This window comes from Flavonifractor sp. An4 (assembly GCF_002161755.1).
In the GTDB taxonomy this organism is placed as follows: domain Bacteria; phylum Bacillota; class Clostridia; order Oscillospirales; family Oscillospiraceae; genus Flavonifractor; species Flavonifractor avicola.
Map to the genome: position 1 here is coordinate 1 of NZ_NFIL01000017.1, position 56,143 is coordinate 56,143.

At 53.6% G+C, this 56,143-nt stretch carries 61 protein-coding genes and 1 pseudogene (1 of these 62 cut by a window edge); 15 read left to right on the top strand and 47 right to left on the bottom strand.

Annotated elements, in window-relative coordinates; translation table 11 throughout:
* Positions 1 to 281: 281 nt before the first annotated feature.
* On the bottom strand, positions 282 to 482 hold the full coding sequence (locus B5F94_RS08770) for an excisionase (protein WP_087187674.1): 201 nt from the start codon (positions 480 to 482) through the stop codon (positions 282 to 284).
* A gap of 148 nt (positions 483 to 630) precedes the next feature.
* Between B5F94_RS08770 and B5F94_RS16195 the strand changes: the two genes are divergently transcribed.
* Together B5F94_RS16195 and B5F94_RS08775 are read left to right on the top strand one after the other, a co-directional pair.
* Entirely contained in the window at positions 631 to 840 is a 210-nt protein-coding gene (locus tag B5F94_RS16195) for a hypothetical protein (RefSeq protein WP_143383265.1), read from the top strand.
* A gap of 90 nt (positions 841 to 930) precedes the next feature.
* Positions 931 to 1,872, top strand: coding sequence for a hypothetical protein (locus B5F94_RS08775; RefSeq protein WP_087329464.1), 942 nt, complete (start codon positions 931 to 933; stop codon positions 1,870 to 1,872).
* A 521-nt stretch (positions 1,873 to 2,393) separates the two neighbouring features.
* Here the strand turns inward: B5F94_RS08775 and B5F94_RS16440 are convergent.
* From B5F94_RS16440 to B5F94_RS08790, 3 genes are all read right to left on the bottom strand, one after another.
* Positions 2,394 to 2,570 (bottom strand): hypothetical protein, encoded by a 177-nt coding sequence (locus B5F94_RS16440; RefSeq protein ID WP_158100266.1) that lies wholly within the window; start codon positions 2,568 to 2,570, stop codon positions 2,394 to 2,396.
* Between the two features lie 187 nt (positions 2,571 to 2,757).
* Positions 2,758 to 3,348, bottom strand: coding sequence for a DUF4241 domain-containing protein (locus B5F94_RS08785; RefSeq protein ID WP_087329468.1), 591 nt, complete (start codon positions 3,346 to 3,348; stop codon positions 2,758 to 2,760).
* Complete coding sequence (locus tag B5F94_RS08790; protein ID WP_087329470.1) at positions 3,345 to 4,142, bottom strand: hypothetical protein; 798 nt, start codon at positions 4,140 to 4,142, stop codon at positions 3,345 to 3,347. Before B5F94_RS08790 ends, B5F94_RS08785 begins: the two co-directional genes overlap by 4 nt.
* Before the next feature lie 838 nt (positions 4,143 to 4,980).
* Between B5F94_RS08790 and B5F94_RS08795 the strand changes: the two genes are divergently transcribed.
* Together B5F94_RS08795 and B5F94_RS08800 are read left to right on the top strand one after the other, a co-directional pair.
* Complete coding sequence (locus B5F94_RS08795; protein ID WP_087329472.1) at positions 4,981 to 5,496, top strand: hypothetical protein; 516 nt, start codon at positions 4,981 to 4,983, stop codon at positions 5,494 to 5,496.
* Between the two features lie 41 nt (positions 5,497 to 5,537).
* Positions 5,538 to 6,038: a hypothetical protein gene (locus B5F94_RS08800; protein ID WP_087329474.1), complete on the top strand. Its 501-nt coding sequence runs from the start codon at positions 5,538 to 5,540 to the stop codon at positions 6,036 to 6,038.
* 124 nt (positions 6,039 to 6,162) lie between these two features.
* On the opposite strand, the gene B5F94_RS08805 is transcribed toward B5F94_RS08800, so the two are convergent.
* Positions 6,163 to 6,744: an SOS response-associated peptidase gene (locus B5F94_RS08805; RefSeq protein ID WP_087329476.1), complete on the bottom strand. Its 582-nt coding sequence runs from the start codon at positions 6,742 to 6,744 to the stop codon at positions 6,163 to 6,165.
* Between the two features lie 159 nt (positions 6,745 to 6,903).
* Between B5F94_RS08805 and dinB the strand changes: the two genes are divergently transcribed.
* Positions 6,904 to 8,154, top strand: coding sequence for a DNA polymerase IV (gene dinB / locus B5F94_RS08810; RefSeq protein ID WP_087329478.1), 1,251 nt, complete (start codon positions 6,904 to 6,906; stop codon positions 8,152 to 8,154).
* A 5-nt stretch (positions 8,155 to 8,159) separates the two neighbouring features.
* Positions 8,160 to 8,405: a hypothetical protein gene (locus B5F94_RS08815; protein ID WP_087329480.1), complete on the top strand. Its 246-nt coding sequence runs from the start codon at positions 8,160 to 8,162 to the stop codon at positions 8,403 to 8,405.
* A 47-nt stretch (positions 8,406 to 8,452) separates the two neighbouring features.
* On the opposite strand, the gene B5F94_RS08820 is transcribed toward B5F94_RS08815, so the two are convergent.
* From B5F94_RS08820 to B5F94_RS08850, 8 genes are all read right to left on the bottom strand, one after another.
* Positions 8,453 to 8,884 (bottom strand): winged helix-turn-helix domain-containing protein, encoded by a 432-nt coding sequence (locus tag B5F94_RS08820; RefSeq protein ID WP_242965643.1) that lies wholly within the window; start codon positions 8,882 to 8,884, stop codon positions 8,453 to 8,455.
* A gap of 13 nt (positions 8,885 to 8,897) precedes the next feature.
* Positions 8,898 to 9,614: a hypothetical protein gene (locus tag B5F94_RS08825; protein ID WP_087329482.1), complete on the bottom strand. Its 717-nt coding sequence runs from the start codon at positions 9,612 to 9,614 to the stop codon at positions 8,898 to 8,900.
* A complete protein-coding gene (locus tag B5F94_RS08830; protein ID WP_087329484.1) occupies positions 9,607 to 11,790 on the bottom strand; it encodes a hypothetical protein in 2,184 nt (727 codons plus the stop codon). The genes B5F94_RS08825 and B5F94_RS08830 overlap by 8 nt, the downstream gene beginning before the upstream one ends.
* Entirely contained in the window at positions 11,787 to 12,647 is an 861-nt protein-coding gene (locus B5F94_RS08835) for an ABC transporter ATP-binding protein (protein ID WP_087329487.1), read from the bottom strand. Before B5F94_RS08835 ends, B5F94_RS08830 begins: the two co-directional genes overlap by 4 nt.
* A 137-nt stretch (positions 12,648 to 12,784) precedes the next feature.
* Positions 12,785 to 13,567: a hypothetical protein gene (locus tag B5F94_RS08840; protein ID WP_087329489.1), complete on the bottom strand. Its 783-nt coding sequence runs from the start codon at positions 13,565 to 13,567 to the stop codon at positions 12,785 to 12,787.
* 40 nt (positions 13,568 to 13,607) lie between these two features.
* The gene (locus tag B5F94_RS16200) at positions 13,608 to 13,862 is read right to left on the bottom strand and encodes a hypothetical protein (protein ID WP_143383267.1); all 255 of its coding nucleotides are present in this window, start codon (positions 13,860 to 13,862) and stop codon (positions 13,608 to 13,610) included.
* A 178-nt stretch (positions 13,863 to 14,040) separates the two neighbouring features.
* Complete coding sequence (locus B5F94_RS08845; RefSeq protein WP_087329491.1) at positions 14,041 to 15,519, bottom strand: sensor histidine kinase; 1,479 nt, start codon at positions 15,517 to 15,519, stop codon at positions 14,041 to 14,043.
* A complete protein-coding gene (locus tag B5F94_RS08850; protein ID WP_087329493.1) occupies positions 15,497 to 16,165 on the bottom strand; it encodes a response regulator transcription factor in 669 nt (222 codons plus the stop codon). Before B5F94_RS08850 ends, B5F94_RS08845 begins: the two co-directional genes overlap by 23 nt.
* A gap of 227 nt (positions 16,166 to 16,392) precedes the next feature.
* On the opposite strand from B5F94_RS08850, the gene B5F94_RS08855 reads away from it, so the two are divergent.
* Together B5F94_RS08855 and B5F94_RS08860 are read left to right on the top strand one after the other, a co-directional pair.
* The gene (locus B5F94_RS08855) at positions 16,393 to 16,824 is read left to right on the top strand and encodes a helix-turn-helix domain-containing protein (protein ID WP_087329495.1); all 432 of its coding nucleotides are present in this window, start codon (positions 16,393 to 16,395) and stop codon (positions 16,822 to 16,824) included.
* A gap of 53 nt (positions 16,825 to 16,877) precedes the next feature.
* Entirely contained in the window at positions 16,878 to 17,786 is a 909-nt protein-coding gene (locus B5F94_RS08860) for an alpha/beta hydrolase (protein WP_158100267.1), read from the top strand.
* Between the two features lie 174 nt (positions 17,787 to 17,960).
* Here the strand turns inward: B5F94_RS08860 and B5F94_RS08865 are convergent, their stop codons facing one another.
* From B5F94_RS08865 to B5F94_RS08930, 15 genes are all read right to left on the bottom strand, one after another.
* The gene (locus tag B5F94_RS08865; RefSeq protein WP_087329499.1) at positions 17,961 to 18,401 is read right to left on the bottom strand and encodes a winged helix-turn-helix domain-containing protein; all 441 of its coding nucleotides are present in this window, start codon (positions 18,399 to 18,401) and stop codon (positions 17,961 to 17,963) included.
* 148 nt (positions 18,402 to 18,549) lie between these two features.
* Positions 18,550 to 20,175 carry a hypothetical protein gene (locus B5F94_RS08870; protein ID WP_087329500.1) on the bottom strand — a complete coding sequence of 542 codons (1,626 nt, stop codon included), beginning with the start codon at positions 20,173 to 20,175 and terminating at the stop codon, positions 18,550 to 18,552.
* Positions 20,163 to 21,353, bottom strand: coding sequence for a hypothetical protein (locus tag B5F94_RS08875; protein WP_087329502.1), 1,191 nt, complete (start codon positions 21,351 to 21,353; stop codon positions 20,163 to 20,165). Before B5F94_RS08875 ends, B5F94_RS08870 begins: the two co-directional genes overlap by 13 nt.
* Positions 21,350 to 22,225: an ABC transporter ATP-binding protein gene (locus B5F94_RS08880; protein WP_343212810.1), complete on the bottom strand. Its 876-nt coding sequence runs from the start codon at positions 22,223 to 22,225 to the stop codon at positions 21,350 to 21,352. Before B5F94_RS08880 ends, B5F94_RS08875 begins: the two co-directional genes overlap by 4 nt.
* 7 nt (positions 22,226 to 22,232) lie before the next feature.
* The gene (locus tag B5F94_RS08885) at positions 22,233 to 23,372 is read right to left on the bottom strand and encodes a hypothetical protein (protein WP_087329506.1); all 1,140 of its coding nucleotides are present in this window, start codon (positions 23,370 to 23,372) and stop codon (positions 22,233 to 22,235) included.
* Positions 23,373 to 23,377: 5 nt separating this feature from the next.
* Positions 23,378 to 24,373, bottom strand: coding sequence for a hypothetical protein (locus B5F94_RS08890; RefSeq protein ID WP_087329508.1), 996 nt, complete (start codon positions 24,371 to 24,373; stop codon positions 23,378 to 23,380).
* Positions 24,374 to 24,434: 61 nt separating this feature from the next.
* Positions 24,435 to 25,682 (bottom strand): sensor histidine kinase, encoded by a 1,248-nt coding sequence (locus tag B5F94_RS08895; RefSeq protein WP_087329510.1) that lies wholly within the window; start codon positions 25,680 to 25,682, stop codon positions 24,435 to 24,437.
* The gene (locus B5F94_RS08900; RefSeq protein WP_087329512.1) at positions 25,670 to 26,332 is read right to left on the bottom strand and encodes a response regulator transcription factor; all 663 of its coding nucleotides are present in this window, start codon (positions 26,330 to 26,332) and stop codon (positions 25,670 to 25,672) included. Before B5F94_RS08900 ends, B5F94_RS08895 begins: the two co-directional genes overlap by 13 nt.
* 87 nt (positions 26,333 to 26,419) lie before the next feature.
* A complete protein-coding gene (locus B5F94_RS16445; protein WP_158100268.1) occupies positions 26,420 to 26,578 on the bottom strand; it encodes a hypothetical protein in 159 nt (52 codons plus the stop codon).
* 308 nt (positions 26,579 to 26,886) lie between these two features.
* On the bottom strand, positions 26,887 to 27,309 hold the full coding sequence (locus tag B5F94_RS08905) for a winged helix-turn-helix domain-containing protein (RefSeq protein WP_087329514.1): 423 nt from the start codon (positions 27,307 to 27,309) through the stop codon (positions 26,887 to 26,889).
* A 33-nt stretch (positions 27,310 to 27,342) separates the two neighbouring features.
* Positions 27,343 to 28,050 (bottom strand): biosynthetic peptidoglycan transglycosylase, encoded by a 708-nt coding sequence (locus tag B5F94_RS08910; RefSeq protein WP_087329516.1) that lies wholly within the window; start codon positions 28,048 to 28,050, stop codon positions 27,343 to 27,345.
* A gap of 15 nt (positions 28,051 to 28,065) precedes the next feature.
* Complete coding sequence (locus B5F94_RS08915; protein ID WP_087329518.1) at positions 28,066 to 28,680, bottom strand: hypothetical protein; 615 nt, start codon at positions 28,678 to 28,680, stop codon at positions 28,066 to 28,068.
* Entirely contained in the window at positions 28,677 to 29,486 is an 810-nt protein-coding gene (locus tag B5F94_RS08920; protein WP_087329520.1) for an ABC transporter permease, read from the bottom strand. Before B5F94_RS08920 ends, B5F94_RS08915 begins: the two co-directional genes overlap by 4 nt.
* 13 nt (positions 29,487 to 29,499) lie before the next feature.
* Positions 29,500 to 30,312: an ABC transporter permease gene (locus B5F94_RS08925; protein WP_242965644.1), complete on the bottom strand. Its 813-nt coding sequence runs from the start codon at positions 30,310 to 30,312 to the stop codon at positions 29,500 to 29,502.
* Positions 30,296 to 31,219, bottom strand: a complete 924-nt coding sequence (locus tag B5F94_RS08930; protein ID WP_087329524.1) for an ABC transporter ATP-binding protein — start codon at positions 31,217 to 31,219, stop codon at positions 30,296 to 30,298. The genes B5F94_RS08925 and B5F94_RS08930 overlap by 17 nt, the downstream gene beginning before the upstream one ends.
* A 171-nt stretch (positions 31,220 to 31,390) precedes the next feature.
* Between B5F94_RS08930 and B5F94_RS08935 the strand changes: the two genes are divergently transcribed.
* Positions 31,391 to 32,068, top strand: a complete 678-nt coding sequence (locus B5F94_RS08935) for a response regulator transcription factor (protein ID WP_087329587.1) — start codon at positions 31,391 to 31,393, stop codon at positions 32,066 to 32,068.
* Complete coding sequence (locus tag B5F94_RS08940) at positions 32,065 to 33,426, top strand: sensor histidine kinase (RefSeq protein WP_087329526.1); 1,362 nt, start codon at positions 32,065 to 32,067, stop codon at positions 33,424 to 33,426. Before B5F94_RS08935 ends, B5F94_RS08940 begins: the two co-directional genes overlap by 4 nt.
* 294 nt (positions 33,427 to 33,720) lie before the next feature.
* On the opposite strand, the gene B5F94_RS08945 is transcribed toward B5F94_RS08940, so the two are convergent.
* The 4 genes from B5F94_RS08945 to B5F94_RS08960 all read right to left on the bottom strand — a co-directional run bounded on the left by B5F94_RS08945 (position 33,721) and on the right by B5F94_RS08960 (position 38,517).
* Positions 33,721 to 36,051 (bottom strand): ABC transporter permease, encoded by a 2,331-nt coding sequence (locus B5F94_RS08945; RefSeq protein ID WP_087329528.1) that lies wholly within the window; start codon positions 36,049 to 36,051, stop codon positions 33,721 to 33,723.
* Positions 36,035 to 36,730, bottom strand: a complete 696-nt coding sequence (locus tag B5F94_RS08950; RefSeq protein WP_087329530.1) for an ABC transporter ATP-binding protein — start codon at positions 36,728 to 36,730, stop codon at positions 36,035 to 36,037. The genes B5F94_RS08945 and B5F94_RS08950 overlap by 17 nt, the downstream gene beginning before the upstream one ends.
* A 63-nt stretch (positions 36,731 to 36,793) precedes the next feature.
* Positions 36,794 to 37,822 carry a sensor histidine kinase gene (locus B5F94_RS08955; protein ID WP_087288380.1) on the bottom strand — a complete coding sequence of 343 codons (1,029 nt, stop codon included), beginning with the start codon at positions 37,820 to 37,822 and terminating at the stop codon, positions 36,794 to 36,796.
* Positions 37,819 to 38,517 carry a response regulator transcription factor gene (locus tag B5F94_RS08960; protein ID WP_087329532.1) on the bottom strand — a complete coding sequence of 233 codons (699 nt, stop codon included), beginning with the start codon at positions 38,515 to 38,517 and terminating at the stop codon, positions 37,819 to 37,821. The genes B5F94_RS08955 and B5F94_RS08960 overlap by 4 nt, the downstream gene beginning before the upstream one ends.
* 162 nt (positions 38,518 to 38,679) lie before the next feature.
* On the opposite strand from B5F94_RS08960, the gene B5F94_RS08965 reads away from it, so the two are divergent.
* Positions 38,680 to 39,045 carry a hypothetical protein gene (locus tag B5F94_RS08965; protein ID WP_087329535.1) on the top strand — a complete coding sequence of 122 codons (366 nt, stop codon included), beginning with the start codon at positions 38,680 to 38,682 and terminating at the stop codon, positions 39,043 to 39,045.
* A 167-nt stretch (positions 39,046 to 39,212) separates the two neighbouring features.
* Here B5F94_RS08965 and B5F94_RS08970 read toward each other — a convergent pair whose 3' ends face one another.
* From B5F94_RS08970 to B5F94_RS16700, 15 genes and pseudogenes are all read right to left on the bottom strand, one after another.
* On the bottom strand, positions 39,213 to 39,686 hold the full coding sequence (locus tag B5F94_RS08970) for a hypothetical protein (RefSeq protein ID WP_143383268.1): 474 nt from the start codon (positions 39,684 to 39,686) through the stop codon (positions 39,213 to 39,215).
* A gap of 25 nt (positions 39,687 to 39,711) precedes the next feature.
* Positions 39,712 to 40,221 carry a helix-turn-helix domain-containing protein gene (locus B5F94_RS08975; protein ID WP_087329539.1) on the bottom strand — a complete coding sequence of 170 codons (510 nt, stop codon included), beginning with the start codon at positions 40,219 to 40,221 and terminating at the stop codon, positions 39,712 to 39,714.
* Between the two features lie 137 nt (positions 40,222 to 40,358).
* Positions 40,359 to 41,735: a sensor histidine kinase gene (locus tag B5F94_RS08980; RefSeq protein WP_087329541.1), complete on the bottom strand. Its 1,377-nt coding sequence runs from the start codon at positions 41,733 to 41,735 to the stop codon at positions 40,359 to 40,361.
* Complete coding sequence (locus B5F94_RS08985; RefSeq protein ID WP_087329543.1) at positions 41,720 to 42,385, bottom strand: response regulator transcription factor; 666 nt, start codon at positions 42,383 to 42,385, stop codon at positions 41,720 to 41,722. The genes B5F94_RS08980 and B5F94_RS08985 overlap by 16 nt, the downstream gene beginning before the upstream one ends.
* 11 nt (positions 42,386 to 42,396) lie before the next feature.
* Complete coding sequence (locus B5F94_RS08990) at positions 42,397 to 43,257, bottom strand: TraX family protein (RefSeq protein ID WP_087329545.1); 861 nt, start codon at positions 43,255 to 43,257, stop codon at positions 42,397 to 42,399.
* A gap of 205 nt (positions 43,258 to 43,462) precedes the next feature.
* Positions 43,463 to 45,034 (bottom strand): hypothetical protein, encoded by a 1,572-nt coding sequence (locus tag B5F94_RS08995; protein WP_087329548.1) that lies wholly within the window; start codon positions 45,032 to 45,034, stop codon positions 43,463 to 43,465.
* Positions 45,027 to 45,734, bottom strand: coding sequence for an ABC transporter ATP-binding protein (locus tag B5F94_RS09000; protein WP_087329550.1), 708 nt, complete (start codon positions 45,732 to 45,734; stop codon positions 45,027 to 45,029). The genes B5F94_RS08995 and B5F94_RS09000 overlap by 8 nt, the downstream gene beginning before the upstream one ends.
* Before the next feature lie 38 nt (positions 45,735 to 45,772).
* Positions 45,773 to 45,943: a hypothetical protein gene (locus B5F94_RS16450; RefSeq protein ID WP_158100269.1), complete on the bottom strand. Its 171-nt coding sequence runs from the start codon at positions 45,941 to 45,943 to the stop codon at positions 45,773 to 45,775.
* A 58-nt stretch (positions 45,944 to 46,001) separates the two neighbouring features.
* Entirely contained in the window at positions 46,002 to 46,943 is a 942-nt protein-coding gene (locus B5F94_RS09005; protein WP_087329552.1) for a hypothetical protein, read from the bottom strand.
* Positions 46,944 to 47,303: 360 nt separating this feature from the next.
* Positions 47,304 to 47,834, bottom strand: coding sequence for an XRE family transcriptional regulator (locus tag B5F94_RS09010; RefSeq protein WP_087329556.1), 531 nt, complete (start codon positions 47,832 to 47,834; stop codon positions 47,304 to 47,306).
* An 83-nt stretch (positions 47,835 to 47,917) separates the two neighbouring features.
* Positions 47,918 to 48,451 (bottom strand): sigma-70 family RNA polymerase sigma factor, encoded by a 534-nt coding sequence (locus B5F94_RS09015; protein WP_087329558.1) that lies wholly within the window; start codon positions 48,449 to 48,451, stop codon positions 47,918 to 47,920.
* A gap of 1 nt (position 48,452) precedes the next feature.
* Entirely contained in the window at positions 48,453 to 48,917 is a 465-nt protein-coding gene (locus B5F94_RS09020; RefSeq protein ID WP_158100270.1) for a zinc-finger-containing protein, read from the bottom strand.
* A 446-nt stretch (positions 48,918 to 49,363) separates the two neighbouring features.
* A complete protein-coding gene (locus B5F94_RS09025) occupies positions 49,364 to 49,897 on the bottom strand; it encodes a hypothetical protein (RefSeq protein ID WP_087329562.1) in 534 nt (177 codons plus the stop codon).
* Positions 49,898 to 49,914: 17 nt separating this feature from the next.
* Positions 49,915 to 51,261 (bottom strand): S1 RNA-binding domain-containing protein, encoded by a 1,347-nt coding sequence (locus B5F94_RS17115; protein ID WP_087329589.1) that lies wholly within the window; start codon positions 51,259 to 51,261, stop codon positions 49,915 to 49,917.
* Positions 51,238 to 51,867, bottom strand: a pseudogene (locus B5F94_RS16700) (helix-turn-helix domain-containing protein); the annotation flags it as partial. The gene B5F94_RS17115 and the pseudogene B5F94_RS16700, both read right to left, overlap by 24 nt.
* A gap of 396 nt (positions 51,868 to 52,263) precedes the next feature.
* Between B5F94_RS16700 and B5F94_RS09035 the strand changes: the two are divergent.
* The 4 genes in view from B5F94_RS09035 to B5F94_RS09045 are tightly spaced (at most 10 nt apart) and all read left to right on the top strand, a layout consistent with a single transcriptional unit that may run on beyond the window.
* Complete coding sequence (locus tag B5F94_RS09035) at positions 52,264 to 54,276, top strand: sensor histidine kinase (protein ID WP_087329564.1); 2,013 nt, start codon at positions 52,264 to 52,266, stop codon at positions 54,274 to 54,276.
* A 1-nt stretch (position 54,277) separates the two neighbouring features.
* The gene (locus B5F94_RS09040) at positions 54,278 to 54,913 is read left to right on the top strand and encodes a hypothetical protein (RefSeq protein ID WP_087329566.1); all 636 of its coding nucleotides are present in this window, start codon (positions 54,278 to 54,280) and stop codon (positions 54,911 to 54,913) included.
* Positions 54,914 to 54,923: 10 nt separating this feature from the next.
* A complete protein-coding gene (locus B5F94_RS16210; protein WP_143383269.1) occupies positions 54,924 to 55,784 on the top strand; it encodes a hypothetical protein in 861 nt (286 codons plus the stop codon).
* Positions 55,785 to 55,789: 5 nt separating this feature from the next.
* On the top strand, positions 55,790 to 56,143 hold the 5' portion of the coding sequence (locus tag B5F94_RS09045; RefSeq protein ID WP_087329568.1) for a DNA cytosine methyltransferase. 885 nt of this gene lie beyond the right edge of the window; only the first 354 of its 1,239 coding nucleotides appear in the window; its start codon is at positions 55,790 to 55,792; its stop codon lies off the right edge, out of view.

The window sequence follows — 56,143 nt, forward strand, 5'->3', positions numbered from 1 at the left end:
GATGACTTCGCCAGACAGCTCGCTGCCCACAACCGCCGCTCTAACAACTTCCCTATGAGGCCCTTAAACTACTCTTCTCCTTCCCAGTTCGCCGTCCAATTTGTTTGACAAACCTACACAACCTATTTCCGGTAACTCTGGCGGGATTTCATCACATTTTTCTATTGAATTTAATCTAATTTTGTTTTTTACGGAAATTACCAGTACACCAGTTACAGTTTGCTATATAAAAAGACAGTCTGGCCACGGCTCAAGCCATGTCCAGACCTCCTTTTTATTGCTTACAATGTATCGACATCTTCCAAATACTTTTCAAACTTTTTTCGTTTGATCAGCCTTTTTGTTCCTATCCAAATAACAAATCCACAGTCCGGGTTGCTGGTTATCTCTCGCAGCTTATTTGTCCCAATTCCAAAGTAGGCAGCCGCCTCTTCAATCGTCAAATTGGCCTTCTCCCAAATTGGTACCGCTTGCTTTTCCATTTCCTCAACTCCTTTTTGTAAAAGTCAAAAGAAAAGCAACGGGCGGCAGCTGGCAAGGCCGCTCCGCGAGACTTACTCCCCGAGCTATACCATCACCTTCTATATCCCTTGTTGGTTCGACGTAGATGACGCTTTCTCTGGACTCCATGTGGTTACGGATGAAAATGACGACTACATTAACCTCTACTGTGCCTGCGATATTAAGAAGCGGGTTGTTCGCCTGTTCTTTGTTTATGCCAACAACAGTGGAGCAGCGGCTGGTGAGCAGGATTTTGAGGTTGATGTATCGATGGATCCGGAAACAGCAGATATTTTGCTGAACAAGGTGTTTACCGCACTGAGAATTGAGCGGGAATAGACGTTCGGTTAGAGCATGAGGCGGGAAAAGTATCGCTTTTGCCCCCCAATTTGCATGGATTCCATAATTGATCAGGCTAGGAGTGTGAAAATGTTTGAAAGAAACAGCGTACGAGAAGTGTTCCAGTATGCGCCGGCGCCTCAACTGCCTGCTCTGGAATCGGATGGTCTAATAACGGTCTACCGTGGTATGGGCGCATTGTCGCTGCCGCCGGATCAGGCAGTTTCCTGGAGCACTCACCCTGGAAATGCACTGTGGTTTGCCGTCCACTCCGGACAGGGTACCAAGATTGCAGTGGCTCGGGTGAGGCCTGATCAGATCGTGGCTCACTACCCCTCCTATGCGGAGGAGAATGAAGTTATTGTCCTACCAGGAGCCATAACTGAGTATCGGTATGAGGATATGATCCCAGCTGTAGAAGAAACGGTGCCGAGGCTGATGGCGCCGGCACTGCAGTCCTACTTGGAATTTGGAAAGCAGGTGCGTACCCTTGGCTACGAACGGGAGGTACTATTTGAAGTCCATGGGCTGCTCCATATCTTGAGGGTTCTATTCCTATCTCTCATCTATATTTACAATTCTGGTGATGCTCTTTCTGAGTCGGATCGTCAGATCCTGATTTACTTCAGTTTGCTCCATGATCTGGGCCGAGTGACTGAGGATGTGGACGATGTCCATGGAGAGCGGTCTGTCGAACAGATCCATAAGCGAGGCATCCGATTGCGTGGGATTCGGTTGAGTCGGAAGGAGTATAGGATTGCCGAACTCATCATTGCCCAGCACTGTCGTGATGACGACACCGGCATTGCGGCAATCATGGCTGAGCCTGGGTTGTCCAGGAAAGAAAAAGAACACACAATTCATCTATATCACATCTGTAAGGATATGGATGGCCTGGACCGGGTGAGGTTCAATGGCCTTGACTATCGCATACTGCGCACACGATATGCGCGCCGGCTCCCTCTGGTGGCCGGCTGCCTTCTGGAGGAAGATCTCCTGACACCGCTGGATATGGAAAACCCATGGGCATGAAAAACGGGGTAGAGATCCTTTGTTGGTCTCTACCCCGTTTTGACCTGTCACGCTGAAAACTACTCCACATAGGCACTGATGATATTGCGCAGAAGCTCAGTACGATTGATGCGACCAGCCAGACGACTGTTTTCAATACTATGACTTCAAGTAGAAAACTCAAATGGGGGACTATTGACAAAATAATGAAGGTTTACTATCATTGAGGATCATATGAATACTTGCTTGTTTGAAGGGCGGATTATCCCACTTTGAGGTTGTTGTGAAAAACATTTGTGAGGAGAAATAATGGATGCATTTTTTAGAAGTGAATGTTGAAAAATTCAGTTGTCTCCATTTCGAATTACCAGTCCATTTCATAGGCTTAGACGGTGACCAGATCCTTCAGATAGTTGTTGAGCATGGGGACCCCGTGAACGGAAGATTGCCATTTAATGTCTGGTGTAGTTTTCGTGGAAGCAGAATCAGAGGCTTTTTGATGGCGGCAACTGTTGCAGAGACGGACTCGCAGATAGACACAATCATGGAGTATTTGCAAAACTCATATGAGTTCGCTGAGATGGCAAAGAAGTTTGTAGAGCATTTTTCAAGATAAATTGAAAGCCTGCTGCACCAGAGTGCAGCAGGCTTTCAATTTGCTGGTATAGATAAGTTTTGCCAAGATTTTTTCTGTAGTCTGCAACTTCTTCATATCTCATCTGTGAGGCATCCTTATAAAGTGCCACCAGAAATCACACTTACAGAACCACATTGGATGCTCGACGCGCTTATCTTCGGCTCGTTTGATGACGGCGATTCTTGCCCTTGGTTCTTCGAACTTCCCTATGCTGCAGCACCTTGTCGGAAAAGGAGCCTGGCGAAATAGGGCGGAGATAGAAAGCTCAGTTATTCCTGGCCTTTTTTCTCCCACTTGGAAAGCAGCTGGCGCATGATTTGGCGCATTTCTGTTACTTGGAAGTCGATGATAATGCCCCAAGTAGTGGTGTCGTTGCCCCAGTCAGTGTAGTAATAGCAGGGGTAGCAACCATCGCCAAAACCAGAACTGGCAACTACGCCAAAGGGAATAAGGCCAGCATGGTGCTCACCGTCCAGAGTTTGATAGCAGCAAAATGTGTACCACCGGGTCCCGAAATCAGTGAGCTCTTGGTCTTCAATTACGGACTCATCCTGAAAGTGGTTAAGGTCAAAGATGCCGGCTTGGCCACTGTCTACACCGACGTCGAACGGGGCAGGGCAGGCCTTCAGTTTTTGGAGTTCGGGGCTGTCCTGGTGAAACGCAGATAAAAATGCAATCCGCTTGCCGAACTCGCCGGTATCGACAACGCCGATACTGGCGGACCACAGACCGGGTTTCACATTGGACAGCATTCCCATGCACCAGGTGCCGAGCTCATAGCAGGGGTCGGATACTACCAACTTGTCGCCGGTGACTTCAAAGGTGCCAAGGGTGACGCTCTCAATCTTCGGCTTTTTCATTGTTCTTCAGTTTCCTCCTTATTTTTGATGTAGCTGCCATAGTAGACGGTGTCCTCCTCAGTGGAGCAATAGACACCAATATAGAGCTGTTGTCCGGGATCCTTCTCAGGGTTATGCTCTACAAAGCAGATACGCTCCGAGCCTCCATCGTTCTGCAGCAGATCAATGTTGATGCAGGGATAGTCATCGCTGGGGAATACACTGACTTGAAGCGTTGATCCGTCCGGCGTGACCAGCTTGGCTACAGGGCCATTTAGCTCCGCCGTTCTAAAATCTACCTGAGTAAATCCCAGGTGGGTGTAGAGATAGAACTGACCGTCCAGCTTCACCACATCTCCAACCGACATACTGCGGCTGGTCTTGGGGTTCGGACGGTCATCACGGTTATACAGATCTAAGAGATACTCCAGTAGGTTAGTTTTTCGGATATCATGTTCTTGGGGCATTGTCCCAGGGTATTCCAGGTTCCCATGAAAAACTGGCATGTAGTACTGAGAGGGGACAGGACCAGTATAGGGACGATTGCGCTCGTACATTTCCAGCAACCCGCGCTCTCGCAACACGGCGAGGGGCGCCTGAAACAGCGTGATGGGGACGAGGGTTGCATCATCAGTCATGCTATCGGCAGTCCCCGCGGAATTGGCTCGCAGCTCATCGAGGCAGCTGCGGCAAATATCGCCGCCGACATAGTCGCTGGATGTCTGGCAGTGTCCGGAGCCTTTAGGGTGCTCCCAGATAAGCTCGGTACCGCAGCGCCGACAGTAAGTGGACGAGGGATCTTTTGTATGTAGCATTTCCTTACCTCCTGTTTGTTACTGAGCATGTAAGTTGACGCAGGCTCTCATGCTTCTGTGGACTCTGGTTGATACAAATTTTGCCTGGCTTTCGCAGAGTCCCAATATGGTAAATATTGTGTTTTGTCATTGTCCAGGTAGAAACAACAGCTTTTGAGTCCATCATCGATTTCCACGATTTCTCCCACATTTACCTCGATACCAAGTAGCTGCGAGACCGGTGTGTTCTCTAGCTTGGAAAGGAATGCAGCTGGCGCCAGATCTACCGTTCCCTCAATGCGGACGGCACACCGATACTCTGGAAGCGGATACTGTATTGTGATTCCCACAAAGCCGGAGGAACTGGCGGAAGAGGGGATTATACCTCACTGACAATGACCACGGGTTGGAGAATGCCGATCCTCTGGAGCGGGCTGAAATCCGCAGGCGCTGGAAACCCTTCATTGATCAACTGCCGCAATTTTCTTACCTCTGCAAAGAGATCCTTCCTTCAGAAGACTGATAGAAAAATACGGACCTTCTCCACCCTTCATAAACAACTAAACAGAGCCTGCCCCTCTCGACTTTCCCCCCTTGCCATTTCCGGTCTTGCAGGCTATAATAACTTTAATAGTTTCTGATGTCTGCATTTGAGCAGTCATAGTTGCCGTGTTTCAAAGTACCCGAGAGCCGCATTGGCTTCTTGGGTACTTTTTTATTTTTCCAGCCGCCGACCCGGTGTTCGGGTCGAGACAACTCAACATTGGCCAACCGGCCACAAGCGCATGGAAAAGGAGCTCTTTTCCATGCGCTTTTTATATACACCACAATCATTTATTTTTTGAGGAGGAACATCACCATGGAACAATTTGAACTTCGTTTTATCGTGGTTGGGAGTGACTTGGCTTCGATCCGTACCTGCGCCAAAACCCTGTTTGAAGCACCCTTACCTGGAAAAGTGTCGCTGCGCCAAGAGGAGAAATTTCTATTGGGCACCGTGACCATCGAATACCCCAGCGCCGCTTCTTCTGACTGGCAGGTGGCATTGACCTCGAATCTCCTCACCGAGATCCAGTTTCAGGAGCGCGTGGAGGCTGTGCTCAACAAACTCGACCTGCCGTACTGTGTCTTTGAAGGCACGGAAATCGGCCACGACAGCCGGTTTGATGAGATGGCTCAAGCTCTTGGCTCGGAGCTGCTGTTCCAAAGCATCTGGCAGTCTGAGCAGATTGGAAGGTACTGCGCCCGGCATCTCCCCTCCCTGACGCAGGACGGTGGTCTTGGGCACGTCCTTTCCTTTGCGAAAAAGGCATTGGCACAGCAGGTCTGGGACGATCTCGCCTCCGGGAAGGCACAACTGGAACCGGCAACGTAACCGACACCAGCGATATTCTGAAAAGAATAGGAGGAATTCTTATGCCGACAAAGCTCATCTGCCACACGCCAGACTGTGTCAACTGTGGTACAGACGGCACTTGCAATTTGACCGGCGATGTCCTGGTAGACCAAAAGAGGTGCCAATCCTACGCACCGCACACCATCCAGTTTATGGAGAAACCGCTGGCACTGTCCAAGCTCCCCAAGGAGGAGTGGGTCAGCCACATTCTTGAGGAGTCCGGCGCTACCTTCGCCAGTCTGGAGAGCTTTTATGAGCCATACAGCATGGCGCTGCATCGGGATTTGATCTGGCGCATTCCATACGGGTGCCTGGACTTCAGCGGTTGCGTCCTCTGCCTCGTGCAGGAGGGAATACTCTGCCTTCCCTACGATGCAGTTGACAGCCAGGAGTACGAACTGTTCAATACGGAGAACGAGCGCCTTCTTACCAAAGAAAGCCTGTTGGAGCTCCTCCAGGAGTTCAATGAACAGACCTCCTCTCTGGCCACTGTTCTGATGGAGATGGGCAAACTGGTATGACCCATCCCACCACCGCACCAACATAAATCAACACAGCAAGAGGCCGCCGATCCGCTGGATCGACGGCCTCTTTATTTTTGTTCTGAGAACGGCCCCTTCCCTGCTGTGCCTCTACATACTGACTCTACCACAAGCTGATCTGCGCCTCTGCAGACGTACGCATCAGTTCCGGGGGTACCACCGTGAGAATCCTTGCTGCAGCGTCGTCGTCAGCGAGCCATCTGTGCCGCTGCTCCCCCGTCAGGATGAGAGGCATCCGGTCATGGACGGGACGCATGGATGCGTTGGGTGATGTGGTCAGGATGCAGTAGCAATCCTCATTTCCCCGTCGGTCATACAGTCCCGCCATATAGAGGGCGCCCTCCCGGGGAAGGGTAAACAGGTACTTCCGCTTCTGGCTGTCCCACTCGTAGAATCCCGTGGATGGGATCAGACAGCGCCGGCTTCGGACGCTGTCCCGAAACAGGGGCTTCTCGGGCGCCGTCTCGGCCCGGGCATTGATGACCAGTGTACCAGGCAGCTGATATCCCCACTTCATCAACTTAGGGACCGGACTACCGGCATCGCCCAGAAGAACTGGTGCGCGATTGGACGGTCGGATCTCTCCCGGCGACCATGCATCGGATCCATACTTGCGCTGGATGGCATCGGCAATCTGCCGAATTTCTTCGCATTGTTCCGCTGTAAACTGATACCGTCCACACATTCTCTATGGCCTCCCGTGCAACAAGTTGTACGCGCTGACACAAAATATAGTATATCACAAACAGATACTAAACAAAACAGGATCCTGCTATCGCCCAGAAATCTCCTCTTGCGCTAATCAAACAAATGTTCTATTATTAAGAGAAAGGGGGTGACACCAATGGGCACACGCCATATTTTACACTGTGACATGAACTGCTTCTACGCCAGCGTCGAGATGCAGCGCCATCCAGAACTGCGCAACAAGCCCTTGGCAGTGTGTGGAAGCCAGGAGGAACGTCATGGCATTGTACTCACAGCAAATTATATCGCAAAGCCCTACGGTGTTCGGACGGGCATGGCCATCTGGCAGGCGAAACAACGGTGCCCTCATCTTGTTATCCTCCCCCCTGATATGGGCGAATATATCCGTATCAGCGGCTATGCCAGAGAGATTTATGAGGACTACACGGATCAGGTGGAACCCTTTGGCTTAGACGAGTGCTGGCTGGATGTGACAGGCAGCGTAGGTCTATATGGTTCATCTATGTCCATCGCCAGGGAGATCAGCAACCGTATTAAGTACGAGTTAGGAATCACGGCCAGTATCGGTGTGGCCAACAACAAGATCACCGCGAAACTTGGCAGCGACTACAAAAAGCCGGATGCCATCACACGGATTGGCCAAGACAACTACAAGGAGATTGTCTATCCCCTTCCGGTGGACGATCTGCTTTATGTTGGCCCTGCCACCTCAAAAAAATTGCGGGCCATTGGGATCAACACCATCGGCCGTCTGGCAGAGTGCTCTGAGGATGTGCTGCAACGGCGCCTCGGGAAAATGGGATTGGTCCTCAGCATGTTCGCAAAAGGACAGGATGTCTCCCCTGTTCAGAAGACAGATCATATCCCAAACATCAAATCCGTTGGCAATAGTGCCACCACGCCGAGAGACTTGGTGTCCGAAGGTGATGTGCAGCTGATGCTGCTCCTGCTGGCTGAAAGCATCTGTTCCCCCATGCGTGATCTGGCATCCCGCTGCACAGTCGTGGAGATCTATGTCCGGGATACTGAACTGCGCTCCATCTGTCGGCAGCGAAAACTGCCTGCCCCCTCCTGCTCCAGTCAGGAACTGGCAGAGGTAGGAATGGAATTGTTCCGCCGCCACTATCACTGGGAGCGCCCGATCCGGAGCATTGGACTGCGGGGCGCCGGCTTGGTGGAGGCCGTTGGAACCGTACAGATGTCCCTCTATGCTGAGGATCAGCGGCGGGACAAGTGGGAGCGGATTGACCGGGCGGTGGACCACCTGCGCCAGCGGTACGGCTACATGAGCGTCCGCCGAGCCTTGCTGGATACTGACCCGCGCCTGGGCCATATCAACGTGCGGGACGATCATACCGTTCACCCTGTCGGATTCTTTGGAGGATAAGCCTGATGGATCAGCGTGAGAAACGATATGTTCCGGTTATTGTCCGGTTTGACGCAGAAGGGAAACTGCGGCCATTGGAGATTGAGTTTGACGAGAGCCACAAATACCCGGTGGACAAGATTCTGGATGTCCGCCGAGCGGCCTGCCAGAGCGTGGGCGGCGTCGGGGACCGCTACACCTGCCTCATTCAAGGCAAGGAAACTTATCTATGGATGGAAAAAGGGAGATGGTTTGTCTGTGCCAAACGATGATTCGTATGAGAAAATGAGGCGGCGCCAATGCTGGCGCCGCCTTTGTCTTACCTTGGCAGTTCTATTTTATATCCACTCCGGATGACTGTCTTGATGTAAACCGGGTGCTTGGGATCGTCCTCCAGTTTCTGCCTCAGCCGCCAAATGATATTCTCCACTGCTGTGGTCCCATAGCGGTACTCCTCATTCCAAGCGGCGTCATAGAGCTGCTCTTTGCTGAAAACCTGCCCCGGCGTACTGGCCAGGAGTAGGAGCATGGAGAACTCGCCGTGATTAAGACGTACCTTCTCCCCTGCTTTGAGCACTATCCGGCGTTCTGGGTAGATCTCTATGTTCCCAAAGGCCAGCACATTATGAGAAGGGGCAGCCAGTTCAATGATCTCTACCCTCTTGTCCCGGAGCGCGTCCATGATGGCCCGGAATGTGCTGCCGTCTGAATCTACCGTTCGAATGATAATGACTTCTTTGATCCGCCGCACCCCCTGTTTGTTCTTATCTCATAACCTTGCGGCGATTGCTGCCTAATATCAACAGCACTGTTCCCGCCGCCAGCAGAACGACCTGAACCACAGTTACGCCCACTGGCACAACAAACACTGGATCAAGCGTCCCCAGGGTCAGGGGATAAGCGGTAAAGAAACTGCCATTCCACAGCCCCAAAGCCTCAGGCAGCGGCAGAGCCGCCAGCAGGAAGGGGACCGCCATCCATACATACACCAGCCAGGGCCGGATTTGGCCTGCCAGCCAGCCGCTGCCCAGAGCAAATACCAGAGCCGGCAGAAGGGTCACCAAGGCCGGGAGCAGCAGGCTCCCCCAGCTGTACCAGTGAAACATGCGGCCGTAGAACACCGCTGCCTCCACCATGCACAGCAAGGTCAGCAGCGCGCCCCCTGTCAGGGCCGCGGCGCACCGGGCCAGGGCATACTGTTTGGGCGGCATCGGTGTGGCATCCATGAGGATTGCCGCCCGCCGGGCCTGGGGAGAGGTATAGAAGGTCAAAAAGAACAGCATCCCGAGCCACAACAGGGGCATCATCCGGGAGAGGTAGTCCCCAAAACTCCAAGGAGAAAATGGCGCGGTGTGCGCCACACCCAGAATGGTCACGGCATGCAGTACAAACACCCCGTAGAGGAGCAGTACCACAGCCAATCCAATAAAAAACTTGTTCCACAGCAGCCTGCGGCACTCGTATCGAAAAATCTTACCCAAGGTTCAAATCCTCCTCCGTCAGATGGCAGGCATCCAAAAATTCCTGGTAGGTCAGATAGGGGTACATGGGGTCCAGTTCCCGGTTGAACAGGTCGTGGAGGATCTGGTCCATGGCCTCCTCGCCGCCCACCAACTGCTCCGCCTTCAGAATTTTTAGGGGCATCTCGCTGTATTGCCGTACCCGGGACAGGCTGTTGGAGATAGCCAGCTGCTCATTCTCCGGCAGCATCTCCAGATACTCCGGATGACGGACATAGAAGTTCAGATAGTAGTCGTCCACCGCCTGCTGCCACTGGTCCACATAGTGCTCCTGGGCATAGTCCTCGCCGTACAGTTCCTTGACGATGCGGTAGGTGGTGTAGACGGTCAGACCCTCGGCGGACCAGGGGCTGGTAGAATCAACCGTATCGAACATGTTGCCCAGGCCCCACCACTGGTGGACCAGCTCGTGGATGAAGGTCTCGCCGGGGACGGCCCCCTTGTTGGTATCCCTCAGGTTGGCGATGGTGAAGTCCGCCTCGTCCAGCAGGCTGGCCCCGCCCACGGCGTAGCCGCCGCCGGCCACCCGGCTCTGGATGAGCTTCAGGGTCTCGCCTGTTCCGAAAGACAGCGTCCCATAGTGCTCGGTGCAGTAGTCCACCACGGCCTTCACCGCGTCCACCGCGCCGGCCTCCTCCATGACGGACTGGTGCTTGCGGCCGTAGTAGAATTCGATGGTCATGCCCCCGGCCTCGATCTGCTCACAAATATAGTCACCGGCATACAGAATGCCGCCGGCGCTGTTGGCCTCATAGCGCCAGGTCCTGGTGCCGTCGGCGTTCTCTGAGATCACCTCCGCCTCGCTGGAACTGAAGGGAATGGCAATCATGGAGGCAGGCAGGGTGATCTCGATCTCGGCGGGATAGCCCGCCTCTCCGGGCATGACATTCATCACCCGGGGCGAAAGGGCCGAGTTCTCCAGACAGAGGTATTCGCTGCTCAGCTCCTTTCCGCCCTGCATGGTAGGCATACTCTCCTGGGGGAAGCCGCTGTACTCCATGGTCAGTTCCACTTCTTCCTCAGCGGGAATGGTGACCTCCAGCAGGGCCTCATTGTACTCCTGGTAGTCGCTCACCGTGAAGGGAACGTCTGTACTGTTGGCCTGGACGTTGGAGATGGTGTAGCCCGGGTTGATGCCGAAGGAGATGCTCTGCTCCTGGCCAGAGGTATTCTGGAACCGGTAGGAGGCCCGGCCCGTCACCGTGCCGGCGGAGGTGTCCGGGAACACCTGGGCGCTGCGGCTGAGGAAGGTGACGCCCTCGGCGTAGGGGATCTCATAGAAGGACATGACCGTGAGATCCGGGTTGCTCTGGTCGATGAAGGGCTGGGCGGCATACGCGGTGCCGGAGCAGGCCAGCAGGACCAGGGCAACGGCCGGGCGGTAGATCCGCCGGACGCTCCGGGCCAGGGAGCCGAACATGCCCTTTCCGTACTGCCGGATGCAGAGATAGGAGACTGTCCACACCCCGGTCAGAGCCGCCAGCCAGGTCAGGCGCATCCAGGCCACAGACCGGAACACCCGGAAGTTGGAGAAATCGTCGGACAGGGCCCACACACAGGGGTTCAGCCAGCACAGCTGCCAGTCGTCCGCCCATACAGTAAGGCTCAGCGCGCAGAAGACGATGAACAGCACGATGGACAGGTCCGCCCGGCGGGTGAACTGGTACGCGGCAGCTGCCGCCAGGATGCCCAGGGGCAGAGCCAGCCCCATGAGCAGCAGATAGGCCAGCACATAGTTGGCGCCGGTGAACACGGAGCCAATCAGCCACGCGCTGATGGGAAGCCAGACCAGCAGGGTGAGAGCCACCGTCAGCACCGCCGCGGTGAGCAGGGCCAGCAGGCGGGTCAGGGCCGTGGTCAGCGGGGACACCACTGCGTCGGTAAGGATGTCCACGCGGCTGCGGCGGGCCCGGTCCAGTTCAAAGATGGCCAGCAGGCCGAACAGGATGGCCCCGGCCACGCCCCCTGCGATAGCAGGGTTGGCCAAATACATGGAGAGCATGGTGGTGGACGTGGCGGGCTTGTAGAGCACCAGCCCCGCCACCGGAGAGAGGACCGTCAGCGCTATGATCAGCCAGGTCAGGCGGCTCTGAAGCAGCCGCCGCAGTTCTAAAGGGAAAAGCCGCATCGTCTTCATTGTACCGCCTCCCGGGAGATCAGATAAAGGTAGGCGTCCTCCAGCGTCGGCTCCTCTGCCTGGGCATAGGGTGGAAGCTGGTTTGCCACCGCCCGGCATCGGACGCCCTGACTGGTATTCACCCGGGCGGTGATATGGAGACCCTGCTCCTGTCTCTCGTCCTTCTCCCAAAAGACGCCCACATGGCCGGCGGCAGACGCGATCAACTGCTCCGGCGTGCCGGTGAATCGGATCTGCCCATGGTGGATGACCACAAGACGGTCGCACACCGACTGTACGTCCTCGATGATGTGGGTGCTGAGCAGCACCAGCCGGTCCTGGGCGGTGCGGGAGAAGAGGTTCCGGAAGTGGATGCGCTCTTCCGGGTCCAGGCCCACTGTGGGTTCGTCAAAAATCAGAAAAGGCGGGTCCCCCAGCAGGGCCTGGGCGATGCCCACACGCTGGCGCTGGCCGCCGGAGAGGGTGCGGATCCTGGCCCTGGCCTTCTCCTCCAGATTGACCGCCCGGATCACATCCCGGATGGCCGCCTGGGGACTGCGCAAACCCTTGAGGGCGGCCATGTAGTCCAGAAACTGCGTGACAGTCAACTCCTCAAAGAGGCCGAAGTCCTGGGGCAGGTAGCCGAGGCTGGCCTTCAGTTTCCCCTCAACCTTGTTTAGGGGCGCCCCGTCCACCAGGATGCTCCCCTCCGTGGGCATCAGGGCCGCCACCAGCAGTTTCATCAGGGTGGACTTGCCCGCCCCGTTGGGGCCCAGCAGGCCGATGAGGCTGGGGGATCTCAGGTCCAGGTTCAGCCCCTTCAGGGCCTGCTTTCCGCTGGGATAGGTCATGCTGACGGTTTGAATGCTGAGTTCCATATAGTCTGATTCCTTTCTGCTTGGGATGGGGAAAGGATACCAGGGCAATATGGAGGGAAGATGGAGGAAATGTGTGATTTGTGTGGAGAATGCACAGTTAAAAATAGGGTGGCAGCATACCCTGCTGTCACCCATTCTTATTTCAATAACGTATGTATAATTTTAACGATAGTTAATCCATAATCAACGAAGAAATTCTTTTGATCTTCTGAATAAGATTTTCTTTCTGCTATTGCTTCATCTGTAGCGTGTCTAAAGCAATGCATTTTCTTTCTATAGCTTGTTACTATATCATCAGAAATATAATCAAAACAAATCTTAGCGTAATCAGGCGTGATAAACTTTCCATTCTTTTTTAATAAGTTTTCAATCAAGTTTGCTATCTCTGCGAGTTTTTCATCTGTACTCATGTTATTAAACGATGCTTGTCGATTTGATATCTCGACAAACTTTTGATTTATGAGATCATCTATATCAATATGACTAGATTTCAGTTCAAAAGTCAAACCTGCAACAAACTTTCTTCTACTTGCATATCTGACGATCCCATTATCATCGTCTCCTTGAGCAATAATTCTGCTTCGTATTTCTCCATAAGTAAAGTCGCCAGGATCTACAGGTGGCCTAGCTAACACCCTTGGAAATTCCTTTATCTCATATCCTGTTTTATACAAATAATACGTTACAAGATAAAACCAGCATTTATTTTCACTACTAGAAAAACTCACTTCTGGTTGGCATAATTCCCTAAATTTCGTTATGGCTTCCTCGGCGTCATACACCTCAAATTCATAGTCATTCACTTCCTCATATCCACTAAAAACATTATAAATTTTATTCACATCCTTGATGGAGTCATAAAATCGATAATGATACTCTTCTTCCTGTATATTATTAAAATAAAATTCTTTTAAATCCATCCTAACACTCCCAGTTTATATCAAATCTATTCAATGTCGGTTATCTCTTTATAAAACTTACGCTTCCTTTGGCCTTGTGTCCTGTCACAGTAAATGTGTAAGTATCGTCTTGGGAGATCACAATTTCAAACTCAGAAGTGGGAATACCTGTTTCTGAATAGCTCGGTTCTCCCTCACTGTTTTCTACCTGAATGTCCACACTTCCATCGTCACTTACGACGGTTGTATCAATAACATCGCCTGTTTTCAAAGGCATCGACCTGTGATCGGAAGTATTTAAGATACTGTATTCCATGATAAACTGGGTATCATTCCCGGTGCTGCTGCCATTAAACGTGGCATTGCCTCAAGCGTTTAACAGCGCCAGAGAAAAGCATAAGATACAAGCGAAACCTAATTTTTTCATCATTTCTCTCATTCACAATTTAATGGTACTATTTTATCATATTGTGTCCGTAAAATCCACTGTGCCATCAGTCAGAAAACCGTACCGTGGCCCGCACCCCGTCCGCCGTATTCTCGATGGCGCACTCTGCCCCGTGGCGGTCCAGAATCATCTTCACCAGATACAGCCCCAGGCCGCTGCCGCCGGTGGCCCGGTTCCGGGAGCCCTCCTCCCGGTAAAAGGCCTCAAACAGGTGTGGCAGAGCCTCCTCGCTGATGTGGGCGACCGTGTTCTCCACCGTCAGCACTGGACTGCCCTCCTGCATCCCACACCAAACCCGTATTTCTGCCCCCTCTGGAGAGTATAGCGATGCGTTGGAGAGCAGGTTCCCCACAGCCTTACCGAGGAGAGACGGGTCGCCGGTGACGGTGACCCCCGGCGTCAGCTTGGACGCCAGCCGCTGGTCCCGCTGCTCCAGCAATCCGGCGTCCAGCGCCAGCTGGCGCTCCACCAGGGCGGACAGATCCACAGACTCCTGCTTGACAGCCACAGACCCTGTCTCCATCCGGGAGATGGCCAGCATCTCCCGAACCAGATTTTCCATCCGGCCTGTCACCTGAAGGGAGCGCAGCAGGTATTTGTCCCGATCCTGGTAAACGCCCACTCCATCCAGCATCCCAGAGAGCTGCCCCTTCAGGATGGTCACTGGCGTCTTCAACTCGTGGGAGGCGGCGTTGAAAAAAGCCATTCGCTGCCGGTCCAGTTCCCGCTCCTGCTCTACCTCTCCCCGCAGGGCTTGGTTGGCGCTCTCCAGATCCGTGAGGGCTGCATCCAGTCTCTGGGCCAATTTGTCTAAGCTGCGGCCCAGTTTGCCAATCTCATCCCGACGCTTTTCCCCGCATTCCCAGTGGAAATCCAGTTCCGCCATCTTCCCGGCAATGCCGCTCATGCGCACAATGGGATGGGTAATGTACCGGGAGTAGAAAAAAGCGCACAGCATGGAGAAAGCCAGCAGCACCAGCAAAATCCAGGGAGCCATCTGCACCAGTGCCCGCACAGCCAGGTTTTCCACCTGAACTCTGGGAGTGACATAGAGCGTATAGCTCTTACTCTGGCCCGCAAAGGTCACCTCGGTGGCAATGGTGGCCCCATCAGAGGCGGTGATGGTCATGGTTTCCTCGGTTTCCGTCCCCGTCCCATAACTGACCACCGTGTCTCCCTCCGCTGTGGTGACGGCCACACGTTCGTCCTCATACACGGCCTGGACGGTCAAACTCGCCCCTGTATCCACCAGTTCTCCGTCCGGACCCACCAGCATGGCACTGGCCCCGGAGGAGAGCGTAAACTCGTCCAGCAGCGCGCCGCAGTCCTCCGGCGTGGTGTCCGCCAACCGTCCCGCCAGGGCATCCACCTGGGCGGCGAGGTCGCTATTCACCACAGCGGTATAGGTGCTTGGGGTGGCCCAGGCAATCAGGCCGAAGGTGACTGTCCCGGCAAAGAGCAGGATGCCGGCAGTAATCAGAAAAATGCGAGCGGTCAGACTCTCAGAGAGTTTCTTTCGCGGCACGATAGCCCACCCCCCTCACAGTTTCAATGTAGTCCCGACCCAGTTTGTGGCGGAGATTCTTGATATGGCTGTCCACCACCCGCTCGTCCCCGTAAAAATCATAACCCCATAGTTTCGCCAGCAGCATCTCTCGGGTGAACACCCGCCCCGGTGCATCCAAGAAAGTATGGAGCAGTTCAAACTCCCGGGTGGTCAGTTCCAGGGGACGGCCGTCCAGCAGCGCCTCCCGGGTGTCCAGGTTGACCACCAGATCCCGGTAGCGCAGACGGTTCTCCTCCTCTCCCCCGCCGCTCCGGCGAAGGATGACCCGAATCTTCTCCAGCAACACCGGCATGGAAAATGGCTTGGTCACATAGTCGTCGATGTCCAAGCCGAAGCCTCGGAGCTGCCGTTCCTCTCCGTCCAGGGCGGTAAGCATGAGAATAGGTACCTGAGATTGCTGGCGAATTAACTCGCAGACACCGAACCCGTCGATCTTGGGGAGCATTAAGTCCAGGAGAACCAAGTCAAAGTGTTGACTCCCGAACAGGGCCAGGGCCGCCACGCCGTCCCCGGCCACGGCGGTTTGATAGCCGGCGTCTTCCAGATAGGTCCGCAGCAGCTCCTGAATATCTGGCTCGTCTTCTACAATTAAAATGTGTTTCATGCAGCATCACCTGTCCCAAGGATAGCATGGAATTATGAATTTATCATGGAGATTTCAGAAAAGTATCATATAAATAAGTCCATCCTGTACCATGAGTGGTTTCAAGAAACCATTTTAAGCCGCCTGGGTATCTGGAACCAATCCCGCAACTAACTTTGACACAACCGTTAACATCGGTTGGTGGACTGATGAAGGGGCGGAATGTATAATAAAGCCGAGGTGAGAACATGATCGGCAAAAATATTCTGACCCTGCGCAAGATCTGGGGTCTGACGCAGGAGGAACTGGCGGAACAGGTGGGTGTCTCCCGGCAGGCAGTGGCCAAATGGGAGAACGGCGAGAGCGTCCCGGACCTGGCCAGCAGTTGTGCCTTGGCGGAACTTTTCCGTGTATCTTTAGACGATCTGGTGCGCTTTGACGATCAGGATACTGGACTAATGATCCCTCCTCGGGGAAAACACTTTTTTGGCTCCCTAACCGTAGGGCCGGAGGGACAGCTGTATCTGCCGGAAAAGGCCCGAACCCTCTTCGGCATCCATACCGGTGACCAGCTTCTGCTGCTGGGAGACGAGGGGCGGGGACTGGCGCTGCTGCATCAGCGTGATCTGATCCGCTTTGCGGAGGCCGCGGGGATCTTTCCCCCGGATGACCAGTCATGAGCGGGGGCTGTGATCTTTTTTGGCGGCGCCGCTTTCAGGAGCAAGACGCCATTTTGCCCCACGGCGCCCGTATCCACTATGCCGTGGGGCCTGACAGCGGGCCTCCACTGCTGCTGATCCACGGGCAGACCGGCTGCTGGCGGGACTACGGTCCCGTGCTGTCCCAACTGAGCCACCGCTGGCAGGTGTTCGCAGTGGACTGCTACGGACACGGCCGATCCAGCCACGATCCCTCCCTCTACAGCCTGCAGGCCAACGGCGAAGATCTGCTCTGGCTTATCCGGGAGGTCATCGGCCGTCCGGCGGCGGTCTCCGGCCACTCCTCCGGCGGACTTCTGGCAGCCTATGTGGCCGCTCGGGGCCAGTCGCTGGTACTGGGAGCCCTTTTGGAGGATCCGCCGGTTTTTTCCACCGAGCCGGATTTTTTCCCTCGATCCTTTGCCTTCCAGGACACCTACGCCCCTCTCCACCGCTACCTCCTGGAGCATCCGGCGGAGTGCTGGGAGGCCTACTATCTCCGCCACTGCCTGTGGGGCCGGCTGTTTCTTCCAAAAGGTACTGCAGAGAAACTGGCCCGTTATGCCCAGCGTTTCCGGCAGCGCCGGCCGCTGGAGGAGCCCGTGCGTTTTTTTCTCCCCGGCGGTATCAACGATATCTTCCGCTATCTCCCCCAATATGACTTGGCCTTTGGGGAAGCCTTTTACAACTACAGCTGGCACAGCGGCATTCCTCACCGGCAACTGATGGGGGAAATTCGTGTCCCCACGGTGTTTCTCCACTGCAAAGATGCCTACACGGAGGATGGAATACTTCTGGCTGCCGCCTCAGATCTGCAGGCCCAGCAGGCGGCAGATTTGATGAAGAACTGCCGCCTGGTAACGATCTCCTCCCCCCACAATATCCACCGGGCCCACTCCAAGCAGTTCCTCCAAGCCATGGAACAACTCAGTTCCATGCTCTGAGAGGGCGGAACTCTTGTATTCAAGAAGTGTTTTAACATTTTTAGGTATTACACTGCGAGACCTTACCATGGTTGATGCTACAAGAAAATGTGGGAAGCAGCGTAGTCATTGGACTACGCTGCTTCCCACATTGTCCATGAGCACTGTGCTATGCTCATTATGGAGAAGAGATCGTTATTTCCTTTTTTCTTTCTCCGTTGAAATTTGCAGTCGATACCCTGCTCCAATCACCGTTTTTATGTACGCCGGGTGCCTGGGATCCTGCTCCAGTTTCTGTCTCAGCCGCCATATGATATTCTCCACCGAAGTGGTCCCATGCAAATATTCCTCTCCCCAAGCCGCCGCATAGAGCTGCGCCTTGGAGAATACCTGCCCGGGTGCGCTGGCCATACAATAGAGCATGGCATACTCCCCGTGGTTGAGACGTACTTCCCTGCCGGCCATCAGCACCCGGCGGTACTCGTGATAGATCTCCAGTTCTCCGATGCGCAACACCGATGTGGCCGGACCGACGACATCGGCCATCTCTTCCCTCTTATTCTTCAGTGCATCCATGACGGCCTTAAACACGCTGCCGTCCGGATCCTGAGCCCAGATGATAACGATCTTCTCCATGCTGCTCACCTCTCTGGGAGAATTTGATAAGGAAACAAAGAGAATGTGCGCTGACAATCTACCCCGTAGCGTGCATTTGTAATTTGTTGTATCTGCAGGTTCTTTTCTAAATAGCAGTATTTTCTCCTGTTGTAGACAACACTCATTATCATCCCTTACAGATAATCTTTCCGTTTTGATACTTCAAGTTTTGAACACACGATGCGTTTGTAACCTCCACCGTTTCCCATCCCGTCCAGCGGAATACCTTATAGAGCCGTCCTCCTTGCAGATAGTAGATGTAGTTCCCGTCTACGACAAAGGATGTAATAGAGCCTACATCTGCCAGCAGTTCATCCACTGTCGGTTCATGGTCAAGCAGCCCCCAAAAGGTCGCTGTGTTATCAGAGCCGGTGCTGAAATAAAGCCGTGTAGAGAAATCCTTGAAGTCGATTCGGTAAATCTGAAAGCCATTCCCCACCTCGCCGCTGGAGGCATAATAACAGGCATCCTCGTCAACATAGATGCTGGAGATAGCCCCGGACTGTCCAAAGGGATCACGGGTCAGCAAGATGGCCTCGCCTGTGGCCTTGCTGGTCGCAGTGATGGTGTTCTCCACCATATCAAGCTCTACCGTGTAGGCGCTGTTTTCTCCCTTGGACGCATCGGCCAGAAAATCATGCGTAATCTCACGGGAATTGCTGTGCCCGCAGCCAGTCAATGAAACGGTCATGCAGAGTATGAGCACCGCTGTCAGGACCGGGCGGGCAGAAATGGCCTTCCGCCTGCCGACATAAAATCTGAGACAAAGCCACACCAGCAGACATACGATAGCCAAGAACAGGACTATCAAAAAGCCGAACTGCTCCGGTGTGATGCCCGGAAAGGTTACTATATCAATCAAGTTCCAGTCCTCGTCATATCCAACCTCTGTCAGTGTCCCCCACACATAGCCGGTTCCGGCCAGCAGACCCGCCGGGAGCGGAAGGACATATTTGAGGAAGCTGCCGCCGATCAAATGTGGCAGAATAGAAACTGCGATGCAGGAAAATGTAGTAAGCACCGTCTGCCGGAACAGAATGGAGAGAAGGGCAATCAGGATAGCAAACCAAGCAGCCCCCAAGCACCTGGACAAGACTACAATCCCATACGCCTGCCCAACGGAAATATAGTAGGGAGAATTTTCAAAAAAGGACAGGCTTTGCAGCGGATAGGATGCTCCATCCAGACCGACCGACAAGGCGACAACGACAAACTGTACCAACTGGAACAAAGCCGTTGCCAGAATTGCCAGAGCCGCCAATGAGCCCAATTTGATCCCAGCCAACCGCCCCCGGCCGTTTCTGCAAGAGCGGAGGATCTGCGCCATCCCGCACTGGTACTCCCCGCAGAACACCGGAACACAGAGCGCCAGCAGAAATAGTAACAGGATTACATTCACGCCATCGTGGGTCAGCAATGTGTCCCATCCCCTCTCATCCATGAGAAAACGATGAGCGGGGTCCTCTTTTGCGTAGTAATACTGGTTGTAGATGGTTAAAAAGGCGGCCTTCCTGCCATCATCGGAGCGGGTGGCTTCTGCGTACTCCGCCTCCATCTCCTGCGCCTTTTCCTCTGTTATCTCACCCTGCCAGCGTTCCATGTAGGTCAGGTAGGTATCTTCGTTCCGATCAATCACATAACTGCTGTCGTAGCCGCTGCCGACGCAAAAGACTGCATAAGCCGCCAGAGCAATCAGAAGAAGTAAAAGCCCTTTATGATGAAATAATATCTTCTTTAATTCTACTTGCAGCATGATTTCCTCCTGATTGCTATGACCAGCAGACACACGATTACAGCTTGAACGATCAGAACCACAAAAAGCCGGAGCAAATATACCCCGCCGATACTCACTCCGGACAGGCTTTCCAGCAGTTTACTGCCGCTGGTCAAGGTGAATGGGCTGATACAAGCGAGGACCTGTTTCCACCACACGGGGGAGAGCGCCCAGCCAGCGCAGTAGTTCAATGCCACGCCAAGCCCCAATCCCATCAGGCATGGATAGAGTGATTTTTGGAAACAGGCGGACAGGAGAATCAGCAAGAGTGCTGTCACACTGAAACCGATGGCCTTCAACCCGCAAATCAATCCATAGAACAGCAAAATCGAGCCGGAAAATGGAGTATATTGATAACTCTCGATAGCATAGAGCGGGCTGGACCAGCCTTCAAAGCCACACAAAAGCCCAAATACCAGCAGGTTTGACAAGGCGAACAGAATTGTCAGTATCCAGGCAAATATCACTCCAGCGCCGCATTTGGAAAAGAGCAGAGGCCATCTGCCTCGTTTGCAGGAGGACAGAATCAAGGTCATCCCGTTTTCCTTCTCCCGGGTGAATGCGGGCGCTACCGCCAAAATGAGTAAAAGCAGGATCAGCAGATCGGAAAAGTCATAGGACAGCAGGGCCTCCCAGCCGTCATACAGATAAAACGCAGGGATCGCTCGGTCTGTATAGTGCTGGAGAATGTAGGCATTTTCTGCCACTCCCGCCACATTTCCGCTCTCCTGATAGAAGGTCACGTTTTCTTTTGCCTGGGCCAGAATTTCCTCCATGTCAGAGGAATATTTGACACTGTACTCCATGTGGGGATAGAAATAGCTGTGGAGCAGATAGTAGTCTCCAAAGATATAGCCGCTATACGTCCCCTCCTGCGGTTCCCGGCTATATGTTCCATCTGCCGTCAAATCGTCCAGCCGCTGGTACTCTGACGTGAGAAAACGCACGGTTTCCTCTGTAATGGGGCCTTTGATCCGCTCATAGATGGTGTCGTAGCCTGCCTGCATTCCGCTTGTATTGGCCGCAACGGGCCGTATCTCGCCGGCGTGATAGTCTGCAATGATTTTGACCGTATTCAGACACAGGAACAGCGCCAGCGCAATCAGTGTATAGCGCCGCAGGATGCCTTTTCTGGCCTCCAAATAGAGAAAACTCATATCTGTCCCTCACTTGGCTGGAAAAAGGTGTGCAGGAACACATCGTCCAGATTTGGGGATACCGGCTTTGCGCCTCGGAGCGGTTTCCCATCATCCACAATGCGCAGCAGATAGGAGCCATCCTGCTGCTTGATATTGCTCACGCAGTAAGTGTCCACCATCAGAGCCATATCCGCCTCATTGACCGACACCTCCCACACCTTTCCCTGGATGCTCTGCTCCAGTTCCCTGGGCGTACCCTGCATGACCAATGTCCCCCTCCGAAGCAGGAGGATTTCTTTGGCGATATATTCCACATCGGAAACAATATGGGTAGCTAAAAGGATGATGCGCCCCTTGGCCAGACGGGAAATGAGATTGCGGAAGCGAATCCGCTCACCAGGGTCAAGACCCGCCGTTGGCTCGTCCAGCACCAGCAGTTTGGGGTCGTTCAGAATGGCCTGGGCGATCCCCAGCCGCTGCCGCATCCCACCGGATAACGCCCCGATCCGCTTGCTGCGGTTTTCCTCCAGGTTGACGAAAACCAGGGCTGCGTCGATGCTCTGTTTTGCGTTTGCCACCCCTTTTACTTGACACATATAGTCCAAAAATTCCTGTACGGTAAAATTTGCATAGAACTGAGGGTACTGGGGCATATAACCAATCTGGTCGAAGTAGCGCCCGCCCATCTGGACGGTGTTTTCACCGTCCAGATGGATCACGCCGCTGCTGGCAGGCAGTATTCCAATCAAAATGTTGATCAGTGTCGTTTTTCCAGCCCCATTTGGCCCCAGCAGACCGTAAACGCCTTCTGTCAGAGTAGCGGATACATTTTGGAGCGCGGGATATTTTCCATAAAATTTTGTGATGCTTTCAAGTTCCAGTTTCATCATGTATTCCTCACGGGAGGTCAACCGCTTGTGAGAGGGCATAGCCGTCATCCGTGCCCAAAGCTGCATAGGCGGAATGGCCGATGACCCAAATCTCATAAGGTTTGCAGTTTGTATCCATCGTATAGGTTTCATCCACAACTTTTGTGCCATCGCTGACCTGATAGGCCCGCAGAGTGCCGCTTGGGCTGTCTCCACCCGCACAGGTCACAATGTACTGGCCGTCTGCGGATACGGCGGCAATCCCGCTTTCATCTCCGCTCTCCACGTTGATTACCTTCCCCTGCTGCTGGGACAAATCCAAAAAGAGGACAGAGCCGGTCTGCTTTGCGCCTCCCATGCTGGCGGGCAGAATCGTATCGGAAACAGCGGCATATTCTCCGTTCACAGAGAGCATAGAACCGGAAAAGCCCTCAGCAGAAAAAACAGCGGCGGCGTTGTTGCTCAGATCAATCGAGCCGTAGGCCGTGGTATTTTCCTGCCCGTCCAGGCTTCCGAAAAAGGCAAGATAGTTTCCGCTGCCGCTGTACCCGACCCCCTCAAAATAAACGGTTTCGCTCATGGCCGGAGTGATTTCTGTCAGCTCCTGCGTCTCAAAGGTATATTGATAGAGGCTGGGTCCTTCCGCATATACAAGGGCTTTCCCGTCCGGCGCAGCGGCAAAGACAGAGCCCCAAAGCCCATTTACCAATGCCTCGTCCGTCAATTCATAGCTATCCACCAAATTAAGGCTCTGATCGAACAGCCAGTAATACAGCTTTTCCGCAGAACTGTCGCCGGAGATCACCGTGACCCCGCCGGTGTCCTGCACATCCGCCGCTGTCTGGCTGGACAACATGACGATGGCTCCCTCGCTGGTCTTGTCTGTCAACATAGGTGTTTGGGCGGCGTCAAAAACATAGGTAGCTGTCACTTCGCCGGTAGACAAATCGGTCAGTTTCAACTCATTGGCAGCATAATCGTACTCCGGCGCGAGAAAATTGACCGCGCTGCCGGCCGCCTGTTCCGCCGATTCGTCAGGAACCTTTTGGGCGTTCGCTGAGGGATCGCTGGACGGATTTCCGGTGTTTGCCGCCGGTTCGTTGCCTCCGCAGGCGGAAAGCAGAGAAAGACTGAGTGCAAGTGCAAGCAAAATACTGATTCTTTTCATGTTCGTCAAACCTCCCCGTTGACCAAAAGTACAGATGCTGTCTTAACTGGATTGTTGATTTCAAGCTCCCCATCTTCCGGGGTAACGGCGATGGCATAGACGGTGTTCAGCGTACCAAGTGCAGAGGTATCAATCTGGAATGTGGCTTCTACCATCTGGTTTTTTACAGTCCGAACAGAGAGATAGTCCGCTCCATTGAGTTGGACAGGCTGGTGGTTAATAAACAGAGTGATATTGAACTCCGCCTCTGGCCCGCCGTAGAGTTGCACGGTGATTGTCGCTGTTTTTCCGTCTGCCTGGATGTAATTTCCATCTTCAACACCCAGGGACAAGGTTGCCGTCGTGTCCAGGCTATCGGTCGCGCCCCATGCAGCCAGGGTATCTAATACGTCCTGCGGCAAATCCACCACATGGTAGTCCGTACCGGCTGCGGCCAATGTCTGTACGGGGGCGTCTGTTGCAAAAGAAATCTGGCGGGATGTGGTTGCAGATTCCTGGTGGTGGAAGCCATAACGCGGATTATCGGGCCCTTCTGCTACAAAACTGGGCTCCAGAATTGTGACAGTCATAACAGGGACGGTTTCCCCCGCCTTGCCGGTCACTGGCTGGAATACCATGTTGAAATTCTCTTGCTGTCCATAATCTAGGTTAAAGACCTGCATATAGCTTTCCTCACGCTCCGTACCATCCTCATAGACTGCGGAATAGGGCTGGGCCACTCCATCCACAAACAAGAGGACGCCGATCTCCGTGGTCGTTCCAGAAGAAGCGCCTGTTATGGAGAACGGAATTTCCAACGGTTCGCCATCGTAGGTATAAACCGTGTCCATCGGGTCTTGCAGTCCAAATTCCGCAGAACCCATCTCATTGTCTGCCGGCTCCTCCTCAAAATAGGCGTCCAAGTCGTTTGATTCGTCCGGGGCCGGATTGCTGGCCTGGGGCGCGCTGCACCCAGCCAGCAAACATACAAGCACCAAAGAGAAAAAAAGAAGTCTGTGCATAAAAAATACTCTCCTTATCGGTAGGATAAGGAGAGCATAATGGGAAAAGGTCTACGATTGGTCAATCGGCATCAATTTTTTCTGCTTGTATCTGCATTTCCACGCAGGCTCCGTTGTGATTGCTCAGAGAGAGCGTTCCACCTTGTTTCTGGCAAAGGGTGTTGCAGATAGAGAGGCCAAGCCCGAAGTGGTCATTTTCCGTATTCTCTTTGTAAAACGGCCTTGTGGCGGAGCGGAGGGATTCTTCCGAAAAGCCTGCCCCATCATCATATACCTGGATGGTAAGCATTCCTTCTTGCCACCCGGCCTTCAAAGCGATCTCATGGCAGGCGAAACGCAAGGCATTAGAAATCACATTGTCGATCATGCGATGTACCAAGGTCCCATCCAGCATGACCTGAATATCCGGGACCCCACTAATATCCATAGAGAATTGAAGCTGGTGCTGATGCGCTAAAACGGTGTATTCGTCCTCCTGCTCCTCAAAAAATTCCCGCAGAGAGCAGGTTGTTGGCTTTACTGGTATGGCATCCATCGCCTGTATCTCGCGCACTTGGTTTGCGTACTGTTCCAGTCGATCTGTTGCCAAAGAAAGATTATGAATCGTGTCCATCAGTTTGTCCTCGCTGATGCGTCCAAGCGGGATATTATGCGAAAGATATTCTGTGTATCCTTTCATCACAGTGATGGGGGTACGGAGGTCATGGGCGATGGAGGCGCTGAGTTTGCGCCGCTCCTCCATCATAGCCCAAGTCTCTTGATTATTTTTTAAGAGGGCAGCCCGCATGGTGTCCATCGCTCGACAGAGCTCGCCCATTTCATCCGAAGCTGGATAGTCCAAACAAAAATCCAGGTCGCTTTGCGATATGCGGTCGGCGCTCTGTAAGAGTAACGACAGCGGCTGTTTCAGTTTGATGGCATAGAATATCCAAGCGCAGAAGATTGTACCAAGCACGAAAAGCAAGGTCGGCACCAGGATTACGGCCGCTTTTGCCGCATAGTAGGCGACCCGCTGTGTATCGCTTAGGTTGGCGATTTGGTACTCGGTGGATAAAATCACAAGCTGTCCATTTTCTCCCGGAATAATCTGTTCATCATCCGCAATCACCAGGTTATATTCATCCTCAGTTTCCTGGGGTGGCAGCACCTGATAGTCCGTTACACTTTCCAAGATGTGATTTTGCACGTTGACACAGGTAAAAATGGTCGCTGCCGAAATACCTGCTACAAGCACCGCCATAACAAGGACAAGTGATACGAAGGCTCGGCGGAGAGGCATGGAGCGAAGCCAGTGCTTTATTTTACCCATTTATAGCCGCACCCCCAGACTGTTTCGATATACTGCGCCCCCAGCTTGTTTCGGATGCGGCGGATGTGTTCCTTCACCACAGCATTGTCAGCGGTGCCGTCAAAGCCCCGCACCTGTTCATAAATTGTTTCCCGGCTGAACACTTGTCCAGGGTGGAGAGAAAGCAGTTCCACTATATCAAATTCTACCTTGGAAAGTTCTATGGGCTGGCTATTTCGGGAGACAGTCCTTGCGGCATAGTCCACCACAATGTCTCCAAAGCCCCGGACGCTGATTTTTTGCTGGATGCGGCTCTCCCTGCGCAGATGGGCCTCCACCCGAGCGGTCAGTTCTGCCAGACTGAACGGTTTCAAAATGTAATCATCACCGCCTGCCCGCAGACCGGCGACTCGGTCCGCCTCCTCAATCCGGGCGGTCAAAAATAAGATGGGGCAGGTTACATGGTCACGGATCGCCCGGCACAATTCAAGGCCATCCATCCCCGGCATATTGATGTCCAGCAGAATAATATCTGGCTGCTGGGTCAGCTTTTGCAGGGCCTCCTCACCGCTTTTTGCCGTGATTACTTGATACTGCTCCATTTCAAACTGATCCCGAAGCATATCTAAAATCATCTGCTCATCATCTACGACCATAATAGTGTAACTCATATTCTCACCTCGCTTGCTGGTATCATAATAGGAAAAAGTCTATAAACAGTCAAGTAAGCTCTTTATAATTGCCTATTTATGAATTTATCATGTAGAACTTTTCTCGTTTTTCAAATCGTTTCGTTCTGGTTTAATCAATTTCTGATGCGCTAAGAGTACTTTTTTCTGCTTTACAGCGATTTTGTATGAGTCTGTTTGCTTTATAACCTGTTGGATTGTTTGGATATAGAGCCTTTTCAAGTTCATAGCACAAGCCTCCTTATCTGGTTTGTCCCTATATAAGACGGAATACAACGCTCAATCTGACGTTCTCTCAAAATTGATAAGCAGGGCAAAGAGTTACCCACTTTGCTCTGCTTATTAGGGAAGCATCCCCAATCCCCAAAGAACGCGTTGTGTCCGGAGATTTAGACAGAGTGCTTTCCTGGATCTTCCGAAAGCAACTCCTATTCAGATTCTGATGTCATGGAAATAGGGAATTTTATGGAAAGTCTCACCAAAAAGCTCGCAGGCAACTATGAGGATATACCTTATGACAGCCCAAAGATTACCCATCAATCTGTAATTTCAATTTTGTATCCAGTCCCAATTACCGTTTTTATGTACGCCGGATGCTTAGGATCATTCTCCAGTTTCTTTCTCAAGCGCCAGATGATATTCTCCACGGAGTTCGTCCCATGTAGATATTCCTCTCCCCAAGCCGCTGCATAGAGCTGCGCCTTGGAGAATACCTGCCCGGGAGCGCTGGCCATGCAATAGAGCATGGCGTATTCCCCGTGGTTGAGCCGCACTTCCCTGCCAGCCATCAGCACCTTGCGGTGCTCATGATAGATCTCCAGTTCTCCGATACGCAACATGGAGGAGACCGGGGCAGCGACGCTGACCACTTCCGCTCTCTTGCCCCTAAGCGCATCCACAACGGCCTTGAATACACTGCCGTCTGGATCTGCTGCCCGGATGACAATGATCTCCTCCATGCTGTTCACCTCCCTGCAGTGTTTTTTGCAGCACTATCCGTTTTGAAGAATTGCGTTTGCCTCTTGTGCATCGAGATACCCGTACTTCTCCATCTGCTGAAGAACATATTGCTGCCGCTGCTCGGCCAGATCTGGGTTTGCGGTCAGCGAATAGACGGATGGTGCATTCGGTATTCCAGCCAGCAATGTTGATTCGTAGTCCGTCATCTCCCCAGGCTCTTTCCCAAAGTAGCCCTCACTGGCATCCCGGACACAGTAGTAGCCGTCCCCGAAATAGATTGAGTTGACATACAGTTCCAGGATTTCGTCCTTTGTGTAGGTCTGCTCCAGTCGGAATGCCATGAACATCTCCGCTGCCTTGCGGATAAAACTCCGTTCCTGGGTAAAATACAGGTTTTTGGCAAGCTGCTGGGTGATGGTGCTACCGCCTTCCCGCAGGCTCCAGGACTTGATGTTATTCCAAGCGGCCCTGGCGATGGCAATGATGTCGATGCCGCAATGCTGCCGAAAGCGGTGATCCTCTACCGCCACGACCGCCTCAAGATAGATGTCCGGCAGTTCCGCCAACGTCGTATAACTGGGGTTTGCCTGCACCTCAGCAACTCTGTCCTCCAAGCTCTGCTCCTTGAGTGCGTCACGATACATGAAGTATCCCAGAACAGCCACTACACTGCCGCACACGATTCCCACTGTCAGGATCAACAGAATGATTCGTACCAGCAGTTTTTTCAGTATCTTCATGACGCACCTCACAGTTTACTCAATCTGAATGGACACGCTTCCGTTTGCTTCCTCGCCCCAGACGCCGATATAGGTGCTGCCGCCGCCTACCTCGATGGTGGAGCTGTAGTCCCCGCTCCCGGACAGCAGGATTACCGGGTCATCCGAGCCGGAGCATAGGAAGACGGCAGCCTCTCCCTCCTCAATGTCGAGAGAGCAGGAGATTTCTACCGTGTTCCCGGCCGCCCGGTCCAGGGTGGTGCTGCCAAAGAGCAGTTCTGTGCCGGAAAAGTCCTGGTAGTCGGCCTCATAGGTGCCGGTGTAGTCGTCCTCACCCCGGACCCGCTCCCCTTGGAGGGAGCGATCCGGTGTCAGCGCCCAGGAGCCGGCGGCATCCACCAGCGAACCATAGGCACCCACAAGGGCGTCTTTTACCGAGTCATCTGTCGCGTCAGCGGCGGCGTCGAGGACTGCGTCCGTCCCATCCGCCAGCGCGCCGGCGACCCGGTCTGTCCCTTCTGCCAAGCCGCCCAGAACCGCATCCGTCCCGTCCGCCAGGGACTGCAGTACACCGGAGCAGCCGGACAGCAGCAGGGCGCAGAGAAGGCCGCAGGTCAGGAGCGGCACCCATCTCTTTCGGTTTTCTTTCATCGTGTTCTCCTCCCTGCCTGCCGGCGTCCGCCGGACTTTTTCTTTTTTGTACTCCCGGCCTTGCTGCTGGGTCTGGAGAAGGTCAAGATCACCGCCGTCAAAACGATGACCGCCGCCATGCCCAGAAGGGCCAGCGGGATGCTGGGCGCCTCAGTTGCTCCGTTGTACTCCTGCATATCAAAGCCGGCCAGTACCAGTGCCGCGGAGAAGGGATACGCGGAGAGCAGGAACCCGCTCTTGAAAAACAGGATGCAGTACCCCAGGAAAAAGGTCAGGATAGAGCCGCCCAGATAGGCGCCCCGCATCTGCCCGAAAATCAAAATCATGGGCATACAGACCAGGAAGGTGGTCAGCGCCGCAGCCACCACCTGTCCTCCCTGCTGGAGGATCACCCCTGGCGTCAGTCCCGGGAGGTCCGCCAGCACCCCAGTGAGCACCGTCACGGCCACGCTGTAAAGACCAAACAACAGAGACAGCAGGCCGGTGACCGCCAGCTTGCCCCCCAGGAGTTTGGGATAGGACACCGGGACGGTAAGCAGGTTCTTCATGGTGTCATGGGTGTTCTCCCGGTCAATCAGCCACCCGCCGATCATCACCAGGGAGATAGGGAGAAACACCTGGGTGTTGCCCCACACCACGTTGGCGAACAGGTGGACAAAGTCATAGTTGGGGTCCCGGATCTCCGGGTTCACGATCAGCTGGGTGCCGTACTGCACCACCGGACATAGGGCCAGAGCCACAATGCCCACCAGCAGGATCTGGCACCGCCGCAGTTTCCACCACTCCGTCTGAATCATTTTCTTCATGCTCCGCACCTCCTCAAACGCCCTGGCGCTTGTAGACCAGCGCGATCAGGGCCAGAAACACCGCGGCCTCGACTCCGGTCACCAAAAACGCCTGGGCGGTGGTGACGAAATAGGGGCTGACCCGCTCCAGAAGCCCCAGCATCTCGGCACCAGCATTGGAAAAGTCGAGATACTGGAAGTACCACCGGAAGGTCAGCGGCCCGGGGAGCAGCGTCCCCAGGTTCAGGCCGAAGGGCTGGGTGATGAAGAGGTCATTGAGGCCGAAGATGTAGTTGACAGACGTGTAGAAGAAGGTGACAATCACGGAGACAATATAGCTCCGGTTCAGCAGCACTACCAGCAGGATGCAGGGCAGGGCCCCGGCCCACATCATAATCCCCTGGCCGATGCCCACAAGGAAGAGCCTCAGGAAACCCACCGGCTCCCACCCGGCGGCCAGCACGATGAACAGGATCACGAGCCCCCCTACCGCCATGAAGGCGATGGCAAAGAGAAACAGCAGGGCCATCTTTGCCATGGCCAGGGCTCTCTTACTCACCGGCACAGTCATCAGGTTCTTCAGGGTGTCGTTGTCCTGTTCCTCAAAGAGCAGGTTGGAGGCCAGTACCACCAGGGCCGGCATGAGCAGCAGATAGGCGCTCATTTGAAACAGGGTGGACATCATGCCGTCCACCGCCTCGGCGCCGCTGGTGAACTCCCGGAAGTCCGGCAGGAACAGGGCGCACCCCAGGGGGATCAGTGCAGACACGGCAGCGGCAGCAAAGAACAGGGGCTTGCGCCGCAGCTTGGCAAATTCACACCACAGGAGTTTAAGCAATGCCCTCACCCCCTGTGATGCGCTTGAAGTAGTCCTCCAGAGTGTCCTCATAGAGGTGGGCGTCAGACACCACCAGCCCCGCCTCCACGAACCGCCGCACCGCCGCGCCGGTGTCCAGGCGGAGATCCCGGACGGTCAGATCCCGTTCATTCTCCACGGTGACGGCCTGGATGCCCAGTTCCTGCTGGAGCAGCTGGGCGGCCACCGGTGCGTTGGACACAGAAAACCGGAGGACTTTCCCGTTTTTCCGCTCCAGTTCCGCCAGACTCTCCTCCTCCAGGAGAACCCCGTGGTCGATGATCCCGATGTCATCGGCCAGCAGGGCGATCTCGGAGAGGATGTGGCTGGAGATCAGGATGGTCTTGCCCCGTTCGTCGCACAGCGCCCGGATGAAATCCCGCACCTCGGCGATGCCGATAGGGTCCAGGCCGTTGATGGGCTCGTCCAGGATCAGCAGCTCCGGGTCGTGCATCACCGCCAGGGCGATGGCCAGCCGCTGTTTCATGCCCAGGGAGTATTGGGCGTAGCGTTTCTTGTCCCGGTAGGGCAGGTTCACCAGTTCCAGCGCCCCTTTAATGTAGTTGGGACTCTTGAGGCCCCGGAGCCGGGCGAAGATCTGCAGGTTCTCTGTGCCGGTCAGGTTGGGATAGAACCCCGGGGACTCGATGAGGCTGCCAATACGGGGCAAGATGCGCTTCTCGTTCCCCTTCAGCGGCCGGCTGAAGATAGACACAGAGCCGGATGTGGGAGCGGTCAGCCCTAAGAGCATCTTCATGGTGGTGGTCTTGCCCGCCCCGTTGCGCCCCAGGAGACCGTAGATGCGGCCTTTCTGAACGTGGAGATCCAGGTTGGAGACGCTGACCTGGTCCCCGTAGCGCTTGGTAAGTCCCTTGGTTTCGATGATACAGTCGCTCATAAGCGGTACCTCCTTTGCTTGGTACCAACAGGATAGCACCCGAACCTTGAGATAACGCTGAGCCAACCTTAATTTTTCTCTGAGATTTTGCGGAGGGCATGGGCAGGCCAACACTTTGGTGGTATCATAAAGCCAAAGGAAAGGAGGCGTCCCAGAGTGAAGTATAAAATTATGTTGGTAGACGATGACCGGGACCTATTGGAGATGCTATGCTCCATCTTCCGCCGGGCTGGCTATACCGAGCTTGTGACCGCCTCCTCCGGCCAGGAGGCCCTCCAGGTTTGGCGGGAACAGCAGCCGGCGCTGATCGTCCTGGATGTGATGATGCCGGGGATGGATGGCTTTGCGGTTCTGCGGGAGATCCGCCGCACCAGCCATGTCCCCGTCCTGATGCTCACCGCCCGGGGCGAAGCGGAGGACCGCATCGAGGGGCTGGAGATCGGGGCGGACGACTATCTCCCCAAGCCATTTCTGCCCAAGGAGCTGCTTTTGCGTGTGCAGGCCATCCTCCACCGGACTTACCCGGAGCCACACCGGACGGTGGAGCTGGCGGCCTCTACGGTGGACTTAGAGAAGGCGGAGGTGTGGAAAAACGGAGAGCGGCTGCCCCTGACAGCCAAGGAACTCCAGCTGTTCCAGAAGCTCTATGAGAACGCCGGAAGGATTGTCACCACCGGCATCCTGTGTGAGACCATCTGCGGGGAGTTCTGGCAGGGCTACGAGAGTACCCTCTCTACCCATATCCGCCACCTGCGGGAGAAGATTGAGGAAAACCCCTCCAAGCCGGTCTCTCTGGTGACGGCCAAGGGGCTGGGCTACCGGCTCAATCTGAAGGGGGCGAAATCGTGAATCCGGTACAGCGTTTTTTCCGGCGCTACATTTTCTCTACCATTGGCATTTTGGCGCTGTTCCTCGTGGTGAATCTCCTGCTGGTCCTGACTGTTCTGACCGCTGGGTACATGAGCGGGACAGACAACGGATTGTCTGTCCGGTCGGTCTCCAGCCATGTGACGGAACAGGGCGGCATCTGGGCGGCGGACGACACGGCGCTGGCCCTGCTACAAGAACATGACGCCTGGGCCATGCTCCTGGACGAGAGCGGCAGCGTGGTCTGGGAACATGGGCTTCCCGAGGAGCTGCCCCGGTCCTACACCAGCGCCCAGGTGGCTTCCTTCAGCCGCTGGTATCTCCAGGACTATCCGGTGAAGGTGTGGAGCCGGGAGGACGGCGCCCTGATGGTGGTGGGCTTCGCTCCGGACACCTTAGTGAAATACTACTTTTCCATGGAAAAGCCCTCCCTGCTGATGTTCCTGATGGGATCCATTGTGGTCTTTGTGTGCAACCTGCTGTTGATGGTCTTTCTGATGCTGCGAAACGCCCGCCGGGTGGAGAAGGCCATGTCCCCCATTTTGCAGGGCATCCAGGACCTGAGCCGGGGCAGTTACCAGTCCTTGGACGAGCGCGGTGAACTGGCGGAGATCAACGCGGGGCTGAACCGGGCCGGGGATTACCTGATGCGCAAGGACAATACGCGGGCGGAGTGGATCCGCGGGGTGTCCCACGACATCCGCACGCCCCTCTCCATGGTGCTGGGCTACGCCAGTGAGTTGGAGGACGATGCCGCCCTCCCGCCCGAGGCCCGGCAGCAAGCCGGGATGATCCGGCGGCAGGGGGAGCGTCTGAGATCTTTGGTGGAGGATCTGAACCTGACCACCAAGCTGGAGTACGCCCTCCAGCCCATCCGCAGGGAGACAGTGGACCTGGTGGAGATCGGGCGGCAGGCGGTGAGCGAGGTACTCAACAGCGGACTGCCGGAACGATATGAGATCGAGTTCTCTGAAGAGCATCCGGGCCGGGCTGCCCGGATGGAGGGTGACGCCGCCCTTCTCCGGCGGATGCTGGACAATCTGATCCGCAACAGTATCGTCCACAATCCCCAGGGCTGCCATATCTCTGTTACAGTAGGGGCGGAGGATGGGCGATGCGTCTGCACGGTGATAGACGATGGCGTGGGGATGGACGCCGCCCGGCTGGAGGCGCTGAACCGGGAGGCGGACGTCTCCAGCACCCAGGGTGGCGAGCACGGCCTGGGCCTCAAACTGGTACGGCAGATCGTGGAGGCCCACGGCGGGACGGTGCAGTTCCGGCAGGCCAAACCCCACGGTCTGAGCATCTGTATCACATTTTCGGCGGACACAATAAGTTGAGAAAAGGTGGACGGCTCACAGGCCGTCCGCCTTTTGCTCACTGCAATGATAACTGCAAATTCTAAGGAAAGTATCAGGTACCACAGAAATTCATTATTCGGCTCGTACGCTGGAGCCAGACGGCGGGGCCGCCCACGGGACAGGCTTGAAGCTGGTCAGCCAGATCGCCGCCGCACACGGTGGGACAGTGCGATTTGAGCAGGGGAACTCTCAAAATCTCTGCGTCAGCATTTATCTTCCTATTCACTAAGGTGAGGCGGACGGTTTCAATGGCCGTCTGCCTTTTTCATTCACTCATTGTACACTGATGATATTCACGATCTCCATCTTACCCATTTGTTTGATTGGCCGCTTTATTGCCACCAGGGCAGAAATAATACACAGGCAAACAATCAGCATAAGAGGACCAACAGGTATTTTCCAACCTATACCCCATTTATCTGCAATTAAATACTGAAAGATAATCTTATTTAGGGGCAATCCTAAAACACATCCTGCAACGCATCCTATAAAAGCGTAAGTAAATGCCTCCGCTGCTGTCATTTTATAAAGTTGACTGATACTCATACCGATGGCCCGCATGGCACCGTACTGCCTTGTTCTGGACGCTACACTGGCGTTCATGCTGTTAAAAATGTTAAACACTGTGATAAGTGCGATAATGATGAGGAAGCCATAAATAAACACCGCGCCTGTATAGTAGGAGCTTTGGGACTCGGAATTGGTAATTCTCTTGTCTGAAACAGTGCTGTCGGATGGGATCATGCTCCGTATTGTGGAAACAGTATCATCCCCGCCAGCAGAAGAAAATTGAACATCAATCGTCGTATAGCCCAAATCACCAACCAAAGCGGTAAATGTCTGTTCCGAGCAGATCATATATCCGCTGCTGCCTGCACCGTTCACCGCACTGGCCGTGGATGTTGCCAGTATTCCGGCAATCGTTACCTGCTTATCGCCGGAAGTTGTATGAAGGACTATGCTATCTCCAACATTCCAGTTTGCACCATCTTGATAAGTGACCAGAACACGATCTGTATTTTCAATAGCAGGCGTGATACTGCCCTCATTCAATTCTTCTTTCGCCCACCCGAATTGGTTATCATCGTAGGAAATGAGCGTGATGGTTCCTTCTCCCACATCAGAGGAAACAGAAAGGCCAGCCATTTCCATACGGCCAAAAACTTTGTCAACACCTTCCGTTTCGCTAATCTGTTCCACCAGCGACTTATCCAGAGGCGTATTTCCCATTGTAATAGATACATCCGCTGCTGATGGAGAGAGTGCAGGCATCCCTTGATTGAGAAAGACTACCATTACCTGAAACGACAGGAACATCATAATGCTGATAGCAAATGAGCAGGTCATAAGGAATACATTCTTTTTGCCGGATAGTGCATGGAAAATTCCCATGCTGGTTTCAATGTGGAACAGCTTTGTATTTGCAGCCCTTTTGTTCTGCGTAAGCTGTGTACTGCCGCTAATTGCAGTTACCGGCGATACTTTAGAAGCCTTTTTCGCTGGGGACAGGGACGCCAGCAGTACAATCAGAAAACCAATCACCGCACCAGCAATCAGACCGCTTACACTAAACTGAAAAAGCGGTATTTCTGAAAAGCGTTCCCCGCTGATGGATTTCAGCAAGAGGCAGGCACACCATGTAATGATCTGTCCGGCAGCCAGCCCAATCGGTACGCCCTTCATACTTTGGCGCAGCCCTTGAAGAATGACGAAATGCTTTACCTGTGCTTTGGATGCACCCAAGCACCGCAAAAGGCCATAGAACTGAACCCGTTCCAGAACATTTGTGTTAAAGCTGGCGGCAATCATTACTGCACCGGCAATCAGCACCAGAAGGACAAGAAAGCCCGCAACAATATATAGGGACTGCATTGTGCTGTTCTCACTTTGTCCCATCAATCCAAGGAGCGCCGTATTTTCGCTTACCTGACTGTTTGAAAGGCCATATTGTGTTTTTATTTCATTCATGGCCTCCTGAATGTTTACGCCATCTTTGAACTGGACGCGGAAAGTGGTTCCGTTTTGGGCATTTTCATCCGCAATCTGGCGAAAACCGTCCTCGGTCAATACCATACCATATACATCCGCTTTAAGCAGACTTCCCATATCGGCAAGCACGCCGGTAATGCGATATTCCCGGCTGGAACCGTCCGGCACTGTAACGGTCACGGTGTCGCCAACCGCAAGGCCCAACTGTTCCAAAGCTGATCTGTTCAATAATGCTTCATCAGGCTGGGTGGGGTATGAACCGTTTTCCATATCCATTTCTGTCAAAGTGGAAAAGGTGTCCTCATTCGCACCTGCGAAACTGACTGCTTTGGAGCCGATTGAGCCGGTACTTCCCTGATAGGCCCATCCACAGAGGGAAACATCTACCCGCGCTTTTACAAGCTCCGCCGTCTGCTCATCAATATCGGTCAGACTGATATGGTATTCACCATTCGTCTTGATAAAATAATTTTTCTGTGCGCGCAGCGCCATGTCTGCCATGCTGAAAATAGCAGTTACCAGCAGCACCGAAAGGACAATGCAGAGAACCGAAATTCGATTGTTCTTGCGGTGTACCTTTTCATATTGCGGGACGAGACTAAGATAGCTTTTCATCGAATGCGCCTCCCAAGTCCGTCAGGACGCCGTCCGATACCCGGAACACCCGGTCCACAGAGGCGGTCAAATTGTTGTTGTGAGTAATCATCAGGATGGTCTGCTGGTAGTGCCGGGACGCCTGGGTCAGCAGAGCGATCACATCCTGGCTGTTTTTGGTGTCCAAGTTGCCCGTAGGTTCATCGGCCAAAATCAGTTTCGGCTTGGTGATTAGAGCGCGACCGATGGCCACCCGCTGCTGCTGACCGCCGGAGAGCTGGCTGGGCAGGTGACGCCTCCGTTCTGTCAGACCCAGCAGTTCCAGCAATTCATTCACCTCGGACTTCTTTGGTTTTCGGTAATCCAGCAACAGAGGAAAGGCGATATTCTGCTCCACATTCAGCTCCGGAATCAGTTGAAATGACTGGAAGATAAAGCCGATATTCCGCCGCCGGAAGATGGTCCTCTGCTCGTCCTTCATGGCAAAGAGATCCTGCCCATCCATGAGGATATGGCCGGAAGTAGGCGTGTCCAGCGCCCCGATGCAGTTGAGCAGGGTACTCTTACCGGAGCCGGACTCCCCCACCACCGCCGCAAACTCCCCCCGACACAGGGAGAAGGACACCTGTTTCAGCGCCTCCACCTTTGCCTCGCCGGTGCCGTAGGTCTTGCACAGGTTTTCTACTTTCAAGATTTCCATAGGCTCAAAACCTCCTTATCCCAAAGGATAGCAGAGGAACCTTACAATCCGGTGAATTTCTGCTTACAGTTTCGTAAGGAAGGAAACCGTGAAGGTGGCCCCCTCTCCCGGCGTACTCTGAACTGTAATCACGCCGCCCTGCCCCTCCACAATGGACTTGGCCAGAGGGAGGCCCAAGCCGATCCCCGGCGCATCCAAGGTATGGCGGCTCCGGTAAAACCGCTTGAAAATGTGGTGGATATCCTCCGAGGAGATGCCGTTGCCGTTGTCAGACACCCGGATTTGGAGCATAGCAGGGGTGCGTGACCAGGCAATACGGATATGGCCGCCAGCCGCCGTGTGATCCAGGGCGTTCTTCACCAGATTTCCCAGAGCCTCGCTGGTCCACTCTGGATCGCAGAGCAGCCTTTCTTCAGGCTTTCCCTCTATCTGAATGGTCTTACCCTCCTGATCCGCCCTGGTCTGCAGATCCCGGATGGCACGGTCAATCAGCTCGGTGACGAGGATATCCCGGCGCTCAAAAACGATGCTGCCGCTGTCCAGCCGGGTGATCTTCAGCATGGACTGGATCAACTGCTCCATGCGCTGGAGGGACGCCCCCATCTTGCTGGCAAACTCCCGTACCGTGTCCGAGTTCTCCGGCTCACTCTCCAGGATCTCCTGGTACATCATCAGGGCCGCCAACGGCGTCTTCAGCTGGTGGGAGATATCCGAGATAGTGGACTTGAGGAACTCCTTGTTTTTATGCTCCGCCTCGTTTTTGGACTGGAGCATCGTAGACAACTGCTCGATTTCGGAGAACAGCTGGAATAGATCCCCCTCCTGGTTTTGAGGCAGATGGCTGGAAAAGTCCCCATCCATGTACTGGCGGACAATCTCCGCTGCATGCTGGTACAGGCGGCTACGGCGGTGCAGGAAGAACAAGGTCCCGCCCAGCAGCAAAGGGACCGACACAAAGAGAATGCCTGCCGCGACCCCGCCGGATACCGTTCCCCCGTTCAAGGTTAGGATACCGGCGGCAAGCAGAAACACACATAGCAGCAACTGGAGGATCAGGTACCGCCGCAGCTGCCTGTCCCGCAGAAAAGTCATGTCCCCTCCCCCTTCCACTGATAGCCGTAGCCCCTGACCGTCAGCAGGTACTTGGGCTGGGAGGGGTCCTTCTCCACCTTCTCCCGCAGCCGCCGCACATAGACCGACAGGGTGTTGTCGTCCACAAAGTCCCCGGCATTGTCCCACAGGTCGTTGAGAATGACCTCCCGCGTCACCACCCTCCCGGCATTGCGCACCAGGAGGCAGAGCAGGCGGAATTCCGCCTGGGTCAGTTCCAGAGGGTGCCCGCACATAGCCGCCCGGCCGGAGAGCAGATCAATGGTCAGATCTCCACACTGCATTTGATTGGCCGGCTGTGCCGCGGAGATTCCCGCCCGGCGCAGCAGCGCCCGGATGCGGGAGAGCAGTTCCCCCAGCTTGAAGGGCTTTGTGATATAGTCGTCTCCGCCGGAGTCTAAGCCTCGGATCACATTGACTTCTTCATCGGAAGCGGTCAGGAAGATGATGGGCACCGTACTTCCCCTCTCTCTGACCTGCTCGCAGACGGAAAAGCCGGTGCCGTCCGGCAGCGTCACATCCAAAAGGAGCAGTGCAAAGCAGTCTGGTTTGGACAAGCGTTCTAACGCCTCCCCCACCGTGCGCGCCACATCAACTTCATAACCAGCTTTATTTAGTGAGTAGGTGAGGCCGTCAATCAAGCTCAGATCGTCCTCTAAAAGCAGGAGTTTACTCATAATCATTCCCCCGGCATGCTATTCTTCTGGCATTATACCACAAGGAGGAGTAGTCTGTATGGTATCTTACAGGATTGTAAGATGGGAGGTGTTTGGGCCTCATTAAAATCATATCTGGGAAATATAAAGCGGACATACTACAAATTTAGGAGGTACAAAGACATGATCTACACGAAAACTGAGAAAAAAGAACTCGACAAAGTCCGCGGGGTGTTTGCGGAGCATCTTCGGCAGTGCCCGGACTTTGAGTTATTGTGGTCGGACAAGGTGGGCTATGTCTGGCTCGCCATCGGTTTGGAGCCACTCTATGTGGATACCGGTCGTCGGATTGAGTCAGCGGAAGATCTCTGCCGGGAGTGTCTGGAGAGCATTGGGATGGATGTCCTGTATCTTACCGACAACGACCACGGTTTGGAGAATGCCGATCCACTGGAGCGCGCAGAGATCCGCCGGCGCTGGAATCCCTTCATGGATCAGCTCCCGCAGTTTGCCTATCTTTGCGAAGAGATTCTCCCGGAAAAGGACTAACGCAAAAGCCTGCCGGCTACCCCACGAGGGGAAGTCGGCAGGCTCAGTTTATTGGCAAAACCAGTCCCGACCTGGCACCGTGGCCGGTATTGGCAAGATCAGGTGGGCAAGGCCCATTTTCTTGCCGTTGACTGGCTCAGCTGGCTCTGCTATGTCCTCCGATTAAATCAGTTCAATACAGCCTGATATCCATTTGTCTTATCACCGGTGATGGTAATAAAATATGATTCACCAAAGTGTGCTTCCCATGTGATAGGCTCCAAATATTTTGTGATGTCATCCGGATATACATTTTCATAATTGGGTGCCACATATTCGGTTATGATTCGGAATTGCATGGACAACTCGAATGAATCAGAAAGATGATTTAGTTCCTCCCTATTCCACACCACAATGTTATCGGAATCGTGTTGGATCAGCGAACCGTCCGCATTGGATATGCCTCCACTATATTCGTAACTGTCTGCACGATAATCATAAACCAGTAATCCAACATCTTCTTCCGTGTCTAATTGCAGGTGCAGGGCAATTTCATCATCAGTAGGCACATATTCATCAGGAATAATCTGATTGTAAACTACGAGGCTCAGTCCCAGAACAATCACTATCGCAACAATAATACCGATTATCTTTTTCTTCATTTTGGAAATACCCCCATTTATCACTTCATTTTCTCTTGAATGTAAAGAAAATTCCAATAATTGCAACAATAAAGATAATCGGCGCTACTCTGACAAACAACCATTCAAATGAGTGGAAAGCCACTCCGAGAACGGCGGTTTCAGGGTCACTATAATCCCAACCCAAATAAGGACTACTCCATATTATCAAAGCCGCAAAAATCATTACTATAATTGCACATAATGAAATAAGCAGCCAACGAACAATTTTTCTTCCCGTGGCTTTCCTTTGCGCCAACTGCAAGTTTATCACTTCCAGTTTTTCGGAAATAGCTTTTAGGCCATCAACCTCTGTTTCTATAACGGTTTCTCCCAGCAATGTGCTCACAGGTATTTCAAGCACTTCCGACAGGGAGATCAACATATCAGAATCTGGAACCGACCGGCCTTGCTCCCATTTCGAGACAGTCTGCCGCACAACATTCAGTTTGACAGCAAGTTCCTGCTGGGAAAGTCCTTTTGATTTTCTGAATGCTTTTATATTTTCGTTGAGCATAGAGGACCGCCTCCTGTCTTTACTTCGCTGCCGTTATTGTAACTGAAATCGCCCGTTGCCACAAGCAACGTGTCTTAACATCTTCAGAAAGCAGCAATAAAACCTGCCGATTGCCCCCGTGGGACAGCCGGCAGATTTCAGTTTATCGGCAACACCAGTTCTGCCCTTGCACCTTGCTCAGTGTTGGCAAGCCTCAGGGAACCGCCGTGGCGCTTTGCAGCCTGTCCAGCGAAATAGAGGCCCATTCCCATGTGGCCCTTCTGGGGCCGGCTGGCGTCGCTGGTAAAGAAGGCCTGTTCACCTCTGGCCAGAGCCTCCGGGGAGAACCCGGGGCCGGTGTCCTCCACGGCAATTGTCAACTGGTCCCCTTCTCCCAATACGGTGAGGGATATCTCCCCGCTCACCGGCGTATAGCGAACGGCGTTGTCCAGCAGATTGCTCACCGCCCGGTCCAGGCTGGTGCGGTAGACGGACAATTCCAGTTTGGGGACAGAAGAACATTGGAAACGAATCTGTTTGGCGGCGCAGAGGCTCTGCCCAATCCCCCGCCATCCACAGACCAGGTCCGCCAGGTCCGCCGTCTCCTTCTTCTGGTCTGCCTCCGCGCCTTCGGCGGTCATGGCCCGCAGCTGGGCCACATAGTCCTGGAGCCGGATGGCGCTGTGGAGGATGGTATTCACCATCTCCTCCTGGGCCGCCGGCAGAGAGTCCTCCGCCAGCAGTTCCGCATTGCCGCTGATGACAGTCAGCGGCGTTTTAAGGTCGTGGGTCAGCGCCGCCAGTTCTAAGCGGCGCTGTTGCTCCATGGCCCACTGCCGCTCCAGAGATTGGGCCAAGCTCAAGCGCATCTGCTCCATGGCAGTTAGGGTCTCCCCAAACTCCCGCACTCTGGCTTTCCCAGAAAGAGGCGTATCCAAGCGCTGTTGGGCAATGGTCTCCGTTGCGCCGGTCAGCAGAGCGGCATCCCTTCGGAGAAGGCCGGCAAAATGATGGGTGGAGATCGCGCCCGCTGCCAGCCAGGAGAGCAGTAGGATGATGGCTGCACAGGTCTGAAACTCCGGCAGGCGGCCCTGGAGCACCTCGGAGCCGTAGGGCATGGAGTAGTCATATTGGATCACACAGGTGGTCCCGTCCGGCATCTGGGTCAGTCGGTGGTACTGGGAATAGAACATCCCCTGGGGATCCGGCTCCCCGGCCAGGGCGGCCTTCGCATAGTCCAGATGTCGCTGGTCCATATTCCCGTCGCTCAGCACCTCCCCACGATCATCGAAAATAGCCCAGCGGTAGAAATAGGGGATGTCCGCTGTATCCAGTCCCCCGGCAGACAGGGCCTGCACCACAGTTTCCACCCCATTGGCGGCGGTGTTGGCTGGGTAGACAATACCGTTTCGCATCATGACGATCATCCAAAACCACCAGAGGATGGCCAGCAATATAATCACTGCGCCGGTGGTGAGGAGATACCGCCAGAACAGCGCCGTCAGACCGGCGGGCTTCTTTATCCGTTTTTCCACTTATAGCCCACCCCCCAGACGGTTTCAATGGGACTCTCCCCTGTCGGACGCAGCTTGGTCCGGATGTTTTTGATGTGCTCCGTAACCGCAGAGGCATCTGCCTCGCTGTCGTAGCCAAAAGCCGCCTCATAGAGCTGTTCCTTGGAGAAGGTCTGCCCTGGGTGCATAGCCAGATACTCACAGATAGCATATTCGCCCTTGGTCAGTTTCAAGGGTGTGTCCTGCCAGTACACGGCCCGCTCCGCCAGGTCAAAATCCAGTCCGCCCCGGCGCAGGCGGGCGTGGGGCGCACGCTGCTCCCGGCGCAGATGGGCCGCCACTCGTGCCCGCAGTTCAGCAATGCGGAAGGGCTTGGTGAGGTAATCGTCCCCGCCCAGCCCCAGGCCGGTGAGTACATCGGCCTCCTCGGTCTTCGCCGTGAGAAAAAGGATGGGACAGTCCGCCAGCGCCCGGATGCGGCGGCAAAGAGCAAACCCATCCTCCCCCGGCATCATCACATCCAGCAGGATACAGTCCGCCCAGCGGCAGGCTGCCTCGTCCACCTCACGGCCGGTGAGATGGGCGGACACCTGGTGTCCGTCCCGTTCCAGAGCGGTCTTCAGCAGGGCACAGAGATCTTTGTCGTCATCAACCACCAGGATATGGGCCATGGCCGCTCACCTCAATTCAGCAAAAGATAGGCGCCCCAGGACAGGGTATAGAGAAGATAGATGTGGGCGGGGTAAAAGGCATAGAACAGCAGCTTGTGACCGCCGCCCCGCCGGCCATTATACCACAGCATCAACGGCGCCGCCAAGATGCCGTAGATCTCATAGTACTGGGTAAAGATCTGCCACCAGGCGAAGTCCGGCGCCATGGTGGAACCCATATAGACCATATAGACCACACCATAGAGGAAGTAGAAGATGGAGAAGGCCGCCACCTGCACGCCCCGACGCTTGCGGAACAGGTAGAGCACCACCCCCATCACCAGCACGGGCCAGCTGCTGTCCCCTGTTGTGCCCCACATGGGGAGGAAGGAGTAGCAGAGGAAACCCAGGGGCGACGAAAGGGACGGGGCCGCCGCCAGAAGCCCTACTACAAGAAAGGGCCAGGCCAGAGGGAGGATCACCGCCGCAAGGCCGGGCAGGATCTTTTTCTGCCCCAGCCAGTCCATGCCCTGCCAGACGATCATGAGGATCACAAAGGTGGTCATCATGCCGTTGGTGGGATAAAAGCCGTCCGGACGCACCAGGATCCCGCCGAAGGCCATGAAAAACAGCAGAATGGACATGGCGGTGGAGAGGAGATAGACCTTGGCGAAGTACTTTTTTCGGCTGTGAGTGTGGGTAAATCCCTCTACCAAACAGAAGAGGAACAGCGGTGCGCCCAGCCGCCCCACCATACTGAACCACTCTGGGATCCAGCCGGTAAAGCCGAAGAAGTAGTGGATGTGATCCATGACCATGGTCACCAGGGCGATCCACTTGAGGCCCGTCTCTGTAATACCCCCGGTTCTGGTCAATGTGCGTGTTGATTCCATAGCAGAAGTCTCCTTTTCAAGTGCTGCCGCCATGGTAACAGGCAATTCTAAGGAAAGTATCAGGGGAATCTCGAAATTTCAAGTTTTCTGATGTATGGAGCGTATGGCCCCCTCTCCAGTTTCCCCTGCCGTCTTTCTCTCACCCCGCCGTAAAAAAGGAGCCGCGCCCGCCTGCGCAGCTCCCTTGCTCAAGGAAAAAGCGTCCTTATGTCCGCAGGCGGAAGGTCTGCGGTGCGAATTGATAGACCAGGATGCTGGCAACGATGGAGTACACCACACAGAAAGCGATGCACGCCGCGCCGAACACCAGGATCGGCAGCCGGACATTGATCAGGGCATAGCACACCACATAGGTGAGAACCATCACAATGCGGTAGGTCCCACTCTTCATCTCCGTCCCGGCCGTGTAGGGCTGCAGCAGGTAGTAGACGGTCAGATAGTGGATGGAGAAGAATGCGCTCATAGCGAGGATCGTGACCAGCAGCACCACATAGTTGAGGGGATTGTCCGTCCCGCCGGATACATAAAGGATCAGCGCCAAGCCGCACCCGATCACCAGGGCCGGTACAGCGTTGATCTTCACGATCTCCCGCAGCCGGATCTGGAACAGCTTGAGGACGAACCCGGGCTGCTTGTAGAAAGAGTAGGTCAAAAGGCTGTGGTCGCAGTTCATAAACAGCGCCTGGGTAAAGCTGGTGCCCCGGTTGATCAGATACATGATAAAGGCGAAATACGGCAGCCACGTCATGACCATCTCATTGATGTCCGCCTTGGTACCAGGCTGCATCACCATGAGCAGCACAGCGCCGCAGCAGATGATCGTGCACACATAGGTGATGCGCAGGGCGGATTTCCAGAGGATCTTCCGATGCCGTTTGACAAACAGGTCGTTGAGGAACTCGAACCCCTTCTTCCGGCTGGTGATGGAAGTGTCCGCCGAGATATTCTTTTCGTTTGCCGTCTTGACCGCCGCTCTGGCCTTGTCCATCTGGCCGGGGATCTGGGAGAGCAGTTCCTGATTCATCTCCCGGTAGTAGCGGAAATTCACTACCCGCCGGAGGCTCAGAAGACCGGCCGGGATCCAGACCAGGAACAACACAGACGAGGCCCAGAACGGCAGAACAAATCCCACCGCGGGCGGCACATAGGCCAGGGCCAGCAGGAGCGCCGTCAGCAACCAGGCAATCTTCTGCAGGTTGTTCTCGTTTCGAACATAGCCGTGTTTCTCATAGTCCCGCAGGGAGTCGGCGGCTACCGCTACCTTCACACCGGCTATGCAGAACGGGACCAGCAGGCACAGCCACAGGGGAACGCCCCGGTCCATGCCAAACAAGATGGTGAATGGCAGAAATCCCACCACAACTTTCAACAGTGCGTAGCCGTAGTTGGCCAGGGTGTAGGACCGGGCATTCATCCGCAGGAGGATCATGGCGTAGTACTTGTCCCGGGTGGGGTTGAAGATGCTGGTGTTCATGTAAGAGCCGATCAGCGTCAGGAAAAACAGGATGTGCAGGAAACTGAGGCCCGCCGGCGCCCGCTCGTAGAGGAGCCCCACGCCGCAGACCATGGTGAGGAAGTACAGGATCTTCCCCAGAAAGATGGAAACGATCTCCCACAGCACCGAGAGGACGTTGGCGAAGATCTTCAGCCCACGCACCCGGTAGAGGGTCTCCGGCAGCAATCGTTTCAAAAGCGGGATCTGCTTGAGGGAGTGGAGGATGCCGTTGACCCGGTATGTATTTTTCAGGGCGAATGAGATACGCAGTGTTTTAAGCATAGTTCTCCTCTTTCAGCGCCGCGATGATCTTATCTTTGAACCCGTGGTCGTCCAGGTTGGACTTCTCCACCACTTCCAGTTCCCCATGGCTGAGCAAGACGATCTCATCACAGAGATCCAGGGCCAGGTCCAGGATGTGGGTGGAGAAAATAGTGATCCGCCCGTCCTTCAGGGACCGGAGCAGGTTCTTCATCTCCTCGGCCACCACCACGTCCAGGGATGTCAGAGGCTCGTCCAGAAGCAGGATATTCGGCTGGGCGATAATGTTAATCAGCATCTGCATCTTGTTCTTCATGCCGTGGGAGTAGTCCTTCAGGAGCTTGTCCCGGTCCTCTGGAGCGATGCTCATTTCCTCAAAATACGCGTCCAGAGGCCGGGGATTCCGGATGGAGTCGGTATTGATGTCCAAAAAGAACTTGAGAAACTCCCGGCCGGTGAGAAACTCCGGTACAGTGGGGGTGGAGAGAACATACCCGATGTCCTCCGCCGCAACCTCCCTGCGTACGCCGTTTTCCTCCAGATAAAAACTGCCGCTGTCCGCCTTGATGTCCCGGTTCAGGCAGTTGAAGAGCGTCGTCTTACCGGCGCCGTTTCGGCCCAGCAGGCCGTAGATCTTCCCCTCCTCAAAGGTAAAGTTGATATCCTTCAAAACCTCTTTCTGCTCAAAGTGCTTGGAGAGGTGCTCGATGATAAATTTCATGGGTTACTCCTCATTGTTGATTTTGTCCCAGCGGCGGCTCACTGGATGCGGAAACCGTTGGAGGTCTTCTGAAAGACGTAGTCCAGCATGGCGTCGTGGTCAGGAAACTCCACCGTCTCAAATCCATCCTCCGGATGGAAGGATACCACCTGCTCCGTCCAATTGATCCAGAGCAGCTGGGGTATCTGCGCATCAGGGTCATCATCCATACTTATTTTTCTCCTTGTCCTCTCTTGTTCCCAAAAATACTTGGCTTGGCGTATCCGTCTACATGGGCACGCTGCCCACCAGCCGCTCAATCTCCTGCTGAAGGCCGTCCCGCTCCTGCTCCGCCTGTTCCGTCATCTGCCGCAGGCGGTCCAGGACAGCACAGATCTGCGCCCGGGTGGACTCCACCTGTGCCTGGGCCTGATTGATCCGGTCCAGCACCGCCCAGTCGGCGAAGATGCCGTCAAAGATATAATCGGCCACCCGGAGGAAACCATCAATATTGACCTGGAAATCGGCGCTAATGGTCACGTCAGACAGCTCCGTTCGGAAGGCGCGCAGCTGCGACTGCAGGTACTCCACCGACGCCTGGGCATCATCCAACTGGCTGTGCTTGGCCAGGTCGGCAATCAGTCCGCCGCCCACCAGGTCCCAAGTGCCCCAGTTTTCCGCGCTGTTCAAGCTCTCCAGGATCTGATCGGCCGTCATCAATGCGGCATTGCCGGCAGCGGCCGCCTCCCGCAGTTCCCGCTCCTGGCTCTCCAGATAGGCAGAGCGCTCTTCCAAAGCGAGGATCTGCTCGGCCACAGCGCCGCCGGCGGCTTTCACCGCCTGGGTCTTCTCCCGGAGCAGCGCCGCATAGCGCTCCTCGCAGCCATCCAAGGCTTTCAGCTCCGCCTGGCACCTGCGAAGGTCCTCCTCCACGCCGGCCAGTTCCCGGGCCGCCGCGTCATACTGCACCCGGGCGGCATAGGCCTCCTGTCGTTCCTGCGTCAACTTTTCATCCATCTTCCCTACCACGTTGTAGAAGAAGGCGGCCAGGCTCCGGCCCTCCAGCCGGTTCACATCCGCCTGCTCCTCCTGCATGGCCTGTTTCAGTTCCTCTGCTCTTGCGGCGTAGGTATCCCGCTGGCGCAGCAGTTCCGCGGCCGAGGCCTCCAGTTTCCGTTTGCGGGCGCACTGGGCGAGCAGTTCCTGCAGCTGCTGGTCATAGTAGTTCATCCCTTATCGCTCCTTCCCTTTCCAAGGTACAGTTCCATTTTGCAAAAGAGGGCTTCACCCAACTGTGAAGCCCTCAGCCGCCGCATTGGATCGGGAGCCCACCCCTTCAGGTAGATCTCTTGAAGGTCACCTGGACGCCCAGGGCCTGGGCATAAGCGGGATTCTTTCGGAGGTTCTCCATCAGGCGGATCGCCAGGAGTCTCGTTTTTGGAGCCATCGCCGTCACCTCGCTGCTGAAACTTCACAGGAGCGTCTGCACTCTCTGCTTACTGATATTCTATCATCTCGCCCCTACAGCTGCCAGAATCAGATTGGCAAAATAAGATGCGCTATTTCCACTGCCGCGGCAAAATATCCGGTTCAATCCCGCTCCTGCGCCGCACGCCGGCGCTCATAGGCCTCATATTGCTCGGCGTTGATGGCCCCAGTGGCCAGCATCCGCTCCGACCACAGCTGCAGCGTCTCCACCGCGATGGAGATGCGCTCCAACTCCTCCCGGATGCGGATGAAGTCCTCCAGCTCGTCGTCGCTGATGACGCCGTCGGCGGTAATCTCGATCAGCCGGTCCTTGCGCCGGTTCATGGAGTTGAGAGAGGCCAGCATCTCCAGGACGATCTGGGAGAGGTCCTTGATCTTCACTTCCGGCACATACTCCTGCCCGATGGGGCACTGATTGGCGCAGTAGTAGTTGCACAGGTCCGGTTGCTTATACTTCTCCGCCATCGTCAGCACCTCGTCCGGGTGTGGCAGGGAACGCTCATTCTCGATCTTCTCAATGCGCTCCGGCGGGATCGTCTCCAGCAGTTCGCTGGCTGTCTCCCGAGTCAGGCGCAGGGCCTCTCGCGTGGTCTGGTAGATGTTCTTATTCTCTTTCGTGGATGCTCTCCCCATGGCTGGAACCTCACAATCCAAAATCTAAGTGCCATTATATGTGGTTCCGGCCGGAAAAGCAATTCCCACTTCTCACCTGCCTGTCAATCCAACTCGCTGAGCATTTTTCGGGCCCTGGCTACCCACGCCGTCACATGGTTTGCCGGTACACCGAACCGCTCCCCGATCTCTCGGTTGGTATATCCATCCATCAGCATCCGGATGGCCTGGAATCCCTTGGCTGTCACCCCGGTGGCCTCGGCTTCTGCCCGCTCAAGCCGCTGCAGAAGCGACATACAAGCCTCTCGCTGTTCTGGTATATCATCATCCAGCACCGTGCAGGGCAGTTCAGCAGGGTCAGTGGCCACCTCCCGCCCCCGCCGGGTGGCACGCTCCAACTCGGTATAGATCTCATTGCGGATCAGACGGTAGGCGTATGTGGAAAAGGCCACCGTGTGCCCCGGCTTATCTGTTTGGGCCGCCTTGCACAGCCCCAGGCACCCGATTTGGAACAGGTCGTCATAGCCGAACATGCTCCCCGCGCCCAGTGTATGGACGCAGTCCTGGATCACCTTGCCCACCAGTCCCATGTTCTCCTCAACCTTGATCCGCTGCTCCTTCGTAAGCGGCGACAGCATATCATGCACCTCCTGATACTTTTCTCAATTTGTTTTGCTGCTCCATCCGCTCCTGGAGCAGTTTCCTACTTTCATCAATAACCACCTGACAGTAATACTCGCCCAGATGCCCGATGTGGGCGTGGGCCATAGGCGCCTGCACGGTCATGGCCAGCCACTGGTAGGCGTCCCGCTTGCTCATGAGTCCAGACTGATACAGTTTGTTGAACTCCTGATGCGCGGCATACCGCAGCTTCCGCAGTCTCGGCCCGGCCAAGCTCCCCATGGGTTCCAAGGTCCCCGGGTGCGCCATCACAAAGGAATCGCAGGCCGGGTACCGGGAACAGACATAGGCCATCGCACCAGGCCGGTGCGTCCTGCATAGGCCTTCCGCACTGCGGAGCACCGCGGGACTGCCGCAGTGGCAGCGCAGCTGCCCATCGCCAGGCAGTACCCCTGCCCGGCTGCGTCTTGATTTCTTGCTCACCTTGTGTCCCTCCTTACCAGAAGATAACTTCCATATTCCCTACTCGCACCGGCATCGCCAAAACCGCCGAAACACAAAAAAAGGCCGGAAGCCCGCTGAAAAAGACAATGCAGAGCCAAGCGCTGGAATAGTGGTGTCGCATCCAGCCATTGACTCTGCACTGTATTTCAGCGGCCTTCCGGCCACATTCTTTTAAGACAAGATCTGCGCCTTGTGGGGCCGCGGGACAGCGGCTCCGTCACGATTTCCCACCCACTTCTGGCAGGTCTGACGCCAAGGCGCCCCGGCGTATCGAGAGCCTGTGCGCAGTATCTTGTTACAATGGAATTATAACAAAATACCGTGAAATAGTCAACAAAAATCCGCATTTTCGCGGTAATTTCATCAACTTTTCTGCCGATTTCAGTCTGGGAGATCCCATCTCAGTCTGGGGGCGTTTTTTCCTTTCAATACTGCTCGTCGTCCTCGTCCGCCCACTCGTCATAATCAGCCTCTTGGCGGCGCCGCTTGGCAAAGTGGAGCGCCACCAAGCCGCCGCCCCCGCAGGCAAGGCCGACCAGGAACACCACCAATGGAACGATGGGAATACCGCTGTTAGGCTCTGTGGCGGTATTCTGTTCCTGCGGCTGTTGCACCTCTTCTGATGACTGCTGGGTGTCTGGTGTCTGCTCTACGGATGGATCTGGGATAGGGACGGTGGAGTTGATGCAACTGAGCGTATAGGTGGTGCTCCCACCCAGATCCATGGTCAACACGCCTGTCTCGTCTACCACAATGGGGGCCGGAAAGACTCCGGCATCGGTGCGCAGTTCAAACTCCACGCCCGCCCAGCGCGTGCCTAGCTGAAGTACCAGCTGGTCCGGCTGCTGGGTGACCTTCGGCTCGGTGCCGTCCGTGTCTGCAAAAGCTGTAGTGCAAAGGCACATGGAAAGACACACAACCGTCAGGAGGGTCAACCGAAGCCGCTTTGGGATGGTCATGGCTCACTCCTCCCTTCTCAGCGAGTCGTGGACATATGGGTGATGACGCCCCAAATCCGGTTGTTTTCGTGGTTGATCCCGAGAATGCGCACGGTTGCCCTGGCGCCCCTGGGCGGGCGGCCGCGCTTGGGGTAGGTGCAGAGGCAGTCGATACCGCCGTCCAGGGAGACGAACACGCCGTTGAGATCCACCATACTCACGGTACCCACATAGCGGTTTCCCACCACATACTTCTTCAGCGCCTTCTCGTAGGGGTTCTCCATCGCCTGCTTCACCGAAGCGGTCACTCTGGGGTGGCTGCGGTCGCTGCGGTCCACCTCCAGCACCCGCACCAGCACGCGCTGGCCGGGCTGGTAGTGCTGCGCGGCGTCTACCCACCGCTGGTAGGACAGTTCCCTGAGAGGGATATAGCACTCCGCGCCGAACAGATCCACAAAGATGCCCGCCCGAATGACTGAGATAACCCGTGCCTCAGCGCGGATGCCCTCGTAGATCTGGTAGTTGCCGTCCCGGTCGGTGCGGAAGTAGTACTCTCTGCGCTTGAGCGCCATGGCCTCCAGCCGGCTGGCCGCCACCACGTTGTGCTCCTGGTCGACGCCCTTGACGATGTAATCCACCTCTGCGCCCAGTCGCTTATTGAGCAAGTAGTGGAGCACGTCCCCCTTGGGCTGACCGCGGTAGTCCGCTGGCTCCTCGATAGCCTCCAGCACCGGGATGATGACCTTGAAATCCCCGTGATAGATGACGGCATAGGACATCTCCGGGTTATCCGCCAGACGCTCCACGCCCTGGATTGTACCTGTGAGGATCTTCTTGCTCTTGAGGGACTCCACCAGATCAAGCAGGTCATTGCGCAGCCGGTCCGTATCCGTCTCTACCGTCCGCTCGGCGTCGATGGATACCACCCGCTGGCGGCGCCGGCCCGGCATGCGGAGTTTCTGGGGCTGCCCAGAATCAGATTGCTCCTCCTCCGGATGCTCTGCGGGCGCGTCCTCTCCCCCATCCTGCGCCTCTGTTGCCTTCTTACGGGAGGCGCGCCGGCGCCGGGAGGGGGCAGGCGGCTCGGCGTCTTCTTCAGCCGCGTCATCCCCCGCAGCCTGGGCCGAGTTATCATCAGCCAGTTCCATTTCCAACTCAGTTTGGGGACCGGACGCCGACTCGGCATCAAGGGCCTGGCCATCGCCGGGAGTTTCAGCCGATTCCAGGTCAGTATGGGAACCGGTATCCGAGTCGGCAGATTCCAAGTCAGTCTGGGGCGAAAATCCCTCCTCGCCAGGCTCGGACTGGCCATCCGGGTTCCATTCCGGGTCAGTCTGGGGAAAAGCAGCCTGGCCGCCGGTAAGCTCCACCAGCTCGTTCAGCATATCCCGATCCAGCCGGTCATCCCGGCATAGATATTCATACTCGATATTCTCCAAAATCAGTTCCCGATAGCTCTCTCGCTCCCGCATCCAGTCCCGTCCGGTCCGGTTAGCCCCTGCGGGGGTTTGGGGGCTTGATTGGATAGGATTTGATCCTTCCGTACTTGGTAGATCCGTATTTTGTTCTTCAGGATTTCTTTTCTCTTTATTTAATTGCGGCCGGTTTTCCAGACATGGGTTATCCATATCCGGGTTTTCCGTATCTGGACAAGCCGTATCCAGCTCGTCCTCGCACGGCTGGCCCGTGTCCGGGGGATGGGGCGTCTCGTAGATGACATACTCCACATCCACGATCTTGCCCTTGCTGTCCCGGAGCCGGTTGCGGACTATGTACCCGGCCCGTTCCAGCTCTTTCAGGGCGGAGCCGATGCTGTCTGTGCCCTCCTTGCAGATCTTCGCCAGCCCCCTGGTGGTGTAGTTCCAGTCCTCCGGCAAGGACAGCATCATGGAGAGCAGCCCTTTGGATTTGAGAGACAGGCCTGCGTTGCGTAGGTGGTGGTTGGACATCACCGTGTAGTCGCGGGTTTTCTCAATGCGAAATACCGCCATTGTATCACCTCCTTTCGGCGGTCAAAAAAGTGTTCGTTTTCGGGGAAAATACGGCCTCTATGCCGTCAAGATACCCCGGAGGGGAAAACTATGGGCGGTGACCTTCCGGCTGATTGTGGAAGAAGAAACATGGAATTTCCAACTCCTTTCAGGGCAACTTTGAACATGAAAAACGCCATAGGCTGTAAAACCTATGGCATAAGAAAATAGAAATTGTAAAAATCAAGACAATAAAGCAGCATCGCTCGTTGCTGTGTCTGGTAAACGATGGTATAATAAATTAAATAGGCCCTTATGAGATCTTTAAAAATATTTATCTATACATCAAAGTAACAAGGGAGAGTGCAAATCATCCCGTTGTCCCTCTGTTAACCTTAAGATTTAAGGAGGCATTATATGGCCAATATATTGCATTTTAGTGCGTCCACTAGCGTCAAAAATTTATTTGGTCGAGGACTAGTTACAGATCAAGTGGCTGCCATGTTTGAGTTGGTTAAAAATTCGTATGATGCCGATGCAACAGAAGTGGAGATTATTTTTTCTAACTTAAATACGGCTGATTCATCGATCATTATTTCTGACAATGGTACAGGCATGGATTTACATGATATTGAGCATCGTTGGATGGTTATTGGCACTGACAGTAAGAAAAATGTACTTTTATCACCCATTTTTAGAAGACCACTTAACGGTGACAAAGGTATAGGGCGTTTCTCTGTGGATCGATTAGGGTCATATTTGCATATGGAATCTCAAAAGCGGGATTCGTCTCAAAAATACTCTGTTGAATTTGATTGGTCTTTATTTGATGGAGCCGAAAAAAACATTGGAGAAATTAGTATTCCATACACGCGGCAAAAAAGCGATTATGCTGCTCATGGTGTTAGTCTTACTATTTCGGGATTACGGGACAATTGGGATGAAAGTAAGCTAAAAGAACTTTTTAGAAACTTGCGACAGTTTAAAAGCCCGTTTTCACAGGAAGATAATTTTAAGATTTATATCACTGCCTTAGAATTTGGATATAAACGGCGAGAAGTGACTGTTGAAAAATTAGAAGGGGTTAGTTCGCTTTGGATAAGTGCGGAAGTTCGAAATGACAATCCAGAAGTAATTTATATTGTTGTTAACAAAGATGGATTGGAGTACGAAACAACGCAGAGCAATCCGTATTCGTTTGGAAGCGTTAGAACCCAAATTTTTATGTTTAATCAAGGTGATAAAATTCGTTTTGCAAATCGGTATGGCTTGCGTGTACGTGAATATGGAAATATTCGCCTCTATCGAGATGACTTTCGCATATATCCATATGGTGAAACAGATAATGATTGGCTAAATCTTGACAGACGCCAAACACAGGGACTAATGCGTTTTTTTGGCACACGAGACCTTATTGGTTATGTGCAGATAAGTAAAGAGAATAATACCGAATTAAAGCCGCTAACCAATCGACAAGGTCTTGAAGAAAACGCAGCATTTTCCCAACTACGCCAATTTGTTGTAGATGTCTGTATTACAACTCTCGAATCATATTACTTCAACAAAATAAAAGTAGGAAAAAATGAAACAATCAGAAAGACTAAAGCAGAAATAGGCGGAGCAGTTGCAGGCCTTGACAAAATTGCTCTTGAAATCAAAGGAAGTAATCCAGAGGCTGCCAAACAGATAAAGAGTTTTGCATCTACAATAAAAAAGCAACAACAAAATCAACTTCAATATGTTCAAGACCAGCAAGAAATTGTAAAAGTATATTCAAGGATCGCCCAAAAAGAGACATTTTTGCATAAGCTAATTCACCAATCAATGATTCATGTTAATGATGCAAATGTTGCAATTACGAGTTACATATCTCGCAATAAGGCTCTTAAAGATATTGACAAGGAGCAACTAGTTGCCATTCAAGAATTAATTCAAGACGCATTGTCTCTTTTAAGAACAGTTAGAGATGATGTAGTAAAAAAAAGAACAAAATCTGTTCAGGATATTGCAAGTCTAGCCAAAAAATATATTCGTGAAAGTCAAGCTACATTTGAGGAAAACGGTATAAAAGTATCCATTACAGTTCGAGGAGATTTACACTATAACATTGACCCTGGGGACTTAAAGGCAATCTTAAATAATTTAACAAGCAACGCAGTAAAGTCACTTAAAAAGGTAGACGATCGTGAGCGAAAACTCAAGTTTGAGTTTTATAAAACAGAACGATATATTATTATCAGATGCATTGATAATGGAGTTGGTATACCCGAAGCCGATCGTGAAAGAATTTTTGATCCATTTCAAGGGACAACCGAAGGATTTGGCCTTGGGCTTACTATTATTGATGAAACTGCAAAGGAATATGGCGGAACTCTTGAACTAATTGAAACGCAAGTTGGAGCTTGCTTTTCTGTAAAATTGAGGTGTTAAAATGTTAGAGCGAAATATATTAATAGTCGATGATAACACCCGAATCAAATCTGTATACATTCCTGCATACTCAGCTGAAATAGACTCTTTAAAAAACCAATCTGAAAAATGGAAAGCATACAGTTTCCATTTGGAGCATTGCCCTTCAATGAAAGAGGCTATAGAATATTTATCTGATAAGCACAACCTCGTTGATGTTCTGGTTGTAGACTATGATTTTAATGGTGAAACGACATTTACAAATGGAACTGCTTTTGTAAGTTATGTTCGAGAAGAAATAAACCGCTATTGCCAAATTGTTTTCTATACAATGCAGGGAACAAGTAACATAGAAAAGTCGGAACTAATAGATCTAGTTAATTCTGACGTGTTTCAATTGGTTGATAAAAGTGAAGATCCTTCAAAAATGGCACAAATATTATTTCGAGCAGCCACTATGAGAAACCCTATAGTCGAGTCATTAGAGCAGTTTTTCAGAAAATATAGTTCTTTGCTTGAAACTTATCATTACAACATTGGTGGAAAATCTGAATCTTTTGACGAAATCATTAATCATATCCGTATGGACGACTCTGAAGGACGTGCATTTATTGAAAAAATGATGCAGAAAGCGATATTGTTAAATACAGATATTTAAGGGTGGTTTTATGGATGCAATTTTACTATGTATGAAAAAAAGAGGCATCCGCTTTTTTAGAAAAATTAATTTTCCAACTACCGATGTTACTCGATTTCATGCAAAAAGAAACTTTCTTGGCCTGCTCAAAACACGGATTAAAAATTTTGATAATATTCTAATTATGGCGCATGGGTCAAATGATTCTATACTTACAACAACTACTAATCCAAATCATAAATTTAGAGTATATATTTCTTCTGAAGATGCCTTTGCATTTAGAAATGATTTCGTATTTGCAGTCTCATGCCTAACTGCACTTGAATTTGGAAAGCAATGTATTGATCAAGGAGCTATTGCTTATCTTGGCTTTCAGGTAGAGTTAGGGTATTTGTTTTCCTCTTACCCCGGAGAACAGAGCAATGTTCCAAAACGAGTATCAACAGCTATTGATATAATAATTAAACATATTTTTATTGAGGAACTATCTCGAGCGTACGAAGAATTTTTAAGGAATCCAATTAATGTGCGCACTTTAAAAGAACGTTTTTCTTTCCTATTAGAAAAGCGTATCGCAGAACTTACGCTCTTTACCCCCGTAGAATTTTATGAGCACTATGGAGTCAAATTCAGCGAACGTGATTATAAAAATTTTGTTGTACAACTTACTCTTCAAGTATTATCATATTTAAACGAGATTTTGCCTCATTTGGTTTGCTTAGGCGATGAAAACTACTTGTCTGCTAGTTATATAACATACAGAATACATGATGGGGTTAGCCACCAAAAATTGTTAGAAGAGCTGGAAGTTTTGCCAGCATTTCTGCTTATGTCAAACGAAACATATAAGCAGCATTTACGGGATACTATTTCTAAAGGAGGAGGTGAATAAAACGGATGCCATCATCTACATCCCCATATACATATATAGATCTTTTTTCTGGATGCGGAGGCCTTGCACTAGGGTTTCACAATGCTGGTTGGAAAGCTCAATTTGCAGTCGAAAAGAACGAAGACGCATTTAGCACCTTAAAATATAATCTTATTGATCAAAAAAAGCATTTTATTTGGCCTAAGTGGTTACCTCAAAATGTTCACGATATTAATGAACTGCTTGCAGAATACCAATCACAGTTAGAAGAAATGTCCGGGAAAATACTTCTAGTAGCAGGGGGGCCCCCATGTCAGGGTTTTTCTTCCGCTGGCCGCAGAAACGAAAAAGATTTTAGAAATACTTTGGTTGATTCTTAT

Coding starts and splice junctions, on each gene's coding strand:
- B5F94_RS08770 (WP_087187674.1), bottom strand. CDS start 482: ATGGAAAAGCAAGCGGTACCAATTTGGGAGAAGGCCAATTTGACGATT.
- B5F94_RS08775 (WP_087329464.1), top strand. CDS start 931: ATGTTTGAAAGAAACAGCGTACGAGAAGTGTTCCAGTATGCGCCGGCG.
- B5F94_RS16440 (WP_158100266.1), bottom strand. CDS start 2,570: ATGAGATATGAAGAAGTTGCAGACTACAGAAAAAATCTTGGCAAAACT.
- B5F94_RS08785 (WP_087329468.1), bottom strand. CDS start 3,348: ATGAAAAAGCCGAAGATTGAGAGCGTCACCCTTGGCACCTTTGAAGTC.
- B5F94_RS08790 (WP_087329470.1), bottom strand. CDS start 4,142: ATGCTACATACAAAAGATCCCTCGTCCACTTACTGTCGGCGCTGCGGT.
- B5F94_RS08795 (WP_087329472.1), top strand. CDS start 4,981: ATGGAACAATTTGAACTTCGTTTTATCGTGGTTGGGAGTGACTTGGCT.
- B5F94_RS08800 (WP_087329474.1), top strand. CDS start 5,538: ATGCCGACAAAGCTCATCTGCCACACGCCAGACTGTGTCAACTGTGGT.
- B5F94_RS08805 (WP_087329476.1), bottom strand. CDS start 6,744: ATGTGTGGACGGTATCAGTTTACAGCGGAACAATGCGAAGAAATTCGG.
- dinB (WP_087329478.1), top strand. CDS start 6,904: ATGGGCACACGCCATATTTTACACTGTGACATGAACTGCTTCTACGCC.
- B5F94_RS08815 (WP_087329480.1), top strand. CDS start 8,160: ATGGATCAGCGTGAGAAACGATATGTTCCGGTTATTGTCCGGTTTGAC.
- B5F94_RS08830 (WP_087329484.1), bottom strand. CDS start 11,790: ATGAAGACGATGCGGCTTTTCCCTTTAGAACTGCGGCGGCTGCTTCAG.
- B5F94_RS08835 (WP_087329487.1), bottom strand. CDS start 12,647: ATGGAACTCAGCATTCAAACCGTCAGCATGACCTATCCCAGCGGAAAG.
- B5F94_RS08840 (WP_087329489.1), bottom strand. CDS start 13,567: ATGGATTTAAAAGAATTTTATTTTAATAATATACAGGAAGAAGAGTAT.
- B5F94_RS16200 (WP_143383267.1), bottom strand. CDS start 13,862: ATGGAATACAGTATCTTAAATACTTCCGATCACAGGTCGATGCCTTTG.
- B5F94_RS08850 (WP_087329493.1), bottom strand. CDS start 16,165: ATGAAACACATTTTAATTGTAGAAGACGAGCCAGATATTCAGGAGCTG.
- B5F94_RS08855 (WP_087329495.1), top strand. CDS start 16,393: ATGATCGGCAAAAATATTCTGACCCTGCGCAAGATCTGGGGTCTGACG.
- B5F94_RS08865 (WP_087329499.1), bottom strand. CDS start 18,401: ATGGAGAAGATCGTTATCATCTGGGCTCAGGATCCGGACGGCAGCGTG.
- B5F94_RS08870 (WP_087329500.1), bottom strand. CDS start 20,175: ATGCTGCAAGTAGAATTAAAGAAGATATTATTTCATCATAAAGGGCTT.
- B5F94_RS08875 (WP_087329502.1), bottom strand. CDS start 21,353: ATGAGTTTTCTCTATTTGGAGGCCAGAAAAGGCATCCTGCGGCGCTAT.
- B5F94_RS08880 (WP_343212810.1), bottom strand. CDS start 22,225: ATGATGAAACTGGAACTTGAAAGCATCACAAAATTTTATGGAAAATAT.
- B5F94_RS08885 (WP_087329506.1), bottom strand. CDS start 23,372: ATGAAAAGAATCAGTATTTTGCTTGCACTTGCACTCAGTCTTTCTCTG.
- B5F94_RS08890 (WP_087329508.1), bottom strand. CDS start 24,373: ATGCACAGACTTCTTTTTTTCTCTTTGGTGCTTGTATGTTTGCTGGCT.
- B5F94_RS08895 (WP_087329510.1), bottom strand. CDS start 25,682: ATGGGTAAAATAAAGCACTGGCTTCGCTCCATGCCTCTCCGCCGAGCC.
- B5F94_RS08900 (WP_087329512.1), bottom strand. CDS start 26,332: ATGAGTTACACTATTATGGTCGTAGATGATGAGCAGATGATTTTAGAT.
- B5F94_RS16445 (WP_158100268.1), bottom strand. CDS start 26,578: ATGAACTTGAAAAGGCTCTATATCCAAACAATCCAACAGGTTATAAAG.
- B5F94_RS08905 (WP_087329514.1), bottom strand. CDS start 27,309: ATGGAGGAGATCATTGTCATCCGGGCAGCAGATCCAGACGGCAGTGTA.
- B5F94_RS08910 (WP_087329516.1), bottom strand. CDS start 28,050: ATGAAGATACTGAAAAAACTGCTGGTACGAATCATTCTGTTGATCCTG.
- B5F94_RS08915 (WP_087329518.1), bottom strand. CDS start 28,680: ATGAAAGAAAACCGAAAGAGATGGGTGCCGCTCCTGACCTGCGGCCTT.
- B5F94_RS08920 (WP_087329520.1), bottom strand. CDS start 29,486: ATGAAGAAAATGATTCAGACGGAGTGGTGGAAACTGCGGCGGTGCCAG.
- B5F94_RS08930 (WP_087329524.1), bottom strand. CDS start 31,219: ATGAGCGACTGTATCATCGAAACCAAGGGACTTACCAAGCGCTACGGG.
- B5F94_RS08935 (WP_087329587.1), top strand. CDS start 31,391: ATGTTGGTAGACGATGACCGGGACCTATTGGAGATGCTATGCTCCATC.
- B5F94_RS08945 (WP_087329528.1), bottom strand. CDS start 36,051: ATGAAAAGCTATCTTAGTCTCGTCCCGCAATATGAAAAGGTACACCGC.
- B5F94_RS08950 (WP_087329530.1), bottom strand. CDS start 36,730: ATGGAAATCTTGAAAGTAGAAAACCTGTGCAAGACCTACGGCACCGGC.
- B5F94_RS08955 (WP_087288380.1), bottom strand. CDS start 37,822: ATGACTTTTCTGCGGGACAGGCAGCTGCGGCGGTACCTGATCCTCCAG.
- B5F94_RS08960 (WP_087329532.1), bottom strand. CDS start 38,517: ATGAGTAAACTCCTGCTTTTAGAGGACGATCTGAGCTTGATTGACGGC.
- B5F94_RS08965 (WP_087329535.1), top strand. CDS start 38,680: ATGATCTACACGAAAACTGAGAAAAAAGAACTCGACAAAGTCCGCGGG.
- B5F94_RS08970 (WP_143383268.1), bottom strand. CDS start 39,686: ATGAAGAAAAAGATAATCGGTATTATTGTTGCGATAGTGATTGTTCTG.
- B5F94_RS08975 (WP_087329539.1), bottom strand. CDS start 40,221: ATGCTCAACGAAAATATAAAAGCATTCAGAAAATCAAAAGGACTTTCC.
- B5F94_RS08985 (WP_087329543.1), bottom strand. CDS start 42,385: ATGGCCCATATCCTGGTGGTTGATGACGACAAAGATCTCTGTGCCCTG.
- B5F94_RS08990 (WP_087329545.1), bottom strand. CDS start 43,257: ATGGAATCAACACGCACATTGACCAGAACCGGGGGTATTACAGAGACG.
- B5F94_RS08995 (WP_087329548.1), bottom strand. CDS start 45,034: ATGCTTAAAACACTGCGTATCTCATTCGCCCTGAAAAATACATACCGG.
- B5F94_RS09000 (WP_087329550.1), bottom strand. CDS start 45,734: ATGAAATTTATCATCGAGCACCTCTCCAAGCACTTTGAGCAGAAAGAG.
- B5F94_RS16450 (WP_158100269.1), bottom strand. CDS start 45,943: ATGGATGATGACCCTGATGCGCAGATACCCCAGCTGCTCTGGATCAAT.
- B5F94_RS09005 (WP_087329552.1), bottom strand. CDS start 46,943: ATGAACTACTATGACCAGCAGCTGCAGGAACTGCTCGCCCAGTGCGCC.
- B5F94_RS09010 (WP_087329556.1), bottom strand. CDS start 47,834: ATGGGGAGAGCATCCACGAAAGAGAATAAGAACATCTACCAGACCACG.
- B5F94_RS09015 (WP_087329558.1), bottom strand. CDS start 48,451: ATGCTGTCGCCGCTTACGAAGGAGCAGCGGATCAAGGTTGAGGAGAAC.
- B5F94_RS09025 (WP_087329562.1), bottom strand. CDS start 49,897: ATGACCATCCCAAAGCGGCTTCGGTTGACCCTCCTGACGGTTGTGTGT.
- B5F94_RS17115 (WP_087329589.1), bottom strand. CDS start 51,261: ATGCTGAACGAGCTGGTGGAGCTTACCGGCGGCCAGGCTGCTTTTCCC.
- B5F94_RS09035 (WP_087329564.1), top strand. CDS start 52,264: ATGGCCAATATATTGCATTTTAGTGCGTCCACTAGCGTCAAAAATTTA.
- B5F94_RS09040 (WP_087329566.1), top strand. CDS start 54,278: ATGTTAGAGCGAAATATATTAATAGTCGATGATAACACCCGAATCAAA.
- B5F94_RS16210 (WP_143383269.1), top strand. CDS start 54,924: ATGGATGCAATTTTACTATGTATGAAAAAAAGAGGCATCCGCTTTTTT.